This window comes from Niallia taxi (genome assembly GCF_032818155.1).
Lineage (GTDB): Bacteria > Bacillota > Bacilli > Bacillales > Cytobacillaceae > Niallia > Niallia taxi_A.
In genome coordinates, this window is record NZ_CP102589.1 from 1,515,756 (window position 1) to 1,573,426 (window position 57,671).

A 57,671-nucleotide genomic window follows, 5' to 3' on the forward strand; every position below is an offset into this window, starting at 1 on the left:
TGACAGCACTTGTATCTGCATTGTCTGGCAAGCCGATTAAAAGAGAAGTTGGCATGACAGGCGAAGTTACCTTGCGCGGCAGGGTGCTTCCAATCGGAGGTTTGAAGGAAAAATCGCTGAGCGCACATCGTGCAGGCTTGACGACGATTATTGCACCAAAGGATAATGAAAAAGATTTAGATGATATACCAGAAAGTGTTCGCGAGGAACTGAACTTTATTCTTGTTTCTCATGTGGACGAAGTATTAAAACATGCTCTGAACGGAAGTGTAAATTCTTGAAAGTAAATAGTGCAGAAATAGTAATAAGTGCAGTTAAGCCACATCAATATCCGGAGACAGATTTACCGGAATTCGCGTTAGCAGGAAGATCAAATGTTGGGAAATCTTCGTTCATCAATAAGATGCTTGGAAGAAAGGCTCTTGCCCGCATTTCCTCCAAGCCAGGCAAAACGCAGACATTGAATTTTTATTTAATCAATGAAATCCTGCATTTTGTAGATGTTCCTGGTTACGGATACGCAAAAGTATCAAAAAAAGAACGAGAAGCATGGGGCAGAATGATTGAAACGTATTTTACATCAAGAGAACAGCTTAAAGCTGTCGTCTTGATTACAGATATACGACATGCCCCTACTAAAGACGATGTTATGATGTATGGATTTTTAAAGCATTATGGCATTCCGGCAATAATTATTGCTACAAAGGCGGACAAGATTTCAAAATCTCAATGGCAAAAGCATTTAAAGGTTACAAGGGAAACATTAGAACTTAGTAAGGATGATCACCTTATTCTTTTCTCAAGTGAAACAGGTGAGGGAAAAGACAAGGTTTGGTCCCTGCTGCAGTATCTGGCTAAAAACTAAAGCAAAAAAGCTGAATCAACTGTGATTCAGCTTTTTTTTGTTTATAGAGAAAAGACAGCGATAATAGTGCTTTTTTCTGGGTAAGCTAACAGTAAAACATGCAGTAGGAGGAAGTTTCTTGTGACGAATGGAAATCCGATATCTATATTTGCACTTGGTGGATTAAATGAAATAGGAAAAAACATGTATGTAATAGAATATGACGATACAATCTTGGCGATTGACTGCGGTAATAAATTTCCTGATGAAAGTCTGCATGGAATTGATTTAATTATCCCTGATATCAGTTATTTAGTAGAGAATAAAGACAAAGTAAAGGCGCTAATTGTCACACATGGACATGAGGATCATATCGGCGGTATTCCATACCTCCTTAAACAATTGAATGTTCCTGTCTATGGAACTAGGTTTACACTTGGGTTAATCGAGCTGAAGCTGAAGGAGCACGGCCTTGTTCGGGATACGGAAATGATTGAAATTAACAATACTTCACAACTGCAATTCGGTGAGATTAAAGCTGAGTTTTTTAAGGTGAATCACAGTATTCCTGATTGCGTAGGTATTGTGTTCCGTACTCCACAAGGAAATATTGTGCATACAGGAGATTTCAAATTTGATTTAACACCTGCTAATAAGGAAAACTCCGATATTCATAAAATGGCACAAATTGGGTCAAAAGGTGTGCTGCTGCTTATATCTGAAAGCACAAATGCAGAACGGCCTGGTCTTTCTCCTTCTGAGCAGTTAGTAGGGCGCCATATCCTTGAAGCGTTTCAAAAAGCCGATAGGAAAGTGATTTTATCAACGTTTGCCTCGAATATTAACAGGGTACAGCAAGTAGTCGATGCAGCAATGGAGACGAATCGCAAGCTGGCGCTTCTTGGCAGGAGTATGCTTAATGTGGTGGAGGTAGCAATGGAGCGGGGGTATTTACAGGTACCTGAGGGCTTGCTTATTGATCAGGGCGAAATTGAGCTTTTTCCTCCTGAAAAGGTAGCGATACTTTGTACAGGCAGCCAAGGCGAACCATTAGCAGCACTTGCCAGATTATCGACTGGAAACTTTCGGGGAGTTGAAGTTCTGCGAGGTGATACGGTCATTTTTGCAGCTGGTCCAATTCCAGGAAATGAGCGATATGTTTCTCGTGTTGTTGATAATTTCTTTGCAATCGGTGCAAAGGTAATTTACGGATCTGGCAGTACGTCAGGCATGCATGTATCTGGACATGGCTATCAAGAGGATTTAAAATTGATGCTCACATTAATGAAGCCGAAATATTTTATTCCGATCCACGGTGAGTACAGGATGCTCAATCAGCACCGCAATCTTGCCGAATCAGTCGGTGTAGAAACAGGAAATACCTTTATCATCGGTAATGGCGATGTTGTCGACATTCAATCGGAAAAGGCGAGATTCACAAGAAAGGTTCATGCAGGCAATACCTACATCGACGGAATCGGAATAGGAGATGTAGGTGAAATTGTATTGAGAGACCGTAAACAGCTTTCAGAGGATGGAATGCTTGTTATTGTCCTGACAATGAGTAAGCAGGAAAAGAAACTAATAGCAGAACCAGATACCATCTCAAGAGGCTTCGTTTACGTTCGAGACGCTGAAGACCTTATTCGCTCCGTAAACCGTGTCATTAAAGAAGCGGTCTCCAATGTTGATGCAAGAGGCAGAAATCAGTGGGGGGCAATTAAGCAAGAAGTCAGAAAAGCAGCAGGGCAGTATATATTTCATCAAACAAAACGTAAACCGATGATTTTACCGATTATTATAGAAGTATAAAAAAGGTGAGACTCCTGCAGCTTAAGCTGTAGGAGTCTCATCCCTGTATTCAGTAATCAATTTAAGTGTTGGGTTACTTCCATACATAATAACTAACTTTAAGCAGCTCTTTCACTTCCGCTTAGAAAGCAAAAAATACCCGCCAATAAGCAGAAACAACAGTGGTGTAAGAAACTTAAGTGTTTCCTGCCCTACTTGAATGAAAGTAATCGAGTCTATAATATCTTCATAAAATAGCAGAAAACCTGCCAAAAGCAGAAACAATACACCATTCATCAGCCCTGATCCTGCCTTTTGGTGGAAGAGAATAAATCCTAAGGCGATAATCAGCAGAAAAGTTCCTGTATCATTTGGCCAAATGGCTAGTTTATTGACAAGATGAAAATGAAGACCGAACCCAGTCAAAATCACCCCAGGCAATATCGAGCTATAATCCTTGCCTAAAAACCCCTGAAACAGAAATGCTAATCCAACGATGATAAGCAAGGTAGGCCAGGAATAAAAAGACTCAAAAGGAGTTACCTTCAGCACTTTCAGCAAAAAGTAAATTCCAAACCCAACTAGTGCAACACCAGTAAATAACTTATGAGATTTCATATTTCCTCCGTTTCCAGTAATACAAACTTGAATCCAAATGATATCTTTGTTAATGTACTTGAGTGGATAGCATGACATATGCTATTTAGGACTGTACATTTACCGAAATAAATTCCAAAAAAACAGCTGTTTTCATAGATAATTTTGGCATGTATGTATACACTATTACTAGTAAGTAAAGATAGTATAAAACTGACTTTGCCAATAATACTATATGTTAACATATCAATTCACAATTTGTTCACAATTATAGTCATATTTGTTGCACATTATCGCTTATTTTTTGTTATAATAAATACATGTTTAGAATAATTATAAATAAAGAATCGGATTTTTATTGAAATCTTGGGGGTGTCAATTACTTATGCATATAGTTGTCGTTGGACTAAATTATAAAACGGCCCCAGTAGAAATTAGAGAACGTTTAACATTTGACTCTTCTGCACTCGGGGAAGCAATGAGTCAATTGCAAAAGAAAAAAAGCATTCTGGAAAATATCATCATTTCTACTTGTAATCGTACAGAAATTTATGCTGTTGTCGACCAATTGCATACTGGTCGTTATTATATAAAAGAGTTTTTATCTGAATGGTTTGAGATTGACCAAGCAGAATTTAGTCCATATATATTTATTTACGAACAGGATGGAGCAATGAACCATCTTTTTCAAGTTGCATGCGGTTTAAATTCTATGGTCGTAGGAGAAACTCAAATTCTTGGTCAGGTTCGTGCGAGTTTCTTAGAGGCACAAGCCATTGAGTCTTCAGGAACAGTGTTTAATCAGCTATTTAAACAGGCTGTTACACTAGCTAAAAAAGCACATACAGAAACAGACATTGGAGCAAATGCCGTTTCTGTCAGCTATGCTGCTGTAGAATTAGCAAAAAAAATATTTGGTACATTAGACAATAAAAATGTGCTGATACTAGGTGCAGGGAAGATGGGAGAGCTTGCTATTCAAAATCTGTACAGCAATGGGGCGAAAAATGTAACGGTAATTAACCGGACATTTGAAAAGGCTCAAAGCTTGGCAGATCGTTTTGAAGGTCAGGCGAAATCCTTAAGCGAGCTGCAATGCGCATTAATTGACGCTGACATTCTAATTAGCTCAACAGGTGCTAGTTCGTTTGTAATTACGAAAAGCATGATGAATACAGTGGAAAAGATTCGCAAAGGAAAACCGTTATTTATGGTTGATATTGCTGTACCACGTGATTTAGATCCTGCACTTGCAGAATTAGATAGTGTTTTCTTATATGATATTGACGATTTAGAAGGCATAGTCGAAGCAAACCTTCAAGAGCGCCAAAGAGAAGCAGCGAAAATTATGCTCATGATCGAACAGGAAATTGTCGAATTTAATGAATGGCTTCATTTGTTAGGAATCGTACCAGTCATTTCAGCACTTCGCGACAAAGCGTTAGCAATTCAAGGCGAAACGATGAAAAGCATCGAACGAAAGCTGCCGCATTTAAGTGACCGTGATAAAAAAGTCTTGAACAAACATACGAAAAGCATCATTAACCAAATGCTGAAGGATCCAATTCTTCATGCGAAAGAGCTTGCTTCTTCAGATAATCGCGAACAGGCAATGGAGCTATTCGTGAAAATATTCAACTTGGAGCAGGATGTCCAAACTCAAACAACAGTTGTGAAGGAAGAGAAAAAAGTAGTGTCTTCTTTACAGCCCAACTTTCAAGGCTAAATATTGACCTTAAAGCTAGATTGTTTAAAAGAGTTTTGGCATTATAGTATATGAAGCAACATTTTTTCTCAAGGTTTTAACTGTTAAAGGGGAAACATATATGACAGATGCTTATTTAACTAGACTTCATGAATTTACGATTATTCTTTATGCAATATCTGTGCTCTTATACTTTTTTGATTTTATGCATAATAACCAGAAAGCCAATAGAGCAGCTTTCTGGTTACTTTCATTTGTGTGGCTCTTGCAAACCGCCTTTCTGCTTATTTATATGGTGGATACGAAGAGGTTTCCTGTGCTTACAATCATGGAGGGGCTGTACTTTTACACGTGGGTGCTTGTTTCCTTCTCACTTTTAATCAACAAGCTTTTGAAAATTGACTTTATCGTCTTTTTTACAAATGTGCTCGGTTTTATCATTATGGCCATACATACATTTGCGCCAATGCGAGAGGGGACGGAGATTGCCACACAAGTAATTTCAGAGCTTCTCCTCATTCATATTACGGCAGCATTGCTTGCATACGGCGGTTTTTCGCTGTCGTTTATTTTTTCTCTTTTGTACTGTGTTCAATTTAATCTGTTGAAAAAGAAAGTATGGGGAAAACGGCTGAGGCGGATTCCTGATTTAACAAAGTTGGAGAATATCGCTTACCTTTTTAACGTATTCAGCGTTCCTTTATTGCTGATAGCTCTTATTCTCGGAATTCAATGGGCCAGTGTTCAGGCGCCAGGTTTTGTCTGGTATGACCCAAAAATACTTGGTTCCTTTCTTGTCCTTTTTATTTACGGATGCTGTTTATATGCAAGAGTAACGCATAAACTAGTAGGGAAAGGAATTGCTTACTTCAATATTGCATGTTTCTTAATACTGTTGATTAATTTCTTTTTGGCAGGGAATTTTTCAACGTTTCACTATAAATAATGCTACATAAAGCCGACGAAATGCGGCTAAAAGTTTAAGCTGGAGGCATACTGATGCGAAAAATTATTGTCGGTTCAAGACGAAGCAAGTTAGCTATTACACAAACAACATGGGTTATTAATCAATTGAAAAAATTAGACCCATCCTATGAATTTGAAATTAAGGAAATGGTTACAAAAGGTGATGTTGTGTTAGATGTGACATTATCTAAGGTCGGCGGAAAAGGTCTATTTGTTAAAGAAATTGAACAAGCAATGCTTGATAAGGAAATTGATATTGCGGTACACAGCATGAAGGATATGCCTGCTGTACTTCCTCCAGGTTTAATCATCGGTTGTATTCCGCAAAGGGAGGACCACCGTGATGCGCTAATCAGCAAAGGGCATATCCTATTAAAGGACTTAAAGGAAGGTGCTGTTATTGGGACAAGCAGTCTCAGACGCGGTGCACAGCTATTAGCAGTAAGACCTGACTTGGAAATAAAATGGATTCGCGGCAATATCGATACGAGATTAAAGAAGCTAGAAACAGAAGATTATGATGCAATTATTCTTGCTGCGGCAGGACTTGCCAGAATGGGCTGGACGAGCGATGTTGTCACAGAATTTCTTGACCCTGAAACTTGTTTGCCGGCAGTTGGACAAGGTGCATTATCCATTGAGTGCAGAGAAGATGATAAGGAAGTGCTTGAGCTATTAAGCAAGCTGTCTTCAGAGGAAACGACGAAGACTGTTTTTGCGGAAAGAGCCTTCTTAAACAAAATGGATGGCGGCTGCCAAGTTCCGATTGCAGGCTTTGCCCAAATGGTGGGCGAGAAGGAGCTTACATTGACAGCTCTTGTAACCTCTCCTGATGGCAAAACAGTTTATAAAGAGGTACTAACAGGCACTAACCCAGTAGAGCTTGGTGAACAGGCTGCTGAACTGCTCACAGAGCGGGGAGCAAAGAAATTGATAGACAGCCTGAAAGATGAGAACATTATTGATGCATAACCCACTGCAAGGAAAAAGCATTCTAATACCGCGGGCGAGGAAACAAGCAGCATCTCTTTCTGACAGGATTAAGCTTTTAGGAGGAACGCCTGTCGAAATTCCGCTGCTTGCCTTTCGCAGCCTGCCTTTGACTGAAAAAACCAAGGAGAAGCTTCTCGAAGGCGGATTTACTTGGCTTTTGTTTACGAGCAGTAACGGAGTGAATGCTTTTTTTCAAGCTTGGGAGTTTAAAGCTCCAGAACATCTTAAAATAGCTGTCATTGGGGACAAAACTGCTGAAACATTGGCACACTATGGCTATAAAGCAGCATTCATTCCATCCTCCTTTGTTGCCGAAACGTTTGCAGAAGAATTTTCGCAGCAAGTGGCAAAACAGGAGGAAGTACTTATTGTGAAGGGAAGCTTGGCGAGAAATGTACTATACAGCTCCTTAAGGGAAGCTGGAATTGCCGCAGAAGAAGCAATCATCTATGAAACATATTTTCCTAAAAAGAGCGAATCACTGCTAGTCAAGGCCTTAAGAGAGCAGCATTTGGATGTGCTCCTGTTTACAAGCTCATCTACAGTGGAATATTTTATGAATGTGGTCCATACATATGAGCTTCAACAATCAGTCAAGACCTGTACAATCGGATGTATTGGCCCAATAACGAAGGAAAAGCTAAACGATTATGGTATAAATGTTGATATTTATCCCGACAATTTTACAGTAGACAGTATGCTTGATCGATTAGTTGAATTTTTACAAGAATAGGGGAGAACGAAATGTCATTACAATTTAACCGTCACCGTAGACTGCGTCAATCTGCAAGCATGAGAGCATTGGTAAGGGAAACTCATGTGCATGTGGACGATTTGATTTATCCTATTTTCATCGCAGAGGGTGAGAACATTAAACGGGAAATCTCATCAATGCCTGGAATTTATAATCTGTCCATTGACCGTCTGAAGGAAGAAATGGATGAAGTACAAAGCCTAGGCATTAAATCAGTCCTGTTATTCGGTATTCCTCTAGAAAAGGATGAATGCGGTACACAGGCATTTCATGATCACGGCATTGTCCAAGAAGGAATTCGCTTCATCAAAAAGAATTATCCGGAGATTGTCATTATTGCTGATACATGCCTTTGCGAATATACAAGCCATGGACATTGCGGTATCGTGGAAGAAGGCCGTGTCTTAAATGACGAATCATTGGAATTACTTGTTAAAACAGCTGTAAGTCAAGCAGAAGCTGGTGCAGATATCATTGCTCCATCTAATATGATGGACGGCTTTGTTGCTGCTATCCGCAAGGGTCTTGATGAAGCAGGCTACATAGATACACCAATTATGTCATACGGAGTGAAGTATTCTTCTGCATTTTACGGACCATTCCGTGAAGCAGCGGACAGCACACCGCAATTTGGAGACCGTAAAGCATATCAAATGGATCCTGCAAACCGTCTCGAAGCATTACGAGAAGCAGAATCAGATGCGGAAGAAGGGGCAGATTTTATGATTGTCAAACCTGGTATGCCGTATTTGGATATTGTTCGTGATATGAAAAATACCTTGAAGATGCCAATCGTTATTTACAATGTCAGCGGAGAATACAGCATGGTAAAAGCTGCTGCACAAAACGGCTGGATTGATGAAGAGCGTATTGTAATGGAAATGATGGTCAGCATGAAACGTGCCGGAGCAGATTTAATCATGACTTACTTTGCAAAAGATGTTGCACGCTGGTTGAAAGAACAATAAGAAAAGAGGGATAGCATGCGTTCATATGAAAAGTCAGAAAAAGCATTTAAGGAAGCAGTCGAATTAATGCCAGGCGGGGTTAACAGTCCTGTTCGTGCCTTTAAATCGGTAAAGCGGAATCCTGTGTTTATGGATTCAGGCAAAGGCTCTAAAATTTACGATATTGATGGCAATGAATACATTGATTATGTACTTTCATGGGGTCCCCTTATTTTAGGACACGCCAATGATCAAGTTGTGGAAGCAATTAAAAAGGTCGCAGAACAAGGGACGAGCTTTGGTGCTCCGACTTTAATAGAAAATGAACTGGCGAAGCTTGTAAAAGAAAGAGTGCCAAGCATTGAGATTATTCGTATGGTATCCTCTGGAACAGAAGCTACGATGAGTGCAATCAGGCTTGCAAGAGGCTATACAGGCAGAAATAAAATTATTAAGTTTGAAGGCTGCTACCACGGCCATGGTGATTCTCTGCTGATTAAAGCAGGTTCAGGTGTTGCAACACTTGGCTTGCCAGATAGCCCAGGCGTTCCAGAAGGAGTTGCTGCAAACACTATCACGGTAGCGTACAATGACCTTGAAAGCATTAAATATGCCTTCGAAAGCTTTGGAGATGATATTGCTGGAATCATCGTTGAGCCAGTTGCTGGCAATATGGGTGTTGTACCACCTAAAGATGGCTTCCTGCAAGGGCTGCGTGAGATTACAGAACAATACGGAGCATTACTGATCTTTGATGAGGTTATGACAGGCTTCCGCGTTGATTATGGCTGTGCACAAGGCTATTTCGGTATTACTCCTGATCTTACATGTCTTGGCAAGGTTATTGGCGGAGGACTTCCAGTCGGCGCATATGGCGGAAAAGCAGAGATAATGAATCAAATTGCTCCAAGTGGACCAATCTATCAAGCAGGAACATTATCAGGTAATCCGTTAGCGATGACAGCGGGCTTCCAAACATTGTCCCAGTTGACACCTGAAAGCTATCAACAATTTATTCAAAAAGCAGACAAGCTAGAAGAAGGCTTAAAAGCAGCGGCTGAAAAACATGAAATTCCATTTACAGTTAACAGAGCAGGCTCTATGATTGGCTTCTTCTTCACAAATGATGAGGTTGTTGATTATGACAGTGCAAAAACATCTAACTTAGACTATTTCGCTGCCTTTTATAATGAAATGCTTGAGCAAGGTGTGTTCTTGCCGCCATCCCAGTTTGAAGGCTTGTTCTTATCAACAGCTTTAAGTGATGAGGATATTGTACATACAATTAAAGCAGCAGAAATCGCATTTTCAAAATTAAAATGACTATGATAAAAATCCAAAGTACCTGATAAAAGGCTTTGGATTTTTTTTTGGTTTTTGCTGTTTTTCTAAATTCTTAAACATTCACAGTAAAGAAGTATTCATAAAAGGGAAATGAAGTTCATAAATTGTAATTGACATAGTGATTAAACGTAAAAGGAATGAAGGGAGGAGTCGCTTTGTCTCAAGAAAATTCGTCTATTTTACGGTTTTCATTGGAAGAGTCAGTCTGGTTTCAAAAAGGACAGGAAGTAGATGATCTGCTTTCCATTTCACTGGACCCGAATATTACCATCCAAGAAAACGATCAGTATATTACCATTCAAGGATCATTAGAATTGACAGGTGAATACAATCGCACACAAAACATCCAGTCTGAAGAAGAAGAGGTATTCAAGGCTCCGAAATTAGTTCATTCTGTTTTGGAAAGGGAAGAAGGGGTTTATGAGTTTTTACATCATTTCCCTATTGATATTACCATTCCGTTCTCACGCGTCCAAAGCGTCGATGATATCGAGGTGGAAATTGAAACATTTGATTATGTGTTTCCAGAAAGAAGCTGCTTGAATCTTACTGCTGAATTATCAATTGCAGGCTTAACAACTGAAGAGCAAGATAGTGTTGAAGAAGAGGATGATGAAGAGTGGGCTGCATTTTATCCAGTAAGGGATGAAGAAGCAGACATTGCAGAGGAACAGCCTGATGCTTCTCAACCAGTATATGAGTTTGTCGAACAGGAAGATGAGCTTGAGGCGTTAACTCGAGGTTATGGGCAAAGGCAGCCAGAGGAAGAGGAAGAGGAAGAGGAAGAGATAGAGATCACTGCTAGTTCCAGCACAGAGGAAGTGTCTTTTGGAGATCCAGAGGAGGAAATAGAGGCAGCGTCATACAGAGAAGCATCAGAAGATGAGCCTGAACGTGTTGAAATTGAGGTGCCGCCGTTTCAAAGGATTAGTCCATTGATGGAAGAAGAAGAGCGAGTCTCTGCTGATTCAGGGTTAGAAGAGTATGAGCCATTTGAATTAGAAGTGCGTAAAGCACCTCCTGAAAAAGAAGATGACTGGGAAGATGATGACATTTCACAGGTGCCATTATTTACAGAAGCAGATGTACAGGAGGAGCCACCTCCATTTCAGACTGCACCTGTTGCGGACACTAGGCAGGAATTGAAGGTTTCCTTATTCAGATCAGAGGAAGAAACCTTCCCAGCAGAGGGGATTTTTGATAAGCCAGTCCCAGAATCCTCTGAGCTAAAGCTTGATGAATCAACAGCAGAGTATGCAGAAAAAGACGAATCTTCTTCTGACGATGACAAAGGGACGAAGAAGAAAAAAGGCCTTTTTGCTAAAAAGAAATCATTAACCTTCACTGAATTTTTTGCCCGCAAAGAAGAAGAAACACATACAAAGGTAAAGGTTTGCATCGTTCAGCAGGGAGATACGATTGAGAAATTAAGTGAACGCTATAATGTCAATGTTCACACACTGTTGAAGGAAAATCATTTGGAAGTCAATCAGGATGTCGCAGAAGGGCAAGTATTATATATTCCTATTAAATTGGCAGAAAAATAAGTTTTGCAAAAGTGCTTGAAAAAGGGTAAAGCGAAGCCCCGTTATCATCATGCTGGAGATGAAGCCAATCTCTTTTTCGTAATAAGAAAGTGTGGGCGCATATGAATGAAAAAAACACGATTAAAAAGTATACCCCCATTTTAGAACCGTATGGAGTCGAGCCTAATTTTGTGGAGGAGTTCGGCAGAATCGTAAAGATTTACTGCAGTAAGGGCACATTTGCCCTTAAATCGATAGATCCACATAAAGGCTCTGACTTTATCCGTCATGTCCGAACATTATACCAAAAGGGATATAATCGAATTGTGCCGATATATCCAACGGTCGATGGAAGGTATGCAGTTTTGCATGATCATAAGCTGTATTATTTGATGCCATGGCTTCCAAATGAAGATCGGGAAAGCTATTTCAAAAAGCATCAGCAGATGTTCAGGGAACTGGCAAGGCTGCATATACTTTCATCTAAAGAAGTAAAGGTTGAAAAGGAAGACAGAGAAGAGCATTATGAAAATACACTCTTGGAACTAGAAAAGGAACAGGAGTTTCTGGATGGCTATATTGAGGAGTGTGAAAACACCGAATATATGTCCCCGTTCCAATGGATGTTTTGTATGTATTACCATGATGTTAGGCAAGCGCTGAAATATTCTGAAACAAAGCTGAAGGAATGGTATGAAGAAACGAAGGATGATGAGAAGGCAAGGGTTTCCATCATCCATGGGAAGATCTCACCAGAGCATTTTTTATATGATGAGAAAGGGTACGGGTATTTCACCAATTTTGAGAATGCCAAGTTTGGCTCCCCAAGCCATGACCTGCTCCCGTTTATTGCCAGATCCTTAAAAACAGCTCCGAAGCAGAATAACGATTGCTTAGAATGGATTTATACTTACTTCAATTATTATCCGCTTAAGTCAGATGAGATGCTGCTTTTTTTAAGCTATCTGGCACATCCTGGTCCTGTGATACGGATATGTGAGAAATATCATAAAAGCAATAAGAAAAAGAACGAGCGCAAATATGCGCAAAGCTTGTTAAAACAATATTGGCTCCTGAAGAATACCGAATATATCGTCATGCGTATTGACGAAATGGAACGGGAAAAAAAGGCACAGCAGGAGGCGCAAAAAGAGACCCAAGATTCATAAGATCTTGGGTCTTAAATTATTTCCAAGTAAATGGACAAGGCCAAAACAATTAACAGAGATAAAAAGAGTACATCGAAGGTGGTAGGCAATAGCATTGTCCGGACTCCTTGGAAAATGCAAAACGGAAGGATAAACCGCGCACATGCATTGCGAACCCCTTTAAGCCAAGGGGGATATGTGTATGGATTGAATTTTTTCTTCATAAGAATAAACCTCCTTTCAATCCTTATCCTAAATATATGGTGGCTTGAGGTTATTAAGTACTGTTTAATAGCTATACTTTCTTACTCCACCAAAAAAAGTGGGCTTCGATTTGCTGGGCAAATGTATAAATTGAAAAAAATAAGGTTAACCTTATTGACGAAAATAACTTTTATTCGGTATTATCTATATAAATAAATAAAAAAGGCAATGACAGGGAGTAGTACAATGCTTAGTTGTTTTTTAGAGAGGAAATCACATGCTGAAAGATTTCCATTCAACTATATTGGAAGGTAGCCCTCGAGCTTCTTTTGCGAACGGTTTAGCTCATTAGTGAAAGACGGACAGTATCCGATATCATCTTTGAAAGAGCCAATATTTTATATTGGAAAAAAGGTGGTACCGCGAAAAACTCCCTTCGTCCTTTTATGACGAAGGGAGTTTTTTATTTGCCGAAAAAATTCAAGAATTTAAATAATTTCTTTAGGAGGTTTATGGATATGGAAACAAATGAATTATCAATGCCAACGAAATATGATCCCCAATCCATTGAAAAAGGACGCTATGATTGGTGGCTGCAAGGTAAATTTTTTGAAGCGAAGTCAGATGAGGAGAAACAGCCTTATACGATCGTTATTCCTCCGCCGAACGTAACAGGAAAGCTTCACTTAGGCCATGCATGGGATACTACCCTGCAAGATATATTGACAAGAATGAAAAGGATGCAAGGCTATGATGTCCTTTGGCTGCCAGGAATGGACCATGCAGGAATCGCAACACAGGCAAAGGTAGAAGAAAAGCTCCGTGCCAACAATATCAGCAGATATGATTTAGGAAGAGAAAAATTTGTTGAAGAGACTTGGAAATGGAAGGAAGAATATGCTAGCCATATTCGTGAGCAATGGTCAAAGCTTGGACTTGGGCTAGACTATTCAAGAGAGCGATTCACTCTTGATGAAGGGCTGTCAAAGGCAGTTCGCGAAGTGTTTGTTTCACTGTATAACAAGGGGTTAATCTACCGCGGTGAATATATCATCAACTGGGATCCTGCTACAAAAACAGCTCTTTCTGATATCGAGGTTATTTACAAGGACGTTCAAGGTGCTTTCTATCATATGAAATATCCGCTTGCAGATGGTTCTGGCTATATTGAGGTTGCTACGACTCGTCCAGAAACAATGCTTGGAGATTCTGGTGTTGCTGTAAATCCTAAGGATGAAAGATATCAGCACTTAATCGGGAAAACAGTTATCCTGCCAATAGTTGGAAGAGAAATACCGATTGTAGCAGATGACTATGTAGAAATGGACTTTGGTTCTGGTGCAGTTAAAATGACACCTGCACATGACCCGAACGACTTTGAGGTAGGTAACCGTCATAATCTTGAACGCATTCTTGTTATGAACGAAGACGGAACAATGAATGAGCGTGCTGGCAAGTATGAAGGCATGGACCGCTTCGAATGCCGCAAGCAAATTGTCAAAGACCTTCAAGATGCAGGAGTTCTATTCAAAATTGAAGAGCATATGCATTCTGTTGGACATTCAGAGCGCAGCGGTGCAGTTGTAGAGCCATACCTTTCCACACAATGGTTCGTTAAAATGCAGCCATTGGCAGATGCAGCAATTGAATTGCAAAATAACGAAGAAGAGAAGGTTCAATTCGTTCCAAACCGCTTTGAAAATACGTATTTGCACTGGATGGAAAACATCCGTGACTGGTGTATTTCTCGTCAGCTTTGGTGGGGACATCGCATACCAGCTTGGTATCATAAAGAAACAGGCGAAGTATATGTAAACCACGAGGCTCCTAGCGATATTGAAAATTGGGAGCAAGATACAGATGTATTGGATACATGGTTCAGTTCAGCTTTATGGCCGTTCTCTACATTGGATTGGCCAGATACAGAAGCTGCTGACTTTAAACGTTATTATCCAACAGCAGCACTTGTAACAGGCTATGATATTATTTTCTTCTGGGTTTCTCGCATGATATTCCAAGGCTTGGAATTCACTGGGCAAAGGCCATTTAACGATGTATTGATTCATGGACTTGTTCGTGACGAGCAAGGCAGAAAAATGAGTAAATCATTGGGCAACGGTGTTGATCCGATGGATGTTATCGCACAATACGGTGCTGACTCCTTGCGCTACTTCTTGTCTACTGGAAGCTCTCCAGGTCAAGATTTACGCTTCAGCATGGAAAAGGTTGAGTCCACTTGGAACTTCGCTAATAAAATTTGGAACGCGTCTCGATTCGCACTTATGAATATGAACGGATTGACTTTTGAAGAAATTGACTTGTCTGGAGAGAAATCTGTTGCAGATAAATGGATCCTGACACGTTTGAATGAAACAATTGAAACAGTAACACGCCTGTCTGACCGTTATGAGTTCGGTGAAGTTGGCCGTATCCTTTATAACTTCATTTGGGATGATTTCTGTGACTGGTATATTGAAATGGCAAAGCTGCCTCTATACGGAGAGGACGAAGCTGCAAAGCTGACAACACGTTCTATTCTTGCTTATGTATTGGACAATACAATGAGATTGCTGCATCCATTCATGCCATTCATCACAGAAGAAATCTGGCAAAACCTGCCGCATAAAGGTGAATCAATCACAACAGCAGCATGGCCGGAGGTTAATGCTAGCTTTACTGATAACAAGGCTGCTAATGATATGAAGCTGCTTGTGGAAATCATTCGTTCTGTAAGAAACAGCCGTGCAGAAGTAAACACACCGATGAGCAAGAAAATCAACATTCTTCTTAAGGCACAGGATGATACGATTAAAGCAACATTGGCAGAAAATAAAGCATATATTGACCGCTTCTGTAACCCAGAAGAATTAGAGATTTCAGCAGATATCGCAATCCCTGATAAGGCAATGACTTCTGTTATTACTGGTGTAGAAATCATTCTTCCACTTGAAGGACTTATCAATATGGAAGAAGAAATTGCCCGTCTAACAAAAGAGCTTGATAAATGGACGAAAGAAGTAGACAGAGTTCAAAAGAAATTGAGCAATGAAGGCTTTGTGAAAAAGGCTCCAGAAAAAGTAATTACAGAAGAAAAAGCAAAAGAACAGGACTATCTGCAAAAGAAAGCAACTGTTGAAGCACGAATCAAAGAATTAAAGGGCGATGCATAATTACCCTAAAACTAGACGAACCCTTTACTTCCCGAGGGTTCGTCTTCCCTATTTAACGATAAATCAAAAAGAGGTGTATGAAATGTTTCAGACGTATGAAGAGGCATTGCAGTGGATACATGGCAGACTGCGCCTTGGCATCAAGCCTGGATTGACAAGAATGCATATTATGATGGAGAAGCTTGGTTTTCCGGAGAAAAAGATCAAGACAATTCATATCGGCGGTACAAATGGGAAAGGATCAACTGTTACCTATTTAAGAAGTATATTGGAAAGTGCTGGTTTAACGGTAGGAACCTTTACATCTCCTTATATCGAGCAATTTAATGAAAGAATCAGCATGAATGGTGTTCCAATAGCAGATGAGGAAATTATAAAGCTCGCTAATATCCTGTTCCCGATTGTAGAGGAAATGGACAAGGAGGAATTAGGAGGACCGACAGAATTCGAAATTATTACTGCCATGTCTTTTTACTATTTCGCTAATGTCCAAACACCAGATATAGTCTTATACGAAGTCGGTCTTGGCGGTCGCTTTGATTCAACTAATATCATAAATCCATTACTATCTATTATCACAAGCATTGGTCTTGACCATACTGCCATTTTAGGAGAAACATATGGTGAAATAGCTTTTGAAAAAGCAGGTATCATCAAGGAAAATACCCCAATTATTGCAGCAGTAAAGCAAGAGGAAGCTAAAGATGTAATAGTGAGAAGGGCTCAGGAGGAAAATGCTCCATATTATTTATTAGGAAAGCATTTTGCATTGGAGAACTATCAATCAAATGAAGATGGAGAAAGCTTTACATTTAAAACAGCGGCAACGAAACTTACTAATTTACAGATTGGCATGCTTGGGCAGCACCAGGTAGAGAATGCATCCTTAGCTGTCATGGCAGCATTGCTGCTAAAGGAAAAGCTGAGTTTAAGTGAAGAACATATTCAAAAAGGATTGCTTCATGCAAGGTGGACGGGCAGACTGGATGTATTATCAAAGCATCCGTATGTGCTTGTTGACGGAGCGCATAACCAGGAAGGAATAGAGGCATTAGTTGAAGTTCTAGAATCAAGATATAAAGAAAAGAAGAAGAGCATTCTATTTGCTGCATTGTCTGACAAGAAAACGGATAATATGATAGGACAGCTTGATAAAGCGGCAGCTGACATAACATTTACAAGCTTTGATTTCCCAAGGGCAGCAACGGGAGAGGCTCTGTATATCGAAAGTCATCATCCGAATAAATCGTTTACGAATGATTGGAAAAAAGCAATTACAGACAAGCTAGAAGCAATGAACGAAAACGAAATGCTTGTAATAACAGGCTCCCTTTATTTCTTATCAAATGTACTTGCATTCTTTAAGGAACAAAATTTAGGAGAAAAGTAACGGAATTTTTTACAAATTTTTATATATTATTACGCAAAAAAAATATAGTATAATATTAATAGGTAAAAAGTTTGAAAATTCGTAATAGGAAATAAATTAGCAGCATGAGCTACATGTATCTTTTACAGAGGAGAAATTAGGTGAAACACTTGGTTAAATCATCTACTAAAAAAATAATATGGGCAATTTGGATTGTGCTTATCCCTGTAGGGCTATGGCTGACATATCATCTTTTTCCACCAGACATAGCAGGGGAGTATGATGATTTGCTAGCGTTTTTAATTTTCATGGCCATTGTCGCAAGCATGCCGATGATTATTAATGGCGTCCCTGTTTTTTTCCTGCAGTGGGCAACCATTTCCGTTTTTTTAATATTCGGTTTATTTGTTGAGATGGTGCTTGTGCAAATAGCTCTGCTAACCTTGATGCTGCAAATGCGTCTTGATAAAAAGTCCCTATTTCGATTGCCGATGAATTCTGCGATGTTTTTACTTGTGTCATTTCTGAGCGGTGTTTTGTATTATAGTCTCGGCGGGAGTCATGGAACAGATCTTCTGTTTCATATTGATACCTTTCTGCTTATACTTTTTTACCCACTCATTTATTTTATATTAAACGCGTTTATCCTTTATTGTATTGACAGACTAGTATATAAGAGGAAAACAAGCTTCTTTACGAAAGACAGTATGTGGGAGTTTTTTACGACACTTATCACCTATCCTGTCGGCTTTGCATTGTACATTATGTATTTGGATATTGGCTTAATGGCACTTATTCTTATTGGAATTCCATTTATATGTCTATCTGTTGTGTTGAGACAGTATCATTCTAGCCAAACAATTAACAGCTACTTAAAGAAGATAGCTGAAATTGGTCATCAATTGTCTCAAACTTTGTTTGTGAAGGAAACGATTAATCTATTTATTGATAATATATTTGAGCTGATTAAGGTTGATGTCGTCTATGTAGACCAGGTCAACAGCAAAAATGAACTAGAGTCAATTGCAAGAGTGGAAAAACAGAAGCGGCTTCCGATTTTCTCTGATGTGTTAAAGGAAAATGAAGGGATTATTGGCAGAGTCCTCGCGGCTAAAAAGCCGGCTGTCTTCCATAAACGGGAGGACTGGGAAGAACTGAACAAAGGGTTTATGCCAGATTATATTGAAAGTGTTCTGTGCATGCCAATCATTAAAAACAATTCAGTTATCGGCATTCTCCTGTTAGGAAGCGCACAGAAAAAGGCGTTTGCCCGTATGAAGCTGATGATATTAGATTTACTATGCACTCAATTTGCAGTTGCACTTGATAATGCAAGATACTTCGAGAAAACAAAGGAAAACAGTGAGCGCTGTGCACTGACAAAGCTTTATAATTACCGTTACTTTGAGCAGCATTTAACAACTAAATTTGCGGAGATGAATCAAAACCTCATTAAAGGTTTAACTGTCATCATGCTTGATATTGATCATTTTAAATCTATTAATGACACGTATGGCCATCAGGCAGGCAATGAAATATTAATTGAATTTGCAGACAGGGTAGCGAGATTAATTGGCAAGCATGGCGTTGTAGCCAGATATGGGGGCGAGGAATTCGTGATTCTCCTTGAAAATACGACAATGGAGGAAGCACAAGAAATTGCCGAGTTTTTAAGGAAAATGATTGAAACTCGATCTTTCTCCATCAAACAAAATATGAATGAAAACGAAAGCGAATTGCAAGTTAACCTAACAGCATCATTAGGGCTTGCAAGTGCTCCCGAGCAAGCTGATGAAGCGATGGCATTAATCAGACATGCAGACAGAGCGCTTTATGTTGGAGCAAAACGAGCAGGCCGAAACCGAGTCGCTTGTTATATGAAATAGAACTTCTATTAAATTATATAGTTGTTCTTTTTTTTTGTGTTTTTTGCTGATTTCTATCCGACCTATTAAATGTTTGGGAGGAAGGACCGATAACACAAAGGAATATATTGATTAACAGCCAGTAAATATTCCTGTAGAAAAGACTACCCTAGTAAAAAAGTCCCTGATATAATAAAGGTACTATTTTAATAGATTATTAGAAGCAAGAACGGAGTGAAAAAAAATGAGGAGAGCGTCACGCTTCAGCAAGTTTTTTATATTATCAATGCTGTCATTGCTGTTAATTCCATTAAATGCAAATGCGGCATCTTCAGCTCCAACAGTTAACTTCACAGTGACACCGTCACAGAGTGTAATTGTTAAACCGGCAAACAGCTCGGCACAAGGCAGCTTGGATATACGTTTATCTCCAGAAGGAAAAGCGACAAATGCGAACCGTTCTCCAATTGATGTTGCTTTTATTTTCGATAAATCAGGTTCCATGGATGAGCTTGGGAAAAACCCGTATAAATTTTTAAGTGCAAAAAATGCTATGTCGGAAGCAGCGGCTTATTTCAGTCAGGATCCGAATAAAAATGATCGATTTGCTCTTATCCCTTTTTCTTCAGATGTTGAAACAGATAAGGTTGTTACTTTCCCTGTAGTGGCTACCCCAACTACAGATAATGTAAAAGCTAACCTGCAGACAATCAACAGCAAGGCAAAGGACCTAACTGCTGTCGGTGGAACAAACTATACGCAATCCATCCAAAAGGCGATGAGTATGTTAACGACAGGGAATAGCACTTCCAAGAAGTACATCATTTTTATGACGGATGGAGAACCAACGTCTTCTAAAAACGTAGAAACATTTACGGACAGAGTATGCCAATATAAATATTTTTGCTATGACAAAAAAGTACAGGATACAGTCACATACACTATTTACACAAACAATACAGCAACTGCCGTTCGTTCTAATGGAGATGTTGTTTCTAACAGCTTAAACACAGTACAAACAGCAATTAAATCACAAGTAAATGAACAGGTGGATGCACTTGCTGCTAATAATATTAAGCTGTATTCCATCGGATTTGGGACAAATAGTGAAGTAGATATGAGCTATTTAAGAAACCTATCGGAAAAAACGGGTGTAACAGCACAGCAGGCTTCAACAGATACCATTGCGAAAATCTTTGAAGACATTTCCCAAAAGGTTTCGACACCAACGATAACAACTACAGTTAAAATCAATATTTCTAAATATGCCAATACAGTTAAGCTAGCAGATAATGCAAATGCTACATTGGACAGCTCGGGGAATGTTGTCATTAAAAAGGATATTCTTTTCCCGATCAATCAAAGTGTTAATGCACCGATTGATGTGTCCCTGCCTTTGACATTTAGTGAAAAGGGGACATATACCTTTGATAATATAACGCTAGAATATACAGATTTAGACGGAAAATTGCAGCAAAAAACAACTTCTGCGACGATCACAGTAAAAGATGATGCACCTGCAGGCTTCCAATCAAGTATGACATTATCAAAAGTCGTTAATGACTTAACCAGTTTAGTCAAAACTAGTAATGCAAATGATAAGACGAATTATTTCAATGTTAATTATTCCTTAAAACCAACGAACCTTGTAAATAGCACGGTTACCGGAAAGTTAAAGGATTTAGTCATTGAACAGCCATTGCCTGCTGGTGTCAGCATAGTCCCTAAGGATAATGTAAAGCAAGAAACCAGAAACGGGCAGAATTATGCGATCATGACACTAAGTGATGTGTCCAATTACGCAAAAGGCAGCTTCTCACCGTCAGAAATTACGGCTTCCATGCAGCTGAAGGTAGATTGGGCGGTCACCAATATGACGATGCCGCTTGCAAACTTGAACTATACAGATTCCCGTTTTTCATATGGCAGTAAAACAACCATTCCAGCTGCCAAAGATATGATTAACTTGAAGGTGCAGCTAAAGGAAAATACTGCAAATGTGTACACAGGTGATGCAGCAGGAACCATTGAAAAAAGAGACCAAGCGACAAATACGAAAAAAGCAAGCACACAAGATTTCCAGGAAGATTACGGTCTGCAAACTTTACCAGTAAAAGATATGGTTTATAAAGCAGGCACAAACAATCAAGCAATTGAAATCACTTATAATGATGACAGTAAATCGTATTTATACTTCACACCAGATTATGATTTGACAGGAACATCAACAGGCACAAAATATGCTAGTGGAGCCAAAGCTTCAGAAGCAGTGGAAGCAAAGCTTATCCAAAAAGTAGCCGGTGAAGATGTTATATATTCTTATAAGATTGATAATGGCAAGGATTCAACAGGCTGGATTAAGTTTGATCCAAATAAAGCTATCACGATAGACAAAATAGGTGAAAATAAGATTTATGTGAAGGCAGATGGCGGATTTGCTAACAGCAAGGAAATCACCAAAACTATTACGATTGAGCATAAAGTTCAATCAATTGAGGTAACGCCAAACCCGATTAATATTACAAAGGGAAGCACAGTAGATTTCACTGTTGCCATCAAACCAGATAATGCGACAAACAAAGACTTAGATATTAGTATTGGAGATACATCAATAGCTAGTATTCTTAATGGAAAGTACAGCATATATGGCGAAAAGCAAGGTGTAACAGAGCTTATTGTCAAAACAAAGGACGGTTCAAACCTTGAGGTAAGAATACCAGTTTCAGTCACAGATCCTTATATCGCTCTTGATGAGATTAAGTTCACGAAACCAGCCTACCAGGTAGAGGTTGGCGAAGAGCTGCCAGTAACAGATAATTTGATATTTAATCCAAGCGATGCGACAGATAAAGATATCATTAGTGTTGTGGCTGATAAAACAGATAAAGTGGATGTCATTGAAAAAGGCGGCGAGTATTACCTGGTAGGTAAAGATGTCGGCTATTCAAATGTGACAGCAACAGCAGAGGAACAAAGAGATAAGAAAACGCCAAGTGCAACCACATTAATTGAAGTTGTTAAAGAAAAAGATACTGATGAAGGCAATAATGGCGGTAGCACAGATGGTAAATGGTAATAGGAAAGAGGCTGGGACATAAGTATGTGAACCAGCGTAAAAACCGAACTATTGATTAAATAGTTCGGTTTTTTGTTTTTAGTTTAAATACAAAAAATTAGAAATTTTAGTGGAATGGAGCAGAGGCCACTCGACTACTAAGGGAAATAAAGGAAAGGATGAGAGACACAACCTTCATTTTTAAAATTTAGTTGTAATTCTATTATTCTTGTTTAGAAAGCTTATCTTTTGTTTTGCCCCAGCCTCTTTTTTATATGGATAAAAAAAGATGTCTTGTTAAGACATCTTCAAAGGCTTATTGTATAACAAAATCATCTGGTATAATCTGCAAGCGGTCAACGATCGGCAGTGCATCAATACCCTTTAACAATACGTCCTGGTCATAATCAACAATAAATCTAGACATGTAATCCTCACTAGAAAGGGGAACATTTTCAATGTTTTTAACCGCTCTATTTGCTCTAATAGCATTGATCTCCAGTGAATTTTTTGCGAAAATCCCGCCCTTAATATAAAACAGTGAACCTACACCATATAATTCAGCATCCTTTTCTGTATAGAAGAATGCTTTTAATGGCTGGATGTTTTTTTCTTCTATCGGCAAGTACGGATAGCTTGGTTCGTTCATGTCGGAATAATTATTGAATTCATTCATCCGTGTTATTGTCAGTCTGTCCTTAGATAATAAAATCAGCTGGCCTTCTTCTGACTTGTTCAATTTGTTTGTGTACGGTAATCCAATAATATTAACGTTCGAAATAAAGCTTTCTGCGTTAGAGTAAACGACAGAATTAAAACGGACGATGTCATTTTCTCCATCTGCTTCGCCTTTCTCATCGCCCTTGACAGTAAAGGCACCAAGGCTGATGATATTGCTGTTTAAATCCATTTCAGTATTCAACGGTCGTATGCTGAGTGTTTTACCTGCGAAGATATCACCATTCAGCTTAACTCCATTCGATACAGAGCTTGTTGTTGTGTCTGCATCTGATTCAATGACAATCTTGCCTGCAGCGACCAAGTCGGCCCAAGCAGTAACATTGCCGCCGAAGTTAATGAGATGAAGATCTCCTGCCGTTTTAACGGATTGAAGGGAGATATTCTTATTGCTGACAATATACAGATTACCATTTACGATTAAGTCCTTCTCAAATGTGATTGGATAGTTGCTGCTATTTATAACAACATCTCCATTAATTTGCACATTGTCCGTAAATGTGACAGGACCGGTTTTGCTGTCAATCGTGAATCCATTTTCTAATTTCTCTAACGAATCTCCTACTACCGATTGTGGAACCTGTTGTGTATCTGTTTTGACAATATCGGTTTGTGCAGTCTTTGCAGTTACTTTACTGCTGATTTCTTTGCTAAGAACCGCTGAAAGATTAGTAACATCAGTTGTTGTTGAAACTGTTGTTGTTAAAGCATTATTACTAAGCATCGTATTAATACGGTCTCTCAGTGTTTGATCATACTCAATGTTAATGAATTGACTGTCATGCTTTAAATCAGGTACGTCTTTCTTATAAAAATTATCTTCCTTTAACTTTTCAAGGATGGCTGCCCCAGTGCTGTAGAAGTCTCCGTTTACGGAAGGCGGGAGAGAAGCAACTGTCCTCGATTTACCTGCACGATCCTGATAATTAGCATCCTTTGAAATGGTTAAATAGTTGGCAAACGCATTTCCATTTATATTAGAGGAACCATTCAGGAAAAGTCCGCTATTCTTATCCTCTGAAGCTGACCCAGCAGCATATTTCAGAAAGCTTGGTAATGGTGATAAAATAATTTTTTTCTTTAAAGTACGAGTGACATCTCCTTCATTTTCATTTGGGTTATTTGTTACAAGTACAATTTCGAGTACTCTTGTATAGTCGTAATTTCGATTAATGGAATAGGAGCTTGTATTTTTTTCCTCAGTTGATGCAGCACATGCTGTTTCTGCAGTATTTGGCTGTAAGTAAACGACATCGTTGTTGCTTATATCTTCAATGCTTAAACATTTAATGGAAGCATTATATGCTGTATTATTAACGATATCATTCAGGCTTGGGATGAGCACATTGTTTTGCAGTTCTCCTTGAAAGGAGGAATTTACACGGTATGTGCCATCTGAATTTTTCACCATATCCAAGTTTAGTGTGTTGAGCCTTGTGGCAATAGTAGATGTAATTTCATCTAGCACCTTTTTGCTCTCAAAGGTAATGGTGATATCTGATTCCCTCGTTTCGACTCGTTTTGCTCCACTGATCGAAGAAGCGACAATCGCTAAACCGATTGTCGTAAACACAATGGATACTAAAAGCACAGTGAGGAGGGCATTCCCTTGTTCATTCAGTTTTTTCATAAATTTACTCCTTAAAAGCCAAACCGGCTTTCTAATGTTAATGGCCGCTCTATTCTAGCATTATGAATAGTAAAATTCACTTCAATAATGCCATGTAAACATTTGCTTCTATCATTTCTATCGGTATCACTGCACCTTAGTTTAAGGCTAGATGCACTGTAATCGCCGTTTCCTTCCATGATATTCCCATCAATTGAAACAGATTGAATTTCCTTGCCATCTACCGTGTTTTCCACAAATTCAATCGATCTTGTATTTATATTTTTAGGATCAATTTCTTCTTTGCTGTACGTATAAAAGGTCGAATTATCCTTTGTATTTTCTGTAATGGCTGTTTGCTCTGCATCAACAAGGTCAATTCTGCCATCATCAGTTGTAGCATAATCAAAAGGAATACTGTTAAAAGAATTCATCATCATTGACACAGCATAATCAGCGTCATCACGAAGCTGTCCTTCTACTTGTATCTTATTGTAAAGATTTATTCCCGTATGGAAAACACCATATATGACTGGCAACACAATAGCCGTAATGGCAAGTACAGCAAGCACCTCAACCAATGTCAGTCCTTTTTCATCTAAGATCTTCACTTTTGATCGTTCCTTCCATTGATGTAGTGTAATCATGTCGCTTCACCGTCCAATCCACATTCACAGTTAAGGGAATAAAATAGGCTGTATTGTTTTTGTCTAGCGTTGGAACAATAGTAACATTATAGGTAACGTTATTTATGGTGATTGGGTCACATTCCTGCTTCTCACCATTCCAAAACACTTTGTAGGAACTATCGCAAATTCTTAATGTACCTTCTTCGTCTGGATTATCTTCCAGTCTTTGTCTTAAGGCTATAAAGGAGTTGGTGCCTGACGACTGTTCCATATACGTCAACGCATTTCTAGCAACATTAATAGCTGCAGTCTTTTTTTGATTAGAATTTGTATACGAATAGGCTTGATTAAAAAAGTTCATTATACCTAATAAAATAATGCTCAATATAGTAAGGGAAACAAGTACCTCGATTAAAGTTAATCCTTTTGAACTAGATAATATCTTAAAAAATTTCATATATTCCCCTGCTTTCAAAATTACTAATCTTATTATACAATATTTATTAGTCGCAAAATGACTAAAAAAGTCGAAAAAGAGTGCTAAAGTATTGGAAAAATAGAAAAAACTGTAGATTTTTTAGGATTTAGGATATTGGTTTAAGGAGGTTTGCCATGATATCATATGTTCTAGCCCTTTTTTCCCTAATATTAATAGTGCCGATTGTGTATTTTCTGCCATTAGGGTTTACGAAAAAAGGGAAATGGTGGATTATTGGCGCAGCGCTGTTTACATCTGTTTGTGGCTTGTTGACACAAAAAATTTTCGAATGGTGGCAAACAGTGCTTTTTATGTTGTTATTTTTGATTATATTTACTTATCTTTTCATTAAGAAATCCTCAGAGATGATGTTTGAGGCCGAAGAAGACGAAGAAGAATGGGAAGACGAAATGGATTGGGATCTGGCAGCAGCAGATCAGGCAGTTCCACAGAAGAATCGCTGGGAAATGGAAAGTAACAATGACTCATTTTTAGTAGAAGAAGCTGAAGTGGAGCCAATAATTGCTGTGCAAAGTAATACGTTTGAGAAGGAAAAGGAAATCATTCCTGCTATTTCTGTTGAGGAAGAATTTATGAAATCCGATTTTTCTGCTAAAGAAGATGTTAATAATTTTGCAGAAGTGGACGAAATAATACTAGAGCAAAAAAATGAGCATGAGGAGATTTCTGAAATAGATATTCTCCCAATACAAACAGAAAGTACACCTGACCAAGATAAACAGGCAGAAAGTTATTCTTATATGGAAGAGCTTGAAAGGCTGATGTCTTCGGAAGAGGCAGACGACCTGAACCTGCAAAAGAGCAAGCAGCAAGAACTGGAGGCAGGGCTTGCTGAATACGATATTTCTTTACTTGAAGATATTGAGGAAGCAGCAGTAAGTCTTGAGGATGAAGAACAAGCAGACAACAGTGAAGAGGAAAAGCTTGTCGACGAAGATTGCACTGTTGCTGACAAGAAACAAGTACAGGAAGCAGCCAACCTTGTGGAAGATATGGAATATTTGGAGCTCGAAGAAGTAGAGGCTGTGGCAGATGACATCGTGCCAGAGCCAGTCAAATCAGCAGAATCAATGATGGAATTAATGGATGAAATTTTAGAAGACAACACAGAAGAAACAAGCAATGAGCATCTTGAAGTTAATGAATTAGATAGTGTGACAGAGGAAGCGACAGCTCCGCCTAATGCTATATCACATCAAGTGATTAACAATACGCTTATGCAGTTGAAGCTGATGAAGAATACGCTTGATAAAAAAGAGTACGAATCCATTTTGGTGAAATGCTTAACCGATACATTGCCATTACACGAATACTTTACAATATCTATTTTATTGATTGAACATTTCGTACAACAAAACGAGCACTCTAAGCTGGAGTCATTTTTTGCTCAATTGCAAACGAAATACGAACGAGAGCCAATCATCTTAGAACAGCTTAACTTTATGGAAAAGAACTACTTAAATAAATAATTATGTGAATAAGGTGAGGATATTTTATGAAAAACAGTGCACAAATTAAAGGATTGCCAATTATCAGCATTTCAAACGGACAACAAGAAGGAAAGGTTCATTCTCTTATTATTAACCCGGAAAAAGGATCTGTTGATTTTTTGACAATTGAACAGGAAGAATGGCAAGAGAGTGTTGATGCTATTCCTTTTAAAAAGGTAGTTGGTGTCGGTGAGTATGCAGTAACGATAGAAAGTGCTCATGCCATTATGGACTTAAATGAAATTCCCATTGCCACTGAGCTAGTGAATAAACAAATCGGAATAATTGGTGCGAATGTTATCACTAGAAAAGGGGAGCTTATCGGCAAGGTAACCGAATTTTTGGTGGATGACGACAACGGCGGTGAAATTAAAGCATTGCTAGCAGATGTCAAAAATGAGGAAGTTTTGATTGATGCTGAGCTAGTTATGACATACGGTAAAGACATCATTGTTGTGAAAGAGGAAGCATCTGCGAGCCTTAAAGAGGCTGCTCCTAAAGAAGAAGCGTACGCACAAGAAACAGTTGTAGAAGCAGAGGAATTAATAGAGGAGCTTTCCGCTTCCTCCCTAAAGGATATGGAAGAGGCAGAGCGTCTTCAAGCATTAAAGGAAAAACAAGTAGAGCTATTGCTTAACAAGAAAGTAGTTAATGATATATACACAAATGAAGGCCAATTATTACTTGCTAAAGGAACTGTTCTGTCTTTAGAGGATATTGAAAATGCTCAACTAGCAGGACCAAGCGTAGTAATTGAACTTTCAATGAATGTGGAAGCTTAATAACAAAGGAGCAAACACTGCATGAAAAACATCCAAGCTGCAAAGCTATTTGCCGCAATTTTGTTCGCCACTTCCTTTATTTTTAGTTTTTCCCAGTTCGGGACAAAGGCTTACAGTAATCTTTTTCAGAGTAATGACGGATATGAAGAGCATACAACAATTGCTGGCATCGATGTTTCTGGGATGAACCAAAAGGAAGCTTTAAGTGCTTTAAGTGAAAAGCAGTCAGAATGGGAAAAAAACACGACGATTCAATTGAAATACAAGGAAAAGACAGTGGACTTTGATTTAAGTCAGTTTGTCTTTCAATTAAAGGATTCTGTTGCCTCCATCAAACAAGGAAACAATAATGTGATCGTCTCCCTTGACTTGCAAGAGATGGAGAGCTTCCTTACATCAGTATCTGCTGAACTGACAAGTAATAATGCTTTTTATTTGTCTCGTTTAAACGATAGTTTAGTAGGAATGGCGGCAAGCTTGCAATCTGGCAATCAATTAATAGACTTAAATGAATACAGAATAAGCAAGGACGAAAAAGCTGCCAAATTATCGGAGTCTACAGTAGACACTGATGACCAGAAAAACAGTGTAAAAAAATGGGTCAAGCAGTTTCCTACATTAACGATAAAACCGCAAACAACGATTTCCTTGCTCGAGTGGATGAAGGAAAACAATGGAGAGGCCTATTCTGATAAGGTGCTGAGTATTGTGGCTACTGCGGTTCACACTACCATTCTCCCAACGAACTTCACCATTTCAGAAAGATATTTAAGCAATGCCCTGCCAGCTTTTGCTGAGCTAGGCTATGAAGCAAAAGTGAATAAAAATCAAAATATGGATTATCGTTTCTATAATCCAAATGAAGAGACATATACACTTTCATTTGAAATGGTTAATAGCAAGCTGTATGTAAGCTTAAATGGTGCAAATTTCTTGTATAACTATAAAGTGCTTTTATCTGACAAAGAGACATTTTCGCCAAAAACAGTCCTTCAGTTTGACCCAAGCTTAAGTTTGAATGAAACAAGGGTTGTAGAAGAGGGAGCCGACGGACTTTATATAAAGGTCTATCGAGAGTCTAAGAATGAAAATGGGGAAATTGTCAAAAAGGAACTAATTAGTGAAGATTTTTATGCTCCAGCTAATAAGGCGATTGCACATAGTCTTCTTGTTGAGCAGGACGTGACAATTGATTCTGATGAAAGCACTGCAGAAGAAGAGTCAGATAGTAATGCAACGACGGATTCTGATTCAGAAGCATCAGAAACAGAAACGGATGAAACCAAGGCAGATACAGAAGCTAGCACAGACAAGTCGACTGACAGCACAGAAGCTGAAAAGGAAACAACTGCAACAAATACTGCGGAAGAAACTGCGGACAGCGGAACTACAAAATAATTTAAAGGGAGGGATTTAGGATGAAACAAATTCGAAAACGACTTGGAGACTTGTTAGTGGAGGCTGGTTTGCTGACAGAGGAACAGCTTCAGCAGGCACTTACAGACAAGCATCCAGATCAAAGGCTTGGTGACAGTTTGCTTCAAAAGGGATTCATCACAGAGCAGCAGCTTATTGAAGTATTGGAATTACAGTTAGGTATTCCACACGTAAGCTTGTACCGATATCCTTTTGACCCTAAATTATTTACGATTGTTTCAAAGGAAACAGCGAAAAGACAGCTGATTATCCCTCTGAAAAAGGATGGAGAAAAACTGTATGTAGCAATGGCTGATCCGATGGACTTCTATACAATCGATGATTTGCGTCTGTCCACTGGCTTTCAAATAGAAACAGCGATTGCCTCAAAGGACGATATTTTGCGGGCGATAAATAAATACTATGATATGGATGAAGGCTTCGAGGAATTGCTGTCAGATCCGAATGAAATTGGTGAAAGCCAAACAGACGGCATGCTTGAGCAGGATTCGCCAATTGTAAGACTTGTAAACCAAATTTTAACGAACGCAGCAACATTAAAAGCAAGTGATATTCATATAGATCCACAGGAAACAAAGGTTGTTATCCGCTATCGTGTTGATGGGGTGCTTCGTGTTGAACGAGTACTTCCAAAGCATATGCAAAGTGTGTTGATTGCAAGACTTAAAATTATGGCCAATTTGGATATAACCGAACACCGAATTCCTCAAGATGGCAGAATCAAAATCAATTTGGACTTCCATCCAATTGATTTGCGTGTATCGACATTGCCAACAGTTTATGGAGAAAAGGTTGTTATGCGTCTCCTTGATTTAGGAAGTGCATTGAATGACTTAAATAAGCTTGGATTTAATAAAGTTAATTTTGGTCGCTTTGTAGAAATGATCGAAAAGCCGACAGGAATCGTGTTAATAACAGGGCCGACTGGTTCAGGTAAATCATCGACATTGTACGCGGCTCTTAATCGCCTGAACAGCGAGGAAGTCAATATTATTACGGTTGAGGACCCTGTTGAATATCAGTTGGAGGGCATTAACCAAATACAGGTTAACAGCAATGTCGGCATGACATTCGCCGCAGGACTGCGCGCAATTCTCAGACAGGACCCGAATGTCATCATGGTTGGAGAAATACGGGATAAAGAAACAGCAGAAGTTTCTGTACGAGCTTCACTGACAGGACATCTTGTCTTAAGCACCCTTCATACAAATGATTCTTTAGGCTCAATTACTCGCCTGCTGGACATGGGAGTGGAGCCGTTTTTGGTCGCATCCTCGCTAAGTGGCATTGTGGCACAGCGGCTTGTAAGGAAGGTATGCAGAGACTGTGGTGAGGTTCATCCTGCGTCAATAAGAGAAAAGGAAATCTTCGCAAAACGAGGATTATCTATTGATAAGGTTGCAAGAGGCCGAGGCTGTGCATCCTGCAATATGACAGGCTATAAAGGCCGTGTTGCCATCCATGAGGTGCTAGTTATAAATGATGACATGAAAAGTGTCATCATGAATGGAGAGTCCTTTATAAAGCTTCGTGAGCTTGCGATTAAAGCAAAAACGATTTTCTTGATTGATGATGGATTATTAAAAGTAAAACAAGGAATTACTACAACTGAAGAAGTGCTTCGTGTAGCTATCCCTGACTAGGAGGGACTAACGTGTATAACAATATCGACCATTTGCTTCGGGTCGGCTTCGAGCTGAAAGCTTCAGACATCCATTTGACGGTCGGCGTTCCTCCAGTCATGCGGATAAACGGAGAGCTAAGAAGATATGGTAAAGAAAGCCTAACCCCTGCAGATACAGAGAAAATGGCAAAAGAGATGATTCCAGAGGATTTATGGGATGCGTTTAAGGAAAAAGGAGAGCTTGATTTTTCCTATAGCTTAACGGGCGTTTCCAGATTTCGTGTCAACACATATAAGCAGAGAGCCTGTGTTGCTCTGGCGATTAGGGTTGTGCCGACATCAATTCCGAACTTGGATGATTTGCAGCTGCCGCAAATTTTGAAGAAAATCAGCGAAAAGCCGCAAGGACTCATATTAGTAACAGGACCGACAGGAAGCGGTAAATCAACAACACTTGCAGCGATGATTGCTTATATGAACGATACAATGAGAAAGCATATTATCACATTAGAAGACCCAATTGAGTATTTGCATAAGCATGGCAAATGCATCATTGACCAGCGAGAAGTCGGGTTTGACACAAACAACTTTGCAAATGGTTTGCGCGCATCCTTAAGACAGGATCCGGACGTTATTCTTGTTGGTGAGATGCGTGACTTAGAGACCATTCAAACGGCAATAACAGCAGCAGAAACAGGCCATTTAGTGCTTGGTACTCTTCATACATCAAGTGCTCCGGCAACAATTAACCGTATTATTGATGTATTTCCGCCATCCCAGCAGGATCAAATTCGTATCCAGCTAGCATCTGTTCTTGTCAGTATTGTGTCACAACGGCTGTTTCCAACACCTGATAAATCAGGTAGGGTTTCTGCAACAGAAATTCTCATTAATAATGCAGCTGTCGCCAACTTGATTCGCAATGAAAAAATTCACCAAATCTTGAATATCATGCAGACATCAAGAGCCGCGGGCATGCACACATTAGAAAGCAATGTGAAGGAGCTTGTCCAAAAAGGTGCGATATTAAGAGAAGCAGCACTGCCATATTTACAGGAGGAGCAAAGCAATGGCTCGTTATAAATATGAAGGAAGAGACCGTAAAGGCAAGAAGACAGGCATCGTTACGGCACAGTCCAAACGCGAGGCGATGCTGCAGCTGAAGGAAAAAGGAATAAGAGTCATGGAAATGAATGAAATTCCAGAGACTTTGCTCACAAAGGAGCTAACCCTTGGGAGTCCAGTAAAGCTCCAAGACTTTGTTATATATTTACGCCAATTTGCGACATTACTGAAAGCCGGTATTTCTGTTGTTGAATCGACTGCCATTTTGGCGCAGCAAACAGAAAGCAAAGGGCTTCGAAAAGCATTGCTTGCAGTTGAGCAGGATTTGCGTGACGGAAATCCTTTGTCACAAGCGGCGGGCAAGCATCGTAAAGTGTTTTCAAGCATGTTTGTCAACATGATCCGAGCAGGAGAAGCAAGTGGAAGCATGGACGAAACATTAGAAAGACTTGCCGTCCACTATGAAAGACAGCATTTTACAAAGCAGAAGATTGTGTCGGCGTTAACTTATCCAATTGCTATAGCCATCATCGCCATTGTCGTTGTTATCTTCCTGCTAGTAAGCATTGTGCCGACATTTGTGGATATGTTCAAGGATTTTGGCGGTGAATTGCCTGCAATCACCCAATTCGTCTTAAATGCAAGTGAGTTTATGCAAGTATACTGGTGGCTGATTGTTTTATTAATGATTGCCTTTGTCGTCGGCATACTTGTCGTTCGAAATAATAAAGCATCAAAATACTATTTTGACTACTTCCTTTTACGAATACCGGTATTCGGGAAAATTTTGCAAAAGGCAGCACTTGCAAGGATGACAAGAACACTAAGCTCCCTATTTTCGAGCTCTGTGCCAATATTGCAGGCAATTGCGATTGTCGAAAGTGTTATTGAAAATGAAGTAATGTCAAAGGTGCTTATAAAGTCAAGAAGTGCATTGGAGCAAGGTCAATCACTGACAACGCCAATGAAGGCACACTGGGTCTTCCCGCCGCTAGTAACACAAATGATTGCAATCGGTGAAGAAACAGGTTCACTTGATGCAATGCTTTCAAAGGTTGCCGATTTCTATGAAAGAGAAGTCGAAAGCGCAACAGACAGACTAAAGTCCTTGATCGAGCCAATTATGATCGTTCTGCTTGCAGGCATCGTTGGAACTATAGTCACATCCATCATGGTACCTATGTTCGAAATATTTAACCACGTTCAATAAAAAAAATAGGACTTTTTCCTTAAAATAACTATATGCATAAATCTGCTTATCTAGTATAATAGCAATAGGTTGTACACAACCAAACAAAAATACCTTTCTTAGAGGAGACAAATATAATGGGTCAATTATTAAAAAAACATATTAAAAATGAAAAGGGTCTAACGCTTATCGAGCTATTAGCAGTTATCGTTATCCTTGGTATCATCGCTGCGATCGCTATTCCTAGCATTGCGAATATTATTGAGAAATCTCGTTATGATGCGATTAAAGCTGACGGTATTCAAGTATTAAACTCTGCTAAACTTTATATTTCTGGTAACGGTGCAAAATCTACTGATATTGATGCAACAGATTTAGCGGAATATTTAGATAACGAAACTACTCTAGACTCTGGATATGAAGTTGATGTAGTTAATGGCGAAATGAAATTAAGTGGTAGTGGTCAAAAAGGAAATATAAAAGTTATATTTACTAATGCAACAATTGAACAAATTAACCAGGCGAATAGAAGTACAACAGGTAATACTACAACTATTGGCAACTAATATAAACCGAACTGAATTGAGGTTAACTAATTGATCTACCTACTAATCTTCCTATACGGAATAACACTAGGCTCCTTTTACAACGTCGTTGGGCTCAGGGTTCCATTGAAGAAATCAATTGTTAGGCCAAGATCGCATTGTTCGAATTGCGGGCATACATTAACACCGCTAGAATTAATACCTGTTTTAAGCTATATGTTGGTAAGGGGGAAATGCAGATGCTGCAAGGCATCGATTTCCCCCTTATATCCTATATTTGAGCTTTTGACAGGTGTTCTTTTTGTTTTATGCCCTATTTTTCTTGGCTGGGAAGCAGAGCTTTTTGTGGCGTGGACGTTCATCTCTTTATTGATGATCATCACTGTTTCCGATATAACCTATATGATTATTCCAGATAAGGTGCTGTTATTTTTCGGTACCTTGCTTTTGGCAGAAAGAGTGTTTATTAAGCTTGACCCATGGTGGGATAGCTTATTGGGAGCAGCTGTCGGCTTTGTCCTTTTATATGTGATTGCTGTCGTTAGCAAAGGCGGCATGGGTGGCGGAGATATTAAGCTGTTTGCTGTCATTGGGCTCGTCCTTGGCGTTAAGCTGGTCCTGCTTACTTTCTTCCTTTCCACCCTGTTTGGTACAGCAGGCGGCCTTATCGGCATGTATACAGGCAAAGTGAAAAAAAACAAGCCGATTCCGTTCGGACCATTTATCGTGGTCGGCGCGCTTGTCAGCTACTTTTATGGTAATGACCTAATTAATTGGTATATGAATGTATTTCTTTAAGGAGCAGGGATATGGCTATTCGATTTAATCTAGGAAAAAGTAAATTTGTCAATTTAACAGTAAAAGATCATGTCATCCGCTATGCAGAGTTAAAGAACGGCCATGAAACTTCTGTGCAAAGCTGGGGTGAGCGCTTCTTGCCGGCAGGTCTGATTCATGATGGCGCAATCCAGGATGTGGAGACCTTTTCGATGATAATGGAAGAGTGCATACAAGAATGGAAAATTGCCAAAAAACAAGTCCGCTTCCTTGTTCCTGATTCATCTGTCGTTATTCGGAAGATTTCGATTCCAGAAGATGTGACTCCTGATGAAATTAAAGGCTACTTATATATGGAATTAGGGACATCCATTCATTTGCCATTTGAGAATCCTGTTTTTGATTATCATTTGTTAAAAGAAAAAGACAAAAATAAAAAACAAATTATCTTATTTGCGGCACCGGAAAATAATATCGCTGATTTAGCTGAGATTCTTGATGAAGTGAAGCTGAAGCCTGCCGCTGCTGATATTTCCGCGCTGGCTCTTTATCGCTACTATCACCATACAAACAAGACTCCAGAAAACGATGGAATCATGATTATCGAAGTCGACCTAAAAACAGTTAATGTCAGTATTTTCGAAGATCATCATCCACTCTTCATGCGCCACTTAAACATTGAAGCAGACAATGAAAAATGGGTACAGGCAAGTAACGGCCCAGGTCTTGTTTACAATGGTGATAATATGGACGTTTGGAATGGCTTAGATGAGATATATAAAGAGCTGGAAAAAGTAATGAGCTTTTACCGCTATACTCTCAACAAGGGAGATAAGCAAGTAAAAAAACTGGTGATTACAGGAGACCACCCTTGGCTTTCTGGCATTATAGACCAATTAAAAGAAAGGTTTGATAGTGCAGAGCAGATGAAGGGGTTCGGCCCGAGTTTGAATGATGAGCCTATACCAACAAGTATACATGTCAACATTGGTTTAGGATTAAAAGAGGTGTAACCATGCTAGTAGAAATTAACCTCCTTCCTAAAAAAGAGCCTAAGAAATCGGCCATGCTCGTATGGGTCCTCGCAGCAGCTGGACTTGCAGCATTGCTTGCAGGCTTATTTTTTTGGCAGTATACCAATGACAAGAAAAAGTTGGATTCAGTCGAGGAAAGCCTTGTTCTTAACAATAAAATTGCAGAATCTTCTCAAGCAAGCTTAAAAAATTATGAAGAGTCCGACTCTGCTAAAGATTTGAAAACGGCTATTACTTGGGCAGAGGAGCAAAAAGTCGATAATGTCTTTATACTAAAACAGCTTACGGCAATTCTACCTGATAGAGGCTTTATTCAAGAGCTGGAAGTGAGTGAAAAGCAAAAAGTCACGCTTAACGTGCAATTCGACACAAAAAGTGCTGCAGCATACTATTTAAACTCTCTCCTGCAATATAGCTGGATTGATGAAGCTGTTCTAGTTGACAGCAAATCGACAGATATTTTGGAAGGCAAAGTGAGTGATCAGATAGACGAGGCGATTGAAAGCCTTAAGGAAGGCGATATTGAGCCAAGATATTATGCTACCTATGAAATAGTGTTCAGTGCTGCAGGAATAAAAGCAGCAGAAAACACAGATGAAGGGGAGGATTCCCCATGAGATTCAGCGAAAATAGATCGCTTTTTTTGTTCCTGCTAAGTGCAGTAATTATATTAGGTGCAGGTGCTTATACGTATTATGCATACTTGCAGCCACTTGCTACAAAGGTAAATACGAAGGAAACAGAGCTGCAGCTTGTAAAACAGCAGGTTTCCATTCTTGATTCGAAAATTAAAGCGGCAAAAGAAAGCACAAAAACTAGCACTGTTCAGCTCCAGCAGCAGGTGCCTGTTAAACGATTGCTTGAACAAGCCCTTTTGCAAATAGAAAAAGCAGAAATTATTTCAGACACAAATTTAATCGAAATAAAGCTGAATGGCACAGACTCGGATGAAACAGTTACGGAGGAAGATTTGACAACAGCTGATAAAGCGATTGATGATGCCAATAAGTCTGACAATGAAGCAAGTGATGAAAAGACAGCAGACGCTGAAACAATGTTGCCAAACGGCATCAAAAAAACAACAATCAATATTTTAGGAGAGGCAAACACCTATTTCGACCTGGAGAAACTGTTAGAGCAGCTTCAGTCCTCTAAACGGATTATGGATATTGATTCGTTGAAAATCACTGGAACGAAGGAAGTCATGGAAGTAGAAGATAACGATCAAAAAATTGAGTTCGAGATGACTTTATCCATTTACTATTATCCAGAGCTGGAAGACTTGATCAATGACTTGCCGTCAATGGAAAGTCCAGCTTCAGCAGACAGGAAGAACCCGTTTGCAGGGGTGTCTACAGAGGAAAATGACAATTAAGAGATTAATTTCTAGATGGAATGATAAAGGCTTAACCCTTGTCGAGCTGCTTGCAGTCATTGTCATCATAGGTATTATTGCTGCAATTGCTGTTCCTTCTGTCATTAAGGTGATTCATGACATGAGAGACAAGTCCTTTGTTGCGAATGCATGGAATATGAAGGAAGCGGCCGATTTCTATATTAAAGAGGCGACAACAAGCGGAAATGGTGCCAATGAGCGAATTACTTATAAGGAGCTTGTTGATAATGGCTATATGAGTAAATTCAATGATCCTGATACAGATAACATATTGCCTCCTTCTGATGACAGCTATGTGACAATTTACAGTAATGAGACAATTGCTGTTTGCATAAAAGGAGAAAAACGAAACCTTTGCACGAATGAAGGCGAAGAACAAGCGATTCAGTATAAGGATTTAAAAACAAGTCTAATACTGTCTAATTAAAACTGAATTTGACGAAATCATTCTATAACAAGACGACAAAAGTCTTGTTATTTTTTTTTGCTAGTATGATAGGATGAACAAAACTAGTAAATGGAGGTAGGACGAGTGACTGAAAAGCCGGAGAACCGCAAAACGATTACTATTAAAATCAACGGAAATGACCGTCCGTTCCAAAATAAGGAAACAAATAGGCAGTCTGCTGAACGCAAGGATAGTGAAGAAAGTAAGGCTGCAAATCCTTTGCCTGACAAATCTGAAGAGGAGGTTGCGGCAGGAAGTGAAGCGATTGAAGACGAAAGCTTTGACTGGATTCTTCCAAATGAAGATGAGTCCGACGACATAAAGGAATTTCAATTGCAGCAAGCCCCAAATAAGAAGCAAAGCAAGCTTCCAAAAAAAATGCAGAAAGGCAGCAAAAGAAATCTATCAAAGGGAATGGTTGCATCGATTTTTTTTGCTGTGTTTTTTGCGATTGTATTAGGGACAGGCTTCGGTTTTGTGCTTTTGAAAATGGTTGATACAGATAAAACAGCAAATGCCGTCAATAATTCTGCAGCACCAACACAATCCGCCGGGACAGACAACGATGAACAAGCCGCTGCTGGGACTGGGACCGTTTCTGCTACAAAAGGGGAAATTAGTACGTTTGTTGTTCAGTATGGTGTCTATACTACAAAAGCGTCTGCAGATAGCGAATTTAACAAGCTTTCAGAAAAGGGAATAATTGCGCAAAAAGTGCCAGTAGACGGGAAAACAGCAATCTACTTAGGTGTGGCTGCTGAATTGGACAGTGCAAAAAACATGAAAACAGATAAAGAAGCAGACGGAGTAGCTCCTTCCCCGTATGCAAAGGAAATGATTTTTGCTGGCGGGGATGCAGGAAAGGTCAGTGAGGCAGAAAAGCAGTTTCTAGATGCAGCACCAGAAGTATACAGTGCGGCAAGCAGTGCATTAACGAGTGCATATGCTGATGGTTCTATTTCAGGTGATACTGTAAAAAAACTAGAAGAGCAGCAAAACGCGCTAGATAAATTAAAAATAAGCGACTTTAAAGACGGAGCAGTTAAGAATGCAGCAGAAAATCTTGCAGCCGGTGTTTCTGGCGCTGCAGCACTTTCCCAAGACGGTGGTGCAGCTAAGCAGGAAGCGGTTCAAAAGGCGCTTTTAGCTTTTTTGGCAAACTATGTCGAAATTGGCTCATAAACTTTATATTACCTGGGAAATAATAAAGGAAGCGTTTCGCTTCCTTATTTTTTTATTTTTATTGAGGATTTTGTAACATTTTGAAACTAAATACATGGTGTTTACGTCAGATTAAGTAAGGAGAAGTAAAAGGGAATTTTCGATATATTTCTACAAATTACATACTGTTACATTTCATTTACTATTTGTTAAAAAATTATCAATCAAAATTGTAACTGGTTGTATTCTTTGATAGGATAAGGTGGTATCTCCCATTATGAAATGTTAGGTTGGTGGAATTATGTTAAAGGAAAAAAACCTCATATTAGCCTCATCTTCTCCTCGACGAAAAGCGCTCCTTGAAGATCTTCATATATCTTTTGAAGTTTCCAGTAGTGATGCGGATGAAAGTTTTGATAAGTCCCTTACACCTGAAGAAATAGTGATGGAGTTGGCCCGAAGAAAGGCAGATGCCGTATCAAAGGCCAATCCCAAAAGCTATTGTTTAGGTGCGGATACGATTGTATACCATAACGGAAATGTCCTCGGGAAACCCGCTTCCCGTGAAGAGGCATTTCAAACATTAAAGGGACTGTCCGGGGTTTGGCATGCTGTTTACACAGGTGTATCCATCGCGGCAAATGGTAAACATACCGTTTTTTATGAAAAAACTAATGTTCTATTCTGGGAATTGACAGATGAAGAAATAAACGCATATCTCGACACCGGGGAACCGTTTGATAAGGCTGGTGCCTATGGCATTCAAGGAGTTGGCAGACTTTTGGTGAAAGAAATCAAAGGAGATTATTTTACGGTGGTTGGACTGCCGATATCCAGGACTATCCGTGAATTACGGGCTCTTGGATTTAACATGCCTCATTAAATAGGTTAACTCCCCCATCTCCATTCTTCATAGAATAGGTGATAGGAGGATAATATAAGCATGGACTCTATTTTAATTAAGGATTTTCCGAAAGAGGAGCGTCCCAGAGAACGTTTCATGCAAATGGGTGCTGAAAGCTTAACCAATCAGGAGCTGATTGCCATTCTCATCCAAACAGGTTCAAAAGATGAATCGGCTTTGGCTGTTGCAAGCAGACTGCTTCATCACTTCAATGGGCTGAGAACCTTGAAGGATGCAACATTGGATGAGCTAAAGGCAATCAAGGGTATTGGAACGGCGAAAGGGCTACAGCTTTTGGCAGCATTAGAGCTTGGCGGACGTGTTACAAAGCTTGCCTTTAAGGACAGGTATGCAATTCGTTCTCCTGAGGATGCGGCCAAATACTTAATGGATGAAATGAGATTCCTGTCACAGGAGCATTTTATCTGCTTGTACCTCAATACAAAAAATATCGTCATGCATAAGCAGACAATTTTTATTGGCAGCTTGAATGCCAGTATCGTTCATCCGAGGGAAGTATATAAGGAAGCGATAAAGCGTTCAGCAGCTTCAGTTATCTGCCTGCACAACCATCCTTCTGGTGATCCCTCGCCAAGCAGGGAGGATGTGGAAGTAACAAAAAGGCTGGCAGAAAGCGGCAAGATCATCGGGATAGATTTACTCGATCATATCATTATTGGGGAAAATAAATTTGTAAGTTTAAAGGAGAAAGGATATATATGATACTGTTCTTTTATCCATATTTAAGATATAATAATGTTTATGATTTTTTTGCCTAAATATGTCTGAATATGACAAAAAATATATGATTATGATAACAAGGAGAAAATCTACCTGCTTAAAAATTAGCACTTAGTTTCAGAAAGGGAGATACATTATGTTTGGAATTGGAACAAGAGACCTTGGAATTGATTTAGGAACAGCAAACACACTAGTTTATGTGAAAGGGAAGGGCATTGTCGTAAGAGAACCATCTGTTGTTGCCCTGCAGACAGATACAAAAAGCATTGTTGCAGTCGGTAATGATGCGAAAAACATGATCGGTAGAACACCTGGAAATGTCGTTGCACTTCGACCAATGAAGGATGGGGTTATTGCTGATTACGAAACAACAGCTACTATGATGAAGTATTACATTAAGCAAGCTACTAAGAACAAAGGTTATTTCTCTGGTAAGCCTTATGTAATGGTTTGTGTGCCTTCAGGTATCACAGCAGTTGAAGAAAGAGCTGTAATTGACGCAACACGCCAGGCTGGTGCCCGTGATGCGTACACTATTGAAGAGCCGTTCGCTGCGGCAATTGGAGCTAACCTTCCTGTATGGGAACCAACAGGTAGCATGGTTGTTGACATTGGTGGAGGTACAACCGAAGTGGCAATCATTTCATTGGGCGGTATTGTTACAAGCCAATCAATCCGCATCGCTGGTGATGAAATGGATGATGCAATCGTAAACTATATCCGCAAGACGTATAACCTGATGATCGGGGAAAGAACTTCTGAAAGCATCAAAGTCGAAATCGGCAGTGCTGGAAGCCCTGGTGAAATAGAAAACATGGATATTCGCGGTAGAGACTTGTTAACAGGTCTTCCAAAAACAATCAAAATCACTGCAGAAGAAATAGCAATCGCTTTGAAAGATACAGTTGCAGCTATCGTAGATGCAGTGAAGGTTACATTGGAGAAAACTCCTCCTGAGCTTGCTGCAGATATCATGGACAGAGGTATCGTTCTTACGGGAGGCGGTGCGCTTCTTCGCAATTTAGATAAGATTATCAGTGAAGAGACAAAAATGCCTGTCGTAATTGCTGAGGATCCTTTAGACTGTGTGGCAACTGGAACTGGGAAAGCCCTTGACCATATCCACCTGTTTAAAAACAAAGCAAAAGATTCACGATAATTCCTTTAGAGGTGTTTTGTCATGCCACAGTTTTTCATGAATAAACGATTAATTATTTTGCTTGTTAGCATTATTATTCTCGTGGCATTGATAGGGTTTTCCTTAAGCCGTTCAAAGCTTACTTGGCCGGAGCAGTTCATCAAGGACACTACCGGCTGGGTGCAAACCCTAGTTTCAAGGCCTGTCCATTATGTGGCAGGTGTCATTGATAATGTAAAAGACTTGCAAGATACATATCAAGAAAATAAAGAGTTAAAAGCCAAAATTGAAGAATACGGTCTTTTGAAAGCACAGGTTCAAGGCTTACAGAAGGATAATGAAGAGCTGCAGAAAATTGTTGATGAGTATCCTTCTTTAAATGATAAGAAGCTGCTGAAGGCAACAATTGTCAGCAGAGACCCTAATCAATGGAATGAATTGATTACAATCAACAGAGGCAAAAACGATGGTGTGGAAAAAGACATGGCAGTTATCACATCAGCTGGGCTAATCGGAAAGGTTAAATCCGTTAGCACAGGAACATCAACTGTCCAGCTGTTGAGTTCAGAAGATCCAACAAACAGGATATCCGCTTATATTCAAAAGGATGAAAACAACAAGAAAAAAAACAAAAAGACTTCTGTTTTCGGCCTAATTGAAGATTATGATAAGGAATCAAAAAACCTAATTATGACATGGGAGGAAGTTCCTGACGGCCTTGAGGTGAAGAAGGGACAAATTGTCTCAACATCAGGCTTAGGAGGAGTTTTTCCGCCAGATTTGGCTATTGGTAAAGTAGTCAAGGTAGAGTCAGATGAATATGGCTTAGCGAAAAAAGCTTATATTGAGCCAGCAGCAGACTTTTATGATATAGAGCATGTTCTTATTGTAAAAAGAGAAAGCAGCGAGGGCGACGAATGAGAAAGTTTCTTATCGGCTGTCTGATTGCTTTCATGTTTATTCTCGAAAGCATTTTTGTAGAATTGCTGCCTGGAGATTTGTTTTCGAATCATATTTTAGTGCCGCACTTTTTGATTATTACCATTTTCTTTTTCTCCATTTATGCAAATCGTAATGCTGCTATTATTTATGCCTTTGTTTTTGGCTTGCTCGTTGACGTTGTGTATACGGAAGTGCTTGGGATATATTTCTTTGTGTTTCCCTTCACTATCTACATTTGCAGTAAAATAATGAAGGTGCTGCACGCAAATTTGCTGGTGGTTTCCGTCATATCGTTACTAGGTATTACTATTTTAGAGATGATCGTGTATGAAATTAACTTTCTTATTCATTTGACAAGCATGGAATTTATTTATTTTCTCCAACTACGTCTTGTCCCAACATTGATATTAAACGCGATTTTTCTTTTAATTGCTGCATACCCTTATAAGCGTATTTTTGAAAAGTATGCTGGGGAAGGCAAGGATTGAGAACTGCATGCGAATGTTAATGAAATAACCCTTTTCCATAAAGTGTTTTTTTTGCTTTATGGGAAGGGATTTTTCTAGTATTGTCATCATTTTTCAATTCTTTGCTTTGTTTTAAAGAGGATTTTTATTTACTTTTGTCGAATATATAGCAGGAACAAGACTTTTTTTAGATAGACAGATAAGGATTATTCCTTTTTCTAGCAGAGGTGAACATCTTGAAATGAAAAGAAAGCAGTTAGTAACCATTAAGGGGACAAAAAGTGGCTTAAGCCTTCATCTCCATGATAACTGTTCCTATGAAGACATGATGAGGGAGCTTGAGGAAAAGCTTCGTGAAAGCTCAAGCATGCACGGGGAGAAACAGAATATTACGGTTAATGTTGAGCTTGGCAATAGATACATAACAGAGAATCAGAAAGAAGAGCTTGTCGAGGCGATTCAATCTAAAAAGAATCTCTCTGTCCAAGATATAAACAGCAATATTATTACAAAGTCAGAAGCGGAACAAATTGCGCAGGAAAACGAGATTGTATCCGTTGCTAGTATCGTTCGTTCTGGTCAGGTATTGGAGGTTCCAGGCGACTTATTGCTGATTGGTGATGTCAATCCTGGTGGTAAGGTAGTCGCAGGAGGCAATATTTATATAATGGGAAGCTTAAAAGGTGTGGCACATGCAGGTGTGAATGGAAATGAGAAGGCGATTGTCGCTGCATCTGTTATGAGGCCGACACAGCTTCGCATCAATACATTGATAACGAGAGCGCCTGATGAGTATCCTGAAAAAGACAAGCGGGATATGGAATGCGCATATGTGGATAACAGTGAAATTATGATTGATAGATTACAAGTGTTAACACATCTAAGACCGAATTTGACAAAATTGGAAGGGGGACAAAATAATGGGTGAGGCTATCGTTGTAACGTCTGGAAAGGGTGGTGTCGGTAAAACCACCACGAGCGCTAATATCGGAACTGCTCTTGCATTGCAAGGTAAAAAAGTATGTTTAATAGATACAGATATAGGTCTTCGTAACCTTGATGTGGTTATGGGACTTGAAAATAGAATTATTTATGATTTGGTGGATGTTGTGGAGGAAAGATGCAAAATTCATCAAGCGCTTGTTAAGGATAAACGATTTGATGATTTATTGTATTTGCTGCCTGCTGCACAAACAAGTGATAAAACGGCAGTGCATCCGAAGCAGATGAAGGAGCTTGTTCTTAAGCTAAAACAGGATTACGATTATATTATTATTGATTGCCCGGCAGGAATCGAACAAGGCTATAAAAATGCTGTTGCTGGTGCAGATAAAGCTATTGTCGTAACAACACCTGAAGTATCATCTGTCAGGGACGCAGACAGAGTTATTGGCCTTCTTGAAAAAGAAGATCATATCGAATCTCCGATGTTAGTTATTAACCGCATTAGAAATCATATGATGAAAAACGGCGACATGCTTGACATTGATGAAGTAACATCCCACCTATCCATCGGCTTGCTTGGAATTGTGGCAGATGATGATGAAGTAATAAAGGCTTCTAACAGCGGTGAACCGATTGCGCTTAATCCAAACAGCAAATCATCACTGGCCTACAGAAACATTGCCAGAAGAATTCTAGGCGAAACAGTTCCGCTTCAACATTTAGAAGAGGAATCAAAAGGTATGTTTGCCCGTATAAAAATGTTCTTCGGAGCGAAATAAAAAAGCAGCTTATGAATATAAGCTGCTTTGCACTGCCGACAACTGGAATGGTTGTCGGCAGTTTTTTTATTTCCGCCAAAAAGTAGTACAGTCTGCTTTATCGGCAATATTAAATTCAATCATTTTTGCCAACAGAGAAAAATCAACTGGTTTTTCCCACTTAATGCGCACTAATTCTTTCGTGTGATCATAGCCGGACTCTTTAATATCATTGGAAAAACGTTCAATGACGACTTTTTCAGGAGCAACTGCTAAATGGTGTTTAGCAATGCTAAAGCCGATAATAAATGTTTCGTGATCTGTAAACATTGGCTGCTTCCATGCTATTTTTGCCACTAGATTTGGATAGTTTTCTGCAACCCAGCTTAAAACCTCTTCTGTCCGTTCCCGGTGCAGCGGGTTATCAATCTTCTCTAAATATTCTGCGAATGCTTCCATTAGTTCCTCCTGATAAAAATTAGCTATTTTTACAGCCCCTCTAGAAAAGAGGGATGATCCTTTTATTATGATTTTATAAGACGTTTTCGAATATACAAGAAAAGGAAAATAATAATAGCAAGTGCGATGACTACATAAATAATATTAGAATAAATATCCATATATTCAACGATTGATTCCCATGATGAACCAACAGCAGCGCCGATACGAATCAGCACATAGTTCCAAATAAGCGTACCAAGTGTTGTTAATACAAGGAAGATACCGAAGTTCATTTTTGCCATTCCAGCAGGCAGAGAAATTAAGCTTCTAATAAGCGGAATAAAACGACAGAAAAAAACAGTCCAGTAACCATATTTGTCAAACCAGCCGTTTGCTTTATGTACATCTTCTTTAGTCAATCTAATAATATGTCCCCATCTATCTACTATACTCTCTATCTTTTCCATATTTAAAAGTGTTCCGATCCAATAAAGGATAACTGCACCCAAAACAGAACCAACTGTTGAAACAGCAACAACACCAAAAACAGTCATATCAGTATAGGTTGTCATGAAACCGCCGAATGTTAGGATGATTTCTGATGGGATGGGAGGAAAGATATTTTCTATTGTTATCAATAGTAATATTCCGATATAACCGAATTCCTCCATCGTGTTTGTAATCCAATTTTCCATAAAGACCTCCTTTTTGTTTAACGATTATGTTAATTGCCCTTTTCCAAAAGGACAAATATTTTCCATAAACAGTATTACTTTAATAATAGCAAAAGTAGTGATGAAATTGCCAATATAAACAGGAGAATAAGCAAAGCACATAAATTTACAGGCTGTTGTCATACTTGTTTTGAATGATTCATAGAATAAGACTATTAGGACAAGGTATTGGGGAGGAGAGACTTTTGAGTTCACGTGCAGATGAAATCAGGAGAAGAATTGAAAAAAGAAAAAGAGAGCGAGAAAGAATGCAGAAAAATGTGGAGAGAAGGATTCTTTGGAATGATGAAGAAGAATCTAACGACCACAATACCTTCCATTTTGAAAATGACAATAAGGATGATTTTCATCCACTATTCCGCAAGGATTTATTCCTATTAAAAATACTAGGTGCAGCCGTTTTGTTTTTAGCAGTGGCAATTATCGTAAGAAATCAATCCCCTACCCTCCAAAAAGCAGAAACATCAATAAGACAAGCAATGGATCAAGAATTTAATTTTGCCTTTGTGTCTGATTGGTATGAGGACCAGTTTGGCAAGCCGCTTGCCTTCTTACCAACTAAGGCCGGTGAGGAAGAGCCTGCAGATGACAGTCCATTACAGCAATATGCCCTATCTGCTTCTGGGAAAATTTTAGAAGATTTTGCTGATACAGGACAGCGGGTGGCAATTGAAACAGGCATTGACACGACAGTGCAGGCATTGAACGAAGGGACGGTTACATTTATAGGGGAGAAAGAGGGGTTTGGAAACACCGTGGTGATACAGCATAGTGATAAAAGCGAATCTTGGTATGGCAACTTGGAAGAGGTTGATGTAAGAATTTACGAAGCTGTCAAAAAAGGCACCAAGGTCGGTTTAGCTTCCGGCTATGGAACAAATGAGACACTTGGCTTATTTTACTTCGCTATTAAAAAAGATGATGATTTTATCGATCCCATTCAGGTGATCGAGTTTGAATAAGTACCTTCGTGTATTTCAATCAATTTATATTCATCCATTCTTATGGGCTGTTATTGGCATAGGCGTCATAACCGCCCATTTTTATGAATTATGCTTGCTTTTGCTTATCATCCTTGTGCATGAATTAGGGCATGCGCTCGCTGCAGCTCACTTTTCATGGAGAATTAAACGAATTGCCTTGCTTCCTTTCGGCGGTGTGGCAGAAATGGATGAGCATGGCAATAGGCCGTTAAAAGAGGAAGCAATTGTAACGATTGCAGGACCACTGCAGCATATATGGATGGTTGCATTAGGCTATATCGCTTATGAGCAAGGGTGGATGTCGGAATACCTTTTTCATTCTTTTTTAGAATTTAATCTGATGATTTTCTGTTTTAATTTACTCCCTATTTGGCCGCTGGATGGGGGGAAGGTTTTGTTTTTATTTTTATCTTTAAAAAAGTCCTTTCCGGCTGCCCATAAAATAACACTGCTTTTGTCCTTAACTGGTACCCTTTTGTTTTTAGGTGCAATCCTTTTATATATGCCAACAAATCTTAATGCATGGATTATTTTGCTGTTTTTGTGGTTCTCGCTTTTTTATGAGTGGAAGCAAAGGCGCTATATATTTCTCCGGTTTTTACTGGAAAGATATTATGGAAAAACAAATGAACTCAGAAAGCTTATGCCGATAGAGGTCAAAGAAGAGGAGCTTTTGTTTCATGTGCTAGAACGGTTTCATCGTGGCTGCAAGCACCCAATCGTGTTGAAAAAGGGAAAAGTGAACCACTCCTTAGATGAAAATGAAGTGCTGCACGCCTATTTCGCAGAAAAGCTTGTGACCGCTAAAATTAGTGATTTACTGTACCGGTGAGTGTGTGAGATGTCTGGATTCCAGACATCTCTTTATGCTGTCTTTCTTTCCTGAATAAAAATAAGGTAAAATAGAAGAATCATGGAACAAAAAGGATGAATGTGTTTGGAAAAGATGTTAGTAAATATGAAATCCAGAGAGAAGCGCTTTGCTTATCTCTTCAATAATAAATTAGAAAGACTGTATATCGAGCAGCCCCAGCAGAAGTCTGCTGTTGGCAATATATATGTTGGTATTGTAACAAAGGTGGCACCTGGTATGAATGCTGCTTTTGTTGATATCGGCGAAGTCAAAAACTGCTATTTGCCAAAGGATAAGCTAGCTTCCTATTCGGCTGATGACAGCTCCTTTAATGAAAAGAAAAACAGAAGTATATCGACATATATAAAGCAAGGGGAAAAGGTGCTTGTCCAGGTTGTCAAGGATGCTACAGGGACAAAGGGGCCAAAGCTGACAGGGATTGTCGAGCTGCAGAAGGATAATCTTGTCTTTATGCCTTACGGGAGGTATATTGCTGTCTCCAAAAAGCTAGTTGACCAAAAAATACAAAAGCAATTGCGCTCTGTCGGAAAAAAACTCACAGCTCAATCAGAAGGACTTATCTTTCGAACAAGCGCTGCAAATGCAAGTGAAGCAGAACTTACAGCAGAAATAGACGATTTGCGGCAGAAGTATACTGAATTAGTAAGACAAGCTGCCACTGCCAAAAAGCCAGCATTGCTTTTAGCAAATAATGATTACGAACGAGAGCTGTTTCGCATTTTGGAAAAGATGGAATCAGGTGAGGTTTTTGTTGATACACAGGAGGAAGCTAAAGCCTGGAGCAGTGTCTTTCCTAAGCTAAGCTTTCACTATTATGCTGATAACAAAAATCTTTTTTCCTTCTTTTCTATCGAAAAGGACATTGAGGATGCTTTAAAAAGAATCGTCTGGCTTGAAAAGGGAGCGTATCTGATAATTGATGAAACGGAAGCAGCGACCATTATTGATGTGAATACAGGTAAGTATGAGGGCAGGCATAATTTGGAGCAAACTGCTTTTGATACGAATCGGTATGCTGCACTTGAAGCGGCCAGACAGCTTAAAGTAAGAGATTTATCGGGAATTATTTTAATTGATTTTATCGACATGCCAAAGGAGCATGAAAAGAAAATCGAAGAAATTATGAAAAAAGAGCTGCAAAAGGACAGCAGGCAAACAAAGGTCATTGGCTTTACTGCACTCGGTATTCTCCAAATCACCCGCAAAAAAACGGTCGTGCCGCTCTCACAAGCTGTTAAAACAAAATGCCCAGTTTGTGACGGTGCTGGTACTGTAATGAGCGCTGAAAGTATGGCTTTTAAGCTAGAGCGGGAATTATGGGAATATGAAAGAAGTGACCACGATTTAATAGAAGTAGAGGCACAGCGTGAGGTAATCAAGGTTTTCTCAGGAAAAGACAAGCAGCATTTATTGCGGCTCGAAGAAATACTTGGCATCCAAATCAACTTGTTCGAAAGGGACTTTGCCATTCCTGACTATCATATAAAGTACATTGGTCAAAAAAATAATAGCTAAGAGAAACCAAAACGATTGATTGACAGTATCCTGAAATCGTGTTAGTATTTTAATGTTGTTTGTAGCACCCGCTACTACAACCGCACAGAACAGGTTACATAAGTCTTTGGTTAACAAAGCGCCTGTGATTGGCGAGTCTTAGTATAAACAAGGAGGTGCATTTTAATGTACGCAATTATTGAAACAGGCGGAAAGCAAATCAAAGTTGAAGAAGGTCAAGCTATCTACATTGAGAAATTAAACAGTGAAGCTGGTGAGACAGTTACTTTCGACCGCGTTCTTTTCGTTGGCGGAGAAAATGTAAAAGTAGGAAGCCCTGTTGTTGAAGGAGCTACTGTTACAGCTAAAGTTGAAAAACAAGGCCGTCAAAAGAAAATCATCGTTTTCAAATACAAAGCGAAGAAAAACTATCATAAAAAGCAAGGTCATCGTCAACCGTACACAAAAGTTGTTATTGAAAAAATCAACGCGTAAGGTGTTTGTATGATCGACATAACGATTAACAAAACAGATTCAGGCGTTATTGAATCATTTACAATAAGCGGTCATGCCTTGTTTGCTAATCATGGGAATGATATTGTCTGTGCTGGTGTTTCAGCTGTCTCCATCGGAGCGATTAACGCAGTTATATCCATTACAGGCATCACACCTGATATAGAGCAAGGCAAAGATGGCGGATTTTTGAGCTGTGGCATACCTACAAATATTCCTGCTGAAACCCGTGAAAGAATTCAACTTCTTTTAGAGGGGATGGTCGTTTCCTTGGAGACGATTGAACGGGACTATGGCAAGCATGTTACAATCAACTATAATTAAATAGGAGGTGGAACGAATGTTAAGATTAGATCTTCAGTTTTTTGCATCGAAAAAAGGGGTAGGTTCTACAAAGAACGGACGTGACTCCATTTCTAAACGTTTAGGAGCTAAACGTGCAGATGGTCAATTAGTAACTGGTGGAAGCATTCTTTACCGTCAACGCGGTACAAAAATCTATCCAGGAGTTAACGTTGGTCGTGGTGGCGATGATACACTATTCGCAAAAGTTGACGGAATCGTTAAATTTGAGCGTCTAGGCCGTGATCGCAAACAAGTTAGCGTATACCCAGTAGCACAAGAAGCATAAGTTTCTTATGAAAAGGCTGGCTCTTTTGGAGTCAGTCTTTTATTTTATTTAGTTTTTCAGCACTTAGACAGACAGCATGTATGCTTTCTGTCTAAGTGCTGAAAGAAAAGATTTGCATTTTTTTGCTATATTTTTACGTGTCGTTTCATTTTTTGTTATACTTACATACGAGAAGTCTTCTGACACTAAATAACCGTGTAGGAGTACGATAATGAACAGAGACCGGGATACAATTGAATTTTTGAGACATGTACGCCATGATTGGCTGAATAAAATCCAACTTATCAAAGGGAATATGGCATTAAACAAAACGGAACGCGTTGAGGAAATCATTGATGACATCATTTTGGAAGCACAGCAGGAGGCAAGGCTTTCTAACTTGGAGCTTCCTGCGTTTGCGGCTAAAATATTGACGTCCAATTGGGAAAGCTATTCATTTCGTTTGGAATATGAAGTGCTTAATGAACAAAAGTGTCATTGTATAGAAGACTTTGCACTGACTGACTGGACGAGCCGATTTTTTTCCGTATTGAACAAAAGCATCAAAAAATACCATGATAATAATCTTTCCGTGTCAATCGAGCCACAATTAACGGAAACTCGATTGTTTTTTGATTTTAGCGGAATAATAGAAGAGAAAAAGCTGCTTATTGATTTCCTGCAGGAGAAGCTGAAAGATGGTTTTCTTGTGGAAAAAAGTGATATTTCTGATGAGGAATTAACGGTCGAGCTACTAATAAAGCAGCATAAGGATAACAATTAATTGTATTTCGATTCATAGGCGAGTAAGAAGCCTACTTTAGGAGGAAGTTGTAATATGTTTGTTGATCAGGTCAAGATTTACGTGAAAGGCGGCGACGGCGGCAATGGAATGGTTGCCTTTCGCAGAGAGAAATATGTACCAAAAGGCGGACCAGCTGGCGGAGATGGCGGTAACGGAGCAGATGTAGTTTTTGAAGTGGAAGAAGGCTTACGGACATTAATGGATTTCCGCTACAAGCGCCACTTTAAGGCACCGCGCGGAGAGCATGGAATGTCTAAGAACCAGCACGGTAAGAATTCAAAGGACATGATTGTCAAAGTTCCTCCGGGCACTGTTGTGACAGATGCGGTAACAGGAGAAACGATTGCAGATTTAACACAGCATGGTCAGCAGGCAGTAATCGCTAAAGCTGGTCGCGGCGGACGTGGAAATTCCCGTTTTGCTAGCCCATCGAATCCTGCTCCAGAGCTTTCTGAAAACGGTGAGCCAGGCCAAGAGCGCGAAGTGACATTAGAGCTTAAAGTGTTGGCAGATGTCGGCCTTGTTGGTTTCCCAAGTGTAGGTAAATCAACGCTCCTTTCTGTCGTGTCTGCAGCGAAGCCTAAAATTGCTGATTATCATTTCACGACTATCGTTCCAAACTTAGGAATGGTAGAAACAGAGGATAGCAGAAGCTTTGTAATGGCAGATTTGCCAGGACTAATTGAAGGTGCGCACTCTGGTGTCGGATTAGGGCATCAGTTCCTACGTCATATTGAACGTACAAGAGTTATCGTCCATGTTATTGATATGGCTGCAATCGAAGGCAGAGATCCTTTCGAAGATTATATTACGATCAATAAGGAGCTGCAAGAGTACAATATGCGCCTTCTTGAAAGACCGCAAATCATTGTTGCTAATAAAATGGACATGCCAGATGCAGAGGAGAACTTGAAGGTCTTCAAAGAAAAGCTGGAAGAAGATTATCCTATTTTCCCTGTGTCTGCGATAACGAGAACAGGCTTAAGAGATTTGTTGTTTGCCATAGCAGATAAATTGGAAACGACACCTGAGTTCCCGCTTGAGGAAGTGCAAGAAGAGGCTGGAGTTCACCGTGTGCTTTACAAGCATGAGGTGGATGAGCGTCAATTCTTTATCTCAAGAGACTCTGACGGAAGCTTTGTGCTGACAGGTGAAGGAATTGAAAAGCTGTTCAAGATGACTGACTTCTCAAGAGATGAGTCTGTGAAAAGATTTGCTCGTCAAATGAGGGGTATGGGAATAGATGAAGAGTTAAGACAACGTGGTGCAAAAGATGGGGACATCGTAAAATTAATGGAATATGAATTTGAGTTCATTGATTAATCTTGCTTAAAGGATGTTTCTCTCTCCTTTTATGGCAAGTCTAAGCCATAAACTAAATTTGTTAAACTTTCATGGGGTTATCCCCATGGAAGTTTCACTTTAGCTTAAAAAGAGGGTGAGCGAATGAAACAGAATAAATTGGACCAGCGTTTTTTTCTAGTCCGTGAGGATGTTCTTTCAGAGGCAATGAAAAAAACATTGGAAGCAAAGGAATTGCTGGAACGAGGAAAAGCAGAGTCTGTTTTTGATGCGGTCCAAAAGGTTGATTTAAGCAGAAGTGCTTTTTATAAATACAGAGATACGATATTTCCATTTCATACTGTTGTAAAGGAGCGCCTGATTACTTTATTCTTTTATATTGAGGACAGGTCTGGTACGCTTTCTAAATTGCTGAATGTCGTGGCATCAGGTGGATGCAATGTTTTGACGATTCACCAAACAATTCCATTGCAGGGACGGGCGAACGTAACCCTTTCCTTAAATACAGCAGAAATGGAAATCTCTATTGATGCATTGCTTGAAAGGCTGCGTATGCTTGAGTTTGTAGAGAAAGTAGAAGTTTTAAGCTCAGGAGCATAATCTGCTCCCTTTTCTTTTAGAAGAGAATTCAGAATTATACATAAATAGCGTTTTAGTTGGAGGAGAAGGACAGTGAAAGTAGGGTATCTAGGACCGAAAGCAACATTTACAAATATTGCAGTAAATAAATTGTTTCCAGATGCGGAGAAGCTTCCGTTTATGACTATTCCGAATTGCATGGATGCTGTCATGCAAGGGGAAGTGGAGGCTGCGCTTGTTCCTGTTGAGAATACATTAGAGGGTTCTGTGAACATTACACTAGATTATTTAATTCATGAGGTGGACCTGCCAATCAAAGGGGAGATAACTGTTCCAATCAAACAACATTTGATGGTGCATCCGAATTTAAAAGATAGCTGGAAAGAAGCAGAAACTGTATACAGTCATTCCCATGCTATTGCTCAATGTCACCGATTCCTTCACGCAGAATGGAATGGGATTAGATGTGAAAATACCACTTCCACAGCAAGAGCTGCTCAATTTATAAAGGAAAATCCAGAGCTTAAGGCGGCTTCTATTGGAAATGAACTAACGGCTAATGAATATGGTTTAGAAATTGTTAAAAGGAATATTCATGATTTTGATAATAACCATACGCGTTTTATTATCATATCCAAAAATAATATTGCCTATCAGCCGAATGATTGCAAGCTTGTTGGTCACAAAACGAGCTTAATGGTTACACTTCCAGCCGATGAATCTGGAGCACTTCATCAAGTTTTGTCCGCTTTTGCGTGGAGGAAGCTTAACCTCGTTAAAATAGAATCAAGACCAACAAAAACTGGTCTTGGCAATTATTTCTTCATTATTGATATAGATCGTGAGCTTGATGATGTATTAATTCCAGGTGCGATGTCAGAGCTTGAAGCAATTGGTTGTGAAGTAAAACTGCTGGGATCATATCCTTTTTATACGGATGCGAAATAAAAAAAGAGGCTGGGACAAAACAAAAGATAAGTTTTCTAAACACGAATAATAGAATTACAACTAAATTTGAAAAATGAAGGTTGTGTCTAAATAGAATGTCGAGTTAAAGTTAGTTTGTTTCATTGCGCGCTCGTCCTCGCGCTTTCCGCGGGGAGGTATGGAGCCTCCTCGTCTTCGCCTGCGGGGTCTCATCCTTTCCTCTATTTCCCGCAGGAGTCGAGTGGCCTCCGCTCCATTCCACTAAAATTTCTAATTTTTTGTATTTAAACTAAAAACAAAAAACCGAACTATCTAATCAGTAGTTGATTAGCAGTTCGGTCTTTACGCTGGTTCACATACTTATGTCCCAGCCTCTTTATTGTATAAGTCTGTAATTAAGCATACACTCAGTCATCCAATCCTATCAAAAACCCGGCGTTTCTTAGAGCGGCTTCTGCTTCTGTCAGGGCAGATTGGGAATTTGCAGTTAATGTATGTAAATGGATGCCTGATGTTAGTTGTGATAAATAAACTGCATTTGTACTTTGGATTTTTTTCATAAATTGCTGTACTTCTTTACGATTGGACACCAGAATAGATGCCGTCAAATCACCGTAAACAGGATGTTCAATTTTTACATCCTTGACAGTTACTCCGTAATCGACAATTAATAGAAGCTCTTCCTCTGTCTTTTCTGGAGCATGGTTACAGGCGATTATTTTTTCAAAAAGCTCTGGCTTTGATTGCTGCAAATATAAGTATCCTTGACTTGTGGCAATAATCGGCTCATTTTTCGCCTTAAGCAAGGTAATGTCTCCAACAATTATCTGTCTGCTGACATTTGTCAGCTTTGATAGCTCGCTGCCTGTATATGGTCGGCTATTCTCTTTCAGCAAGGATAATATATAGCTCCTTCTTTCTTCTCCGAGCATTTTTTTTTCTTCCATAAAACTCCTCCTTAACAATCCATTCAAGGATGCCCTGATTTCGTATATTGTTAGTGCTTTTTATCCTGTATTCATACCTTGTCCTATTTTACCAAACTAATCGCTTTAGTCGCCAATAATTTCGATTTTAATGGTGAGTCCATACTGATAAAAGTAAGTTACTATATAAGAACATTTAGCGAGCAGTACATAAATCTTGTGAAAACAGCATAAATTTTTTTGAAGAACGATAACACTTTTTCTACGATAACATAGACTATATGGACATATGCATAGGAGGGAATCTATAGTGAAAATCCATATCGTACAAAAGGGGGATACTCTTTGGGAAATTGCCAAAAAATACGGCGTTAATTTCGAAGAGTTAAAGATGTTAAATTCCCAGCTAAGTAATCCAGATATGATTATGCCCGGTATGAAAGTTAAAGTTCCTACTGCTGGCGGCAGTATAAAAAAAGAAGCGCCAATAGCAGGAATTAAAAAAGAACAACCAATTTATAAAGAGCAACCAATCATCAAAGAACAACCGATCGTAAAAGAGCAGCCGATTGTTGTAAAAGAACAGCCAAAAAAAGAGATGCCTAAGAAGGAAATGCCGAAAAAAGAAAAGCCACATACTCCAAAAATGCCTAAACCAATCATCCCTGAAATTGATATCCACAATTACTATTCCATGAACATGACAAATGTAGATATAGATGTTGAGGTTGAAGAAAAGCCAGTGCCACAAAAGCCAGTGCCAGAAAAGCCTATTAATATTGTCCCAATCGTAAAGGAAGAGCCAAAGAAAGAGGTTTGTCCACCGATTATTCCATATCAACCATATTGTTATGAGGTATCACCGATGATGCCAGGCTCAGGCTTCCCGCCAGGCGTATGCATTCCAGAAGGTGTGCCAATGGAAACATATCCGATGGACCACACATATCAGGCTCCAATGGTTATGCCTGCACATGGGCATGGAGTAAAGCATAAATGGGAGGAATCTTCCTCATCTTACAATACTCCATTTACACCTAGCTCACAGCCATTCCAGCATGCACAAGTAAGTCCAATGCATGGTCATAAGGAAATGCCTGTTCAGCAGCAGCCGTTCCAGCATTATGGTCATATGCCAATGCATACTTCTTATGATATGAACGAATCGTCTGATTACACAAATGTTTCACCTGCAGCCTATACAGCTCCAGCACAAATGCAAATGCCGCAGCTTCCATTCAAAGAAGATTGTGGTTGTGGAGGACCTGCTGTGCCATATCCAAGTCATACTCATTCTGCACCAATGGGAATGCAGCAAGGCTTCGACCCAGGAATGGGAGGCCAAATGCAGTTCGGAGGCAACCCGGGAGTAATGGGAACCCAAGGCTTCGACCCAGGAATGGGAGGTCAAATGCCATTTGGAGGCAATCCAGGAGCAATGGGAATGCAGCAAGGCTTTGACCCGGGAATGGGAGGCCAGATGCCATTTGGAGGTAATCCAGGAGCAATGGGAATGCAGCAAGGCTTTGACCCGGGAATGGGAGGCCAAATGCCATTTGGAGGCAATCCAGGAGCAATGGGAATGCAGCAAGGCTTTGACCCGGGAATGGGAGGCCAAATGCCATTTGGAGGCAATCCGGGAGCAATGGGAATGCAGCAAGGCTTTGACCCGGGAATGGGAGGCCAAATGCCATTCGGAGGCAATCCAGGAGCAATGGGAATGCAGCAAGGCTTTAATCCAGGAATGGGAGGTCAGATGCCATTTGGAGGCAATCCAGGAGCAATGGGAATGCAGCAAGGCTTCGACCCAGGAATGGGAGGCCAAGCGCCATTCACCTATCCAGGAGGAGAACCATTCGGTCCGGGAGTAGCAGGAATGCAGCAAGGCTTTAATCCAGAAATGGGCGGTATGCCTATGACTGGTGGTCCAGGATATCCAACAGGCGGTGGAATGCCTTATATGCAGGAACCTCCATATCCACAAGGAGCAGCAGGCAATGTGCCAATGCAATTCCCGATGGATGACATGGGTGGAATGCAAGGAATGCCGTTTGAGGGAATGATGGGCGGAAGTCCAGGTACACGCGATTTTAATGCTGCGCCAATTATGGGTCCAGGAGGAAATGCTCCAATTTTTGCACCTCCATTCCATGGAAACGGGCAGCCGCCATTAGTACACCCATATGGAATTAATGAAGTGACACCATTTGGAATGCCTCGTTATCTTGACGAAAGCAGTGACTATGAAATTTAACAACAGAGGAGACGATAATTTAGTCTATCGTCTCCTCTCTTTATTACAAACGAAGCTGCCTTATCCGGTTAAAGAACTAAAGCGAATTCGTAAGCAAGTATATTTAGTTATAACAGACTATAATTGGCTAATATTGAAGGAGTTTCCGAGCTATAAAAAACTAAAAATTCAAGAGGCATTTACGAATTCCCTTCATTATGAGGGTTTTCATGCAACCTATCGCTTTTTTTCATTTGATCAGGACCCAATTATTATAGATAATTGCATCTACGGATGCATTGAGTACATACCTGGAAGTCTTAAACCTTTCTCTTACGGGGAAAAGGAAAGCAGACAGGAGGCCTTAGTCTTATTAGGGCAATATTACGAATGCACAGAAAAGCTCGTTGATGCATATCAATATGTTTTGCCTCATTTTGATATTTATGAGAAGTGGGTGGAAAGAAGTAAGCAGTTTAAGGCAAATTTACCTGTTGCAGCTCCATTTATAAAAAAAAATTTGCTGCAGGAATTGACCAGCTGGATTGACTGGACACTTTACCAATTAGAAAAAGAAAAAGTTAATATGGCGAATGAAAAAAAGGTAATCTTACATGGAGATGTTGCACATCATAATTTTATCCGTGGTTTAAA

At 39.5% G+C, this 57,671-nt stretch carries 55 protein-coding genes and 2 other annotated features (2 of these 57 cut by a window edge); of the genes, 47 read left to right on the plus strand and 8 right to left on the minus strand.

The features are described 5' to 3' along the window. The 3 genes from lon to NQZ71_RS07400 form a co-directional block, all read left to right on the plus strand. Positions 1-281: the final stretch of an endopeptidase La gene (lon, locus tag NQZ71_RS07390; protein ID WP_144456448.1), read on the plus strand. 2,047 nt of this gene lie to the left of the window's left edge; only the last 281 of its 2,328 coding nucleotides appear in the window; its start codon lies off the left edge, out of view; it ends in the stop codon at positions 279-281. After that, entirely contained in the window at positions 278-865 is a 588-nt protein-coding gene (gene yihA / locus NQZ71_RS07395; protein ID WP_144456446.1) for a ribosome biogenesis GTP-binding protein YihA/YsxC, read from the plus strand. The genes lon and yihA overlap by 4 nt, the downstream gene beginning before the upstream one ends. Before the next feature lie 120 nt (positions 866-985). Continuing rightward, complete coding sequence (locus tag NQZ71_RS07400; RefSeq protein WP_186304107.1) at positions 986-2,656, plus strand: ribonuclease J; 1,671 nt, start codon at positions 986-988, stop codon at positions 2,654-2,656. A 111-nt stretch (positions 2,657-2,767) separates the two neighbouring features. Here the strand turns inward: NQZ71_RS07400 and NQZ71_RS07405 are convergent, their stop codons facing one another. Next, complete coding sequence (locus NQZ71_RS07405; protein ID WP_317011586.1) at positions 2,768-3,253, minus strand: LiaI-LiaF-like domain-containing protein; 486 nt, start codon at positions 3,251-3,253, stop codon at positions 2,768-2,770. Positions 3,254-3,617: 364 nt separating this feature from the next. On the opposite strand from NQZ71_RS07405, the gene hemA reads away from it, so the two are divergent. From hemA to ysxE, 8 genes are all read left to right on the plus strand, one after another. After that, positions 3,618-4,958, plus strand: a complete 1,341-nt coding sequence (gene hemA / locus NQZ71_RS07410) for a glutamyl-tRNA reductase (RefSeq protein WP_317011587.1) — start codon at positions 3,618-3,620, stop codon at positions 4,956-4,958. A 100-nt stretch (positions 4,959-5,058) separates the two neighbouring features. Further along, entirely contained in the window at positions 5,059-5,883 is an 825-nt protein-coding gene (locus NQZ71_RS07415) for a cytochrome C assembly family protein (RefSeq protein WP_144456440.1), read from the plus strand. A gap of 53 nt (positions 5,884-5,936) precedes the next feature. Then, a complete protein-coding gene (hemC, locus tag NQZ71_RS07420) occupies positions 5,937-6,875 on the plus strand; it encodes a hydroxymethylbilane synthase (protein ID WP_317011588.1) in 939 nt (312 codons plus the stop codon). Beyond that, a complete protein-coding gene (locus tag NQZ71_RS07425) occupies positions 6,868-7,629 on the plus strand; it encodes a uroporphyrinogen-III synthase (protein ID WP_317011732.1) in 762 nt (253 codons plus the stop codon). The genes hemC and NQZ71_RS07425 overlap by 8 nt, the downstream gene beginning before the upstream one ends. An 11-nt stretch (positions 7,630-7,640) precedes the next feature. Continuing rightward, positions 7,641-8,618 carry a porphobilinogen synthase gene (gene hemB, locus NQZ71_RS07430; protein ID WP_144456434.1) on the plus strand — a complete coding sequence of 326 codons (978 nt, stop codon included), beginning with the start codon at positions 7,641-7,643 and terminating at the stop codon, positions 8,616-8,618. Positions 8,619-8,633: 15 nt separating this feature from the next. Further along, positions 8,634-9,920 carry a glutamate-1-semialdehyde 2,1-aminomutase gene (hemL, locus tag NQZ71_RS07435; RefSeq protein WP_317011589.1) on the plus strand — a complete coding sequence of 429 codons (1,287 nt, stop codon included), beginning with the start codon at positions 8,634-8,636 and terminating at the stop codon, positions 9,918-9,920. Between the two features lie 176 nt (positions 9,921-10,096). Continuing rightward, the gene (locus NQZ71_RS07440; protein WP_317011590.1) at positions 10,097-11,488 is read left to right on the plus strand and encodes a LysM peptidoglycan-binding domain-containing protein; all 1,392 of its coding nucleotides are present in this window, start codon (positions 10,097-10,099) and stop codon (positions 11,486-11,488) included. A 101-nt stretch (positions 11,489-11,589) separates the two neighbouring features. After that, positions 11,590-12,636 carry a spore coat protein YsxE gene (ysxE, locus tag NQZ71_RS07445; RefSeq protein WP_144456429.1) on the plus strand — a complete coding sequence of 349 codons (1,047 nt, stop codon included), beginning with the start codon at positions 11,590-11,592 and terminating at the stop codon, positions 12,634-12,636. A gap of 11 nt (positions 12,637-12,647) precedes the next feature. Here ysxE and NQZ71_RS07450 read toward each other — a convergent pair whose 3' ends face one another. After that, complete coding sequence (locus NQZ71_RS07450) at positions 12,648-12,839, minus strand: hypothetical protein (RefSeq protein ID WP_127737227.1); 192 nt, start codon at positions 12,837-12,839, stop codon at positions 12,648-12,650. Positions 12,840-13,038: 199 nt separating this feature from the next. Beyond that, positions 13,039-13,266: a binding site (T-box leader), on the plus strand. Between the two features lie 71 nt (positions 13,267-13,337). Here NQZ71_RS07450 and NQZ71_RS07455 point away from each other — a divergent pair. From NQZ71_RS07455 to NQZ71_RS07470, 4 genes are all read left to right on the plus strand, one after another. Next, the gene (locus tag NQZ71_RS07455; protein ID WP_144456427.1) at positions 13,338-15,989 is read left to right on the plus strand and encodes a valine--tRNA ligase; all 2,652 of its coding nucleotides are present in this window, start codon (positions 13,338-13,340) and stop codon (positions 15,987-15,989) included. An 82-nt stretch (positions 15,990-16,071) separates the two neighbouring features. Next, positions 16,072-17,379: a bifunctional folylpolyglutamate synthase/dihydrofolate synthase gene (locus NQZ71_RS07460; protein WP_317011591.1), complete on the plus strand. Its 1,308-nt coding sequence runs from the start codon at positions 16,072-16,074 to the stop codon at positions 17,377-17,379. 140 nt (positions 17,380-17,519) lie between these two features. Next, a complete protein-coding gene (locus tag NQZ71_RS07465; protein ID WP_317011592.1) occupies positions 17,520-19,244 on the plus strand; it encodes a sensor domain-containing diguanylate cyclase in 1,725 nt (574 codons plus the stop codon). A 223-nt stretch (positions 19,245-19,467) separates the two neighbouring features. Beyond that, positions 19,468-22,299, plus strand: coding sequence for a vWA domain-containing protein (locus NQZ71_RS07470; protein ID WP_317011593.1), 2,832 nt, complete (start codon positions 19,468-19,470; stop codon positions 22,297-22,299). 295 nt (positions 22,300-22,594) lie between these two features. Here the strand turns inward: NQZ71_RS07470 and NQZ71_RS07475 are convergent, their stop codons facing one another. The 3 genes from NQZ71_RS07475 to NQZ71_RS07485 are packed head-to-tail and all read right to left on the minus strand — an operon-like array spanning position 22,595 to position 25,711. Then, positions 22,595-24,646 carry a hypothetical protein gene (locus NQZ71_RS07475; protein ID WP_317011595.1) on the minus strand — a complete coding sequence of 684 codons (2,052 nt, stop codon included), beginning with the start codon at positions 24,644-24,646 and terminating at the stop codon, positions 22,595-22,597. An 11-nt stretch (positions 24,647-24,657) separates the two neighbouring features. Beyond that, the gene (locus NQZ71_RS07480) at positions 24,658-25,236 is read right to left on the minus strand and encodes a PilW family protein (protein ID WP_317011596.1); all 579 of its coding nucleotides are present in this window, start codon (positions 25,234-25,236) and stop codon (positions 24,658-24,660) included. Beyond that, positions 25,220-25,711: a prepilin-type N-terminal cleavage/methylation domain-containing protein gene (locus tag NQZ71_RS07485; protein WP_144456417.1), complete on the minus strand. Its 492-nt coding sequence runs from the start codon at positions 25,709-25,711 to the stop codon at positions 25,220-25,222. Before NQZ71_RS07485 ends, NQZ71_RS07480 begins: the two co-directional genes overlap by 17 nt. Before the next feature lie 155 nt (positions 25,712-25,866). Here NQZ71_RS07485 and NQZ71_RS07490 point away from each other — a divergent pair, with 155 nt between their 5' ends. From NQZ71_RS07490 to minD, 20 genes are all read left to right on the plus strand, one after another. Then, positions 25,867-27,222 (plus strand): hypothetical protein, encoded by a 1,356-nt coding sequence (locus tag NQZ71_RS07490; RefSeq protein WP_317011598.1) that lies wholly within the window; start codon positions 25,867-25,869, stop codon positions 27,220-27,222. Positions 27,223-27,248: 26 nt separating this feature from the next. After that, entirely contained in the window at positions 27,249-28,025 is a 777-nt protein-coding gene (locus NQZ71_RS07495; protein WP_144456413.1) for a PRC-barrel domain-containing protein, read from the plus strand. A 21-nt stretch (positions 28,026-28,046) separates the two neighbouring features. Then, a complete protein-coding gene (locus NQZ71_RS07500) occupies positions 28,047-29,423 on the plus strand; it encodes a G5 domain-containing protein (RefSeq protein ID WP_317011599.1) in 1,377 nt (458 codons plus the stop codon). 20 nt (positions 29,424-29,443) lie between these two features. Next, positions 29,444-31,105, plus strand: coding sequence for a GspE/PulE family protein (locus NQZ71_RS07505; protein ID WP_260053761.1), 1,662 nt, complete (start codon positions 29,444-29,446; stop codon positions 31,103-31,105). Positions 31,106-31,116: 11 nt separating this feature from the next. Next, the gene (locus NQZ71_RS07510) at positions 31,117-32,169 is read left to right on the plus strand and encodes a type IV pilus twitching motility protein PilT (protein WP_317011601.1); all 1,053 of its coding nucleotides are present in this window, start codon (positions 31,117-31,119) and stop codon (positions 32,167-32,169) included. Then, entirely contained in the window at positions 32,156-33,361 is a 1,206-nt protein-coding gene (locus tag NQZ71_RS07515) for a type II secretion system F family protein (RefSeq protein WP_317011602.1), read from the plus strand. Before NQZ71_RS07510 ends, NQZ71_RS07515 begins: the two co-directional genes overlap by 14 nt. Before the next feature lie 116 nt (positions 33,362-33,477). Next, positions 33,478-33,906 (plus strand): prepilin-type N-terminal cleavage/methylation domain-containing protein, encoded by a 429-nt coding sequence (locus NQZ71_RS07520; protein ID WP_317011603.1) that lies wholly within the window; start codon positions 33,478-33,480, stop codon positions 33,904-33,906. A 30-nt stretch (positions 33,907-33,936) separates the two neighbouring features. Further along, positions 33,937-34,683: a prepilin peptidase gene (locus NQZ71_RS07525; protein WP_317011604.1), complete on the plus strand. Its 747-nt coding sequence runs from the start codon at positions 33,937-33,939 to the stop codon at positions 34,681-34,683. 11 nt (positions 34,684-34,694) lie between these two features. After that, positions 34,695-35,675 carry a type IV pilus biogenesis protein PilM gene (gene pilM / locus NQZ71_RS07530; RefSeq protein ID WP_144456399.1) on the plus strand — a complete coding sequence of 327 codons (981 nt, stop codon included), beginning with the start codon at positions 34,695-34,697 and terminating at the stop codon, positions 35,673-35,675. Between the two features lie 2 nt (positions 35,676-35,677). Then, positions 35,678-36,313 carry a fimbrial assembly protein gene (locus NQZ71_RS07535; protein ID WP_144456397.1) on the plus strand — a complete coding sequence of 212 codons (636 nt, stop codon included), beginning with the start codon at positions 35,678-35,680 and terminating at the stop codon, positions 36,311-36,313. After that, the gene (locus NQZ71_RS07540; RefSeq protein ID WP_260053766.1) at positions 36,310-37,071 is read left to right on the plus strand and encodes a kinetochore Spc7 family protein; all 762 of its coding nucleotides are present in this window, start codon (positions 36,310-36,312) and stop codon (positions 37,069-37,071) included. The genes NQZ71_RS07535 and NQZ71_RS07540 overlap by 4 nt, the downstream gene beginning before the upstream one ends. After that, on the plus strand, positions 37,061-37,519 hold the full coding sequence (locus tag NQZ71_RS07545) for a prepilin-type N-terminal cleavage/methylation domain-containing protein (protein WP_260053767.1): 459 nt from the start codon (positions 37,061-37,063) through the stop codon (positions 37,517-37,519). Before NQZ71_RS07540 ends, NQZ71_RS07545 begins: the two co-directional genes overlap by 11 nt. Before the next feature lie 105 nt (positions 37,520-37,624). After that, the gene (locus NQZ71_RS07550) at positions 37,625-38,722 is read left to right on the plus strand and encodes a hypothetical protein (RefSeq protein ID WP_317011605.1); all 1,098 of its coding nucleotides are present in this window, start codon (positions 37,625-37,627) and stop codon (positions 38,720-38,722) included. A gap of 280 nt (positions 38,723-39,002) precedes the next feature. Continuing rightward, positions 39,003-39,584, plus strand: coding sequence for a Maf family protein (locus tag NQZ71_RS07555; RefSeq protein WP_317011606.1), 582 nt, complete (start codon positions 39,003-39,005; stop codon positions 39,582-39,584). A 60-nt stretch (positions 39,585-39,644) separates the two neighbouring features. After that, positions 39,645-40,328 (plus strand): RadC family protein, encoded by a 684-nt coding sequence (radC, locus tag NQZ71_RS07560; protein WP_144456387.1) that lies wholly within the window; start codon positions 39,645-39,647, stop codon positions 40,326-40,328. A gap of 154 nt (positions 40,329-40,482) precedes the next feature. Continuing rightward, complete coding sequence (locus NQZ71_RS07565; protein WP_127737271.1) at positions 40,483-41,505, plus strand: rod shape-determining protein; 1,023 nt, start codon at positions 40,483-40,485, stop codon at positions 41,503-41,505. A gap of 21 nt (positions 41,506-41,526) precedes the next feature. Further along, the gene (mreC, locus tag NQZ71_RS07570; protein ID WP_144456385.1) at positions 41,527-42,405 is read left to right on the plus strand and encodes a rod shape-determining protein MreC; all 879 of its coding nucleotides are present in this window, start codon (positions 41,527-41,529) and stop codon (positions 42,403-42,405) included. Then, the gene (mreD, locus tag NQZ71_RS07575) at positions 42,402-42,914 is read left to right on the plus strand and encodes a rod shape-determining protein MreD (protein WP_127737275.1); all 513 of its coding nucleotides are present in this window, start codon (positions 42,402-42,404) and stop codon (positions 42,912-42,914) included. The genes mreC and mreD overlap by 4 nt, the downstream gene beginning before the upstream one ends. A 220-nt stretch (positions 42,915-43,134) precedes the next feature. Continuing rightward, on the plus strand, positions 43,135-43,821 hold the full coding sequence (minC, locus tag NQZ71_RS07580) for a septum site-determining protein MinC (protein WP_127737277.1): 687 nt from the start codon (positions 43,135-43,137) through the stop codon (positions 43,819-43,821). Continuing rightward, positions 43,814-44,617: a septum site-determining protein MinD gene (minD, locus tag NQZ71_RS07585; protein ID WP_127737279.1), complete on the plus strand. Its 804-nt coding sequence runs from the start codon at positions 43,814-43,816 to the stop codon at positions 44,615-44,617. The genes minC and minD overlap by 8 nt, the downstream gene beginning before the upstream one ends. Positions 44,618-44,683: 66 nt before the next feature. Here the strand turns inward: minD and NQZ71_RS07590 are convergent, their stop codons facing one another. Then, the gene (locus NQZ71_RS07590; protein WP_127737281.1) at positions 44,684-45,055 is read right to left on the minus strand and encodes an iron chaperone; all 372 of its coding nucleotides are present in this window, start codon (positions 45,053-45,055) and stop codon (positions 44,684-44,686) included. A 65-nt stretch (positions 45,056-45,120) separates the two neighbouring features. Further along, positions 45,121-45,732 (minus strand): DedA family protein, encoded by a 612-nt coding sequence (locus NQZ71_RS07595; RefSeq protein WP_260053769.1) that lies wholly within the window; start codon positions 45,730-45,732, stop codon positions 45,121-45,123. A gap of 224 nt (positions 45,733-45,956) precedes the next feature. Here NQZ71_RS07595 and NQZ71_RS07600 point away from each other — a divergent pair, with 224 nt between their 5' ends. The 10 genes from NQZ71_RS07600 to pheA all read left to right on the plus strand — a co-directional run bounded on the left by NQZ71_RS07600 (position 45,957) and on the right by pheA (position 53,879). After that, positions 45,957-46,733 (plus strand): M23 family metallopeptidase, encoded by a 777-nt coding sequence (locus tag NQZ71_RS07600; protein WP_260053770.1) that lies wholly within the window; start codon positions 45,957-45,959, stop codon positions 46,731-46,733. After that, complete coding sequence (locus NQZ71_RS07605; protein WP_144456380.1) at positions 46,726-47,586, plus strand: M50 family metallopeptidase; 861 nt, start codon at positions 46,726-46,728, stop codon at positions 47,584-47,586. Before NQZ71_RS07600 ends, NQZ71_RS07605 begins: the two co-directional genes overlap by 8 nt. A 114-nt stretch (positions 47,587-47,700) precedes the next feature. Beyond that, entirely contained in the window at positions 47,701-49,143 is a 1,443-nt protein-coding gene (locus NQZ71_RS07610; RefSeq protein WP_317011733.1) for an Rne/Rng family ribonuclease, read from the plus strand. A gap of 68 nt (positions 49,144-49,211) precedes the next feature. Beyond that, positions 49,212-49,292 (plus strand) — a sequence feature (ribosomal protein L21 leader region). A 16-nt stretch (positions 49,293-49,308) separates the two neighbouring features. Beyond that, positions 49,309-49,617 carry a 50S ribosomal protein L21 gene (gene rplU / locus NQZ71_RS07615; RefSeq protein ID WP_127737291.1) on the plus strand — a complete coding sequence of 103 codons (309 nt, stop codon included), beginning with the start codon at positions 49,309-49,311 and terminating at the stop codon, positions 49,615-49,617. A 9-nt stretch (positions 49,618-49,626) separates the two neighbouring features. Next, positions 49,627-49,959 (plus strand): ribosomal-processing cysteine protease Prp, encoded by a 333-nt coding sequence (locus tag NQZ71_RS07620; RefSeq protein WP_317011607.1) that lies wholly within the window; start codon positions 49,627-49,629, stop codon positions 49,957-49,959. A gap of 16 nt (positions 49,960-49,975) precedes the next feature. Then, positions 49,976-50,266 carry a 50S ribosomal protein L27 gene (rpmA, locus tag NQZ71_RS07625; protein ID WP_016201696.1) on the plus strand — a complete coding sequence of 97 codons (291 nt, stop codon included), beginning with the start codon at positions 49,976-49,978 and terminating at the stop codon, positions 50,264-50,266. Positions 50,267-50,477: 211 nt separating this feature from the next. Then, positions 50,478-51,029 (plus strand): Spo0B C-terminal domain-containing protein, encoded by a 552-nt coding sequence (locus NQZ71_RS07630; RefSeq protein WP_317011608.1) that lies wholly within the window; start codon positions 50,478-50,480, stop codon positions 51,027-51,029. Between the two features lie 54 nt (positions 51,030-51,083). Further along, the gene (gene obgE, locus NQZ71_RS07635; protein ID WP_317011609.1) at positions 51,084-52,373 is read left to right on the plus strand and encodes a GTPase ObgE; all 1,290 of its coding nucleotides are present in this window, start codon (positions 51,084-51,086) and stop codon (positions 52,371-52,373) included. Between the two features lie 123 nt (positions 52,374-52,496). Beyond that, positions 52,497-52,952, plus strand: coding sequence for an ACT domain-containing protein (locus tag NQZ71_RS07640; RefSeq protein ID WP_127737300.1), 456 nt, complete (start codon positions 52,497-52,499; stop codon positions 52,950-52,952). Between the two features lie 72 nt (positions 52,953-53,024). Then, complete coding sequence (gene pheA, locus NQZ71_RS07645) at positions 53,025-53,879, plus strand: prephenate dehydratase (protein ID WP_317011610.1); 855 nt, start codon at positions 53,025-53,027, stop codon at positions 53,877-53,879. A gap of 386 nt (positions 53,880-54,265) precedes the next feature. Here pheA and NQZ71_RS07650 read toward each other — a convergent pair whose 3' ends face one another. Next, entirely contained in the window at positions 54,266-54,805 is a 540-nt protein-coding gene (locus NQZ71_RS07650) for a transcription repressor NadR (RefSeq protein ID WP_127737304.1), read from the minus strand. A 289-nt stretch (positions 54,806-55,094) separates the two neighbouring features. Here NQZ71_RS07650 and safA point away from each other — a divergent pair, with 289 nt between their 5' ends. Both safA and NQZ71_RS07660 read left to right on the plus strand, forming a co-directional pair. Continuing rightward, the gene (gene safA / locus NQZ71_RS07655) at positions 55,095-57,038 is read left to right on the plus strand and encodes a SafA/ExsA family spore coat assembly protein (RefSeq protein ID WP_317011611.1); all 1,944 of its coding nucleotides are present in this window, start codon (positions 55,095-55,097) and stop codon (positions 57,036-57,038) included. Then, on the plus strand, positions 57,028-57,671 hold the 5' portion of the coding sequence (locus NQZ71_RS07660) for an aminoglycoside phosphotransferase family protein (protein ID WP_260053773.1). 328 nt of this gene lie beyond the right edge of the window; only the first 644 of its 972 coding nucleotides appear in the window; its start codon is at positions 57,028-57,030; its stop codon lies beyond the right edge, outside the window. The genes safA and NQZ71_RS07660 overlap by 11 nt, the downstream gene beginning before the upstream one ends.

Excerpts from the sequence above, each read along its gene's own strand:
- NQZ71_RS07405 (WP_317011586.1), bottom strand. The coding sequence starts at position 3,253 with ATGAAATCTCATAAGTTATTTACTGGTGTTGCACTAGTTGGGTTTGGA.
- hemA (WP_317011587.1), top strand. The coding sequence starts at position 3,618 with ATGCATATAGTTGTCGTTGGACTAAATTATAAAACGGCCCCAGTAGAA.
- NQZ71_RS07415 (WP_144456440.1), top strand. The coding sequence starts at position 5,059 with ATGACAGATGCTTATTTAACTAGACTTCATGAATTTACGATTATTCTT.
- hemC (WP_317011588.1), top strand. The coding sequence starts at position 5,937 with ATGCGAAAAATTATTGTCGGTTCAAGACGAAGCAAGTTAGCTATTACA.
- NQZ71_RS07425 (WP_317011732.1), top strand. The coding sequence starts at position 6,868 with ATGCATAACCCACTGCAAGGAAAAAGCATTCTAATACCGCGGGCGAGG.
- hemB (WP_144456434.1), top strand. The coding sequence starts at position 7,641 with ATGTCATTACAATTTAACCGTCACCGTAGACTGCGTCAATCTGCAAGC.
- hemL (WP_317011589.1), top strand. The coding sequence starts at position 8,634 with ATGCGTTCATATGAAAAGTCAGAAAAAGCATTTAAGGAAGCAGTCGAA.
- ysxE (WP_144456429.1), top strand. The coding sequence starts at position 11,590 with ATGAATGAAAAAAACACGATTAAAAAGTATACCCCCATTTTAGAACCG.
- NQZ71_RS07450 (WP_127737227.1), bottom strand. The coding sequence starts at position 12,839 with ATGAAGAAAAAATTCAATCCATACACATATCCCCCTTGGCTTAAAGGG.
- NQZ71_RS07455 (WP_144456427.1), top strand. The coding sequence starts at position 13,338 with ATGGAAACAAATGAATTATCAATGCCAACGAAATATGATCCCCAATCC.
- NQZ71_RS07460 (WP_317011591.1), top strand. The coding sequence starts at position 16,072 with ATGTTTCAGACGTATGAAGAGGCATTGCAGTGGATACATGGCAGACTG.
- NQZ71_RS07470 (WP_317011593.1), top strand. The coding sequence starts at position 19,468 with ATGAGGAGAGCGTCACGCTTCAGCAAGTTTTTTATATTATCAATGCTG.
- NQZ71_RS07475 (WP_317011595.1), bottom strand. The coding sequence starts at position 24,646 with ATGAAAAAACTGAATGAACAAGGGAATGCCCTCCTCACTGTGCTTTTA.
- NQZ71_RS07485 (WP_144456417.1), bottom strand. The coding sequence starts at position 25,711 with ATGAAATTTTTTAAGATATTATCTAGTTCAAAAGGATTAACTTTAATC.
- NQZ71_RS07490 (WP_317011598.1), top strand. The coding sequence starts at position 25,867 with ATGATATCATATGTTCTAGCCCTTTTTTCCCTAATATTAATAGTGCCG.
- NQZ71_RS07495 (WP_144456413.1), top strand. The coding sequence starts at position 27,249 with ATGAAAAACAGTGCACAAATTAAAGGATTGCCAATTATCAGCATTTCA.
- NQZ71_RS07500 (WP_317011599.1), top strand. The coding sequence starts at position 28,047 with ATGAAAAACATCCAAGCTGCAAAGCTATTTGCCGCAATTTTGTTCGCC.
- NQZ71_RS07505 (WP_260053761.1), top strand. The coding sequence starts at position 29,444 with ATGAAACAAATTCGAAAACGACTTGGAGACTTGTTAGTGGAGGCTGGT.
- NQZ71_RS07515 (WP_317011602.1), top strand. The coding sequence starts at position 32,156 with ATGGCTCGTTATAAATATGAAGGAAGAGACCGTAAAGGCAAGAAGACA.
- NQZ71_RS07520 (WP_317011603.1), top strand. The coding sequence starts at position 33,478 with ATGGGTCAATTATTAAAAAAACATATTAAAAATGAAAAGGGTCTAACG.
- pilM (WP_144456399.1), top strand. The coding sequence starts at position 34,695 with ATGGCTATTCGATTTAATCTAGGAAAAAGTAAATTTGTCAATTTAACA.
- NQZ71_RS07535 (WP_144456397.1), top strand. The coding sequence starts at position 35,678 with ATGCTAGTAGAAATTAACCTCCTTCCTAAAAAAGAGCCTAAGAAATCG.
- NQZ71_RS07540 (WP_260053766.1), top strand. The coding sequence starts at position 36,310 with ATGAGATTCAGCGAAAATAGATCGCTTTTTTTGTTCCTGCTAAGTGCA.
- NQZ71_RS07545 (WP_260053767.1), top strand. The coding sequence starts at position 37,061 with ATGACAATTAAGAGATTAATTTCTAGATGGAATGATAAAGGCTTAACC.
- NQZ71_RS07555 (WP_317011606.1), top strand. The coding sequence starts at position 39,003 with ATGTTAAAGGAAAAAAACCTCATATTAGCCTCATCTTCTCCTCGACGA.
- radC (WP_144456387.1), top strand. The coding sequence starts at position 39,645 with ATGGACTCTATTTTAATTAAGGATTTTCCGAAAGAGGAGCGTCCCAGA.
- NQZ71_RS07565 (WP_127737271.1), top strand. The coding sequence starts at position 40,483 with ATGTTTGGAATTGGAACAAGAGACCTTGGAATTGATTTAGGAACAGCA.
- mreC (WP_144456385.1), top strand. The coding sequence starts at position 41,527 with ATGCCACAGTTTTTCATGAATAAACGATTAATTATTTTGCTTGTTAGC.
- mreD (WP_127737275.1), top strand. The coding sequence starts at position 42,402 with ATGAGAAAGTTTCTTATCGGCTGTCTGATTGCTTTCATGTTTATTCTC.
- minC (WP_127737277.1), top strand. The coding sequence starts at position 43,135 with ATGAAAAGAAAGCAGTTAGTAACCATTAAGGGGACAAAAAGTGGCTTA.
- minD (WP_127737279.1), top strand. The coding sequence starts at position 43,814 with ATGGGTGAGGCTATCGTTGTAACGTCTGGAAAGGGTGGTGTCGGTAAA.
- NQZ71_RS07590 (WP_127737281.1), bottom strand. The coding sequence starts at position 45,055 with ATGGAAGCATTCGCAGAATATTTAGAGAAGATTGATAACCCGCTGCAC.
- NQZ71_RS07595 (WP_260053769.1), bottom strand. The coding sequence starts at position 45,732 with ATGGAAAATTGGATTACAAACACGATGGAGGAATTCGGTTATATCGGA.
- NQZ71_RS07610 (WP_317011733.1), top strand. The coding sequence starts at position 47,701 with ATGTTAGTAAATATGAAATCCAGAGAGAAGCGCTTTGCTTATCTCTTC.
- rplU (WP_127737291.1), top strand. The coding sequence starts at position 49,309 with ATGTACGCAATTATTGAAACAGGCGGAAAGCAAATCAAAGTTGAAGAA.
- NQZ71_RS07620 (WP_317011607.1), top strand. The coding sequence starts at position 49,627 with ATGATCGACATAACGATTAACAAAACAGATTCAGGCGTTATTGAATCA.
- rpmA (WP_016201696.1), top strand. The coding sequence starts at position 49,976 with ATGTTAAGATTAGATCTTCAGTTTTTTGCATCGAAAAAAGGGGTAGGT.
- NQZ71_RS07630 (WP_317011608.1), top strand. The coding sequence starts at position 50,478 with ATGAACAGAGACCGGGATACAATTGAATTTTTGAGACATGTACGCCAT.
- obgE (WP_317011609.1), top strand. The coding sequence starts at position 51,084 with ATGTTTGTTGATCAGGTCAAGATTTACGTGAAAGGCGGCGACGGCGGC.
- NQZ71_RS07640 (WP_127737300.1), top strand. The coding sequence starts at position 52,497 with ATGAAACAGAATAAATTGGACCAGCGTTTTTTTCTAGTCCGTGAGGAT.
- NQZ71_RS07650 (WP_127737304.1), bottom strand. The coding sequence starts at position 54,805 with ATGGAAGAAAAAAAAATGCTCGGAGAAGAAAGAAGGAGCTATATATTA.